This window comes from Vibrio lentus, from assembly GCF_002875945.1.
In the GTDB taxonomy this organism is placed as follows: domain Bacteria; phylum Pseudomonadota; class Gammaproteobacteria; order Enterobacterales; family Vibrionaceae; genus Vibrio; species Vibrio apostichopi.
The window spans coordinates 1-57,671 of the sequence record NZ_MCZK01000090.1 but is presented as its reverse complement, the minus strand read 5'-3'; the positions used below and the strand labels follow the sequence as shown (position 1 = coordinate 57,671).

The 57,671-nt window shown below is 45.0% G+C and carries 46 protein-coding genes (1 of these 46 running past the window's edge); 19 read left to right on the top strand and 27 right to left on the bottom strand.

The window, feature by feature from the left end:
* The 4 genes in view from maiA to hppD are tightly spaced (at most 21 nt apart) and all read right to left on the bottom strand, a layout consistent with a single transcriptional unit that may run on beyond the window.
* Window positions 1-149, bottom strand: partial view of a maleylacetoacetate isomerase gene (gene maiA / locus BCT49_RS05960; RefSeq protein ID WP_102434523.1) — the start only. 556 nt of this gene lie to the left of the window's left edge; the window shows 149 of its 705 coding nt (coding positions 1-149); its start codon is at window positions 147-149; the stop codon falls past the left edge of the window.
* Window positions 150-170: 21 nt separating this feature from the next.
* Window positions 171-1,208, bottom strand: a complete 1,038-nt coding sequence (locus tag BCT49_RS05955) for a fumarylacetoacetate hydrolase family protein (protein ID WP_102434522.1) — start codon at window positions 1,206-1,208, stop codon at window positions 171-173.
* A 12-nt stretch (window positions 1,209-1,220) separates the two neighbouring features.
* Entirely contained in the window at window positions 1,221-2,351 is a 1,131-nt protein-coding gene (locus BCT49_RS05950) for a homogentisate 1,2-dioxygenase (RefSeq protein ID WP_017075602.1), read from the bottom strand.
* A complete protein-coding gene (gene hppD / locus BCT49_RS05945; protein WP_017100488.1) occupies window positions 2,344-3,417 on the bottom strand; it encodes a 4-hydroxyphenylpyruvate dioxygenase in 1,074 nt (357 codons plus the stop codon). The genes BCT49_RS05950 and hppD overlap by 8 nt, the downstream gene beginning before the upstream one ends.
* Window positions 3,418-3,512: 95 nt before the next feature.
* Between hppD and BCT49_RS26115 the strand changes: the two genes are divergently transcribed.
* Window positions 3,513-3,695 (top strand): hypothetical protein, encoded by a 183-nt coding sequence (locus tag BCT49_RS26115; RefSeq protein ID WP_102434521.1) that lies wholly within the window; start codon window positions 3,513-3,515, stop codon window positions 3,693-3,695.
* 94 nt (window positions 3,696-3,789) lie between these two features.
* Here the strand turns inward: BCT49_RS26115 and BCT49_RS05935 are convergent, their stop codons facing one another.
* Genes BCT49_RS05935 through BCT49_RS05910 form a run of 6 tightly spaced genes read right to left on the bottom strand, consistent with a single transcriptional unit; the run spans window position 3,790 to window position 9,160 of the window.
* A complete protein-coding gene (locus BCT49_RS05935) occupies window positions 3,790-4,449 on the bottom strand; it encodes an HAD family hydrolase (protein WP_102434520.1) in 660 nt (219 codons plus the stop codon).
* A 1-nt stretch (window position 4,450) separates the two neighbouring features.
* Entirely contained in the window at window positions 4,451-5,470 is a 1,020-nt protein-coding gene (locus BCT49_RS05930; protein ID WP_102434519.1) for an ABC transporter ATP-binding protein, read from the bottom strand.
* Complete coding sequence (locus tag BCT49_RS05925; protein WP_102434518.1) at window positions 5,470-6,255, bottom strand: ABC transporter permease; 786 nt, start codon at window positions 6,253-6,255, stop codon at window positions 5,470-5,472. Before BCT49_RS05925 ends, BCT49_RS05930 begins: the two co-directional genes overlap by 1 nt.
* Entirely contained in the window at window positions 6,255-7,148 is an 894-nt protein-coding gene (locus BCT49_RS05920) for an ABC transporter permease (RefSeq protein ID WP_102434517.1), read from the bottom strand. Before BCT49_RS05920 ends, BCT49_RS05925 begins: the two co-directional genes overlap by 1 nt.
* Window positions 7,145-8,044, bottom strand: coding sequence for an alkaline phosphatase family protein (locus tag BCT49_RS05915; RefSeq protein WP_102434516.1), 900 nt, complete (start codon window positions 8,042-8,044; stop codon window positions 7,145-7,147). The genes BCT49_RS05920 and BCT49_RS05915 overlap by 4 nt, the downstream gene beginning before the upstream one ends.
* Before the next feature lie 33 nt (window positions 8,045-8,077).
* Window positions 8,078-9,160: an ABC transporter substrate-binding protein gene (locus BCT49_RS05910; RefSeq protein ID WP_102434515.1), complete on the bottom strand. Its 1,083-nt coding sequence runs from the start codon at window positions 9,158-9,160 to the stop codon at window positions 8,078-8,080.
* Between the two features lie 211 nt (window positions 9,161-9,371).
* Between BCT49_RS05910 and BCT49_RS05905 the strand changes: the two genes are divergently transcribed.
* Window positions 9,372-10,100, top strand: coding sequence for a UTRA domain-containing protein (locus BCT49_RS05905; RefSeq protein WP_102434514.1), 729 nt, complete (start codon window positions 9,372-9,374; stop codon window positions 10,098-10,100).
* A 117-nt stretch (window positions 10,101-10,217) separates the two neighbouring features.
* Here BCT49_RS05905 and BCT49_RS05900 read toward each other — a convergent pair whose 3' ends face one another.
* A complete protein-coding gene (locus BCT49_RS05900; RefSeq protein WP_102434513.1) occupies window positions 10,218-12,626 on the bottom strand; it encodes a response regulator in 2,409 nt (802 codons plus the stop codon).
* Window positions 12,627-12,714: 88 nt separating this feature from the next.
* On the opposite strand from BCT49_RS05900, the gene BCT49_RS05895 reads away from it, so the two are divergent.
* Window positions 12,715-13,473, top strand: a complete 759-nt coding sequence (locus BCT49_RS05895) for a substrate-binding periplasmic protein (RefSeq protein ID WP_102434512.1) — start codon at window positions 12,715-12,717, stop codon at window positions 13,471-13,473.
* Between the two features lie 143 nt (window positions 13,474-13,616).
* On the opposite strand, the gene BCT49_RS05890 is transcribed toward BCT49_RS05895, so the two are convergent.
* The gene (locus tag BCT49_RS05890) at window positions 13,617-14,177 is read right to left on the bottom strand and encodes an NADAR family protein (RefSeq protein WP_102434511.1); all 561 of its coding nucleotides are present in this window, start codon (window positions 14,175-14,177) and stop codon (window positions 13,617-13,619) included.
* Between the two features lie 189 nt (window positions 14,178-14,366).
* Window positions 14,367-14,561, bottom strand: coding sequence for a hypothetical protein (locus BCT49_RS05885; RefSeq protein ID WP_017111270.1), 195 nt, complete (start codon window positions 14,559-14,561; stop codon window positions 14,367-14,369).
* A gap of 362 nt (window positions 14,562-14,923) precedes the next feature.
* On the opposite strand from BCT49_RS05885, the gene BCT49_RS05880 reads away from it, so the two are divergent.
* The 3 genes from BCT49_RS05880 to BCT49_RS05870 are packed head-to-tail and all read left to right on the top strand — an operon-like array spanning window position 14,924 to window position 17,168.
* The gene (locus tag BCT49_RS05880; RefSeq protein ID WP_102434510.1) at window positions 14,924-15,745 is read left to right on the top strand and encodes an ABC transporter ATP-binding protein; all 822 of its coding nucleotides are present in this window, start codon (window positions 14,924-14,926) and stop codon (window positions 15,743-15,745) included.
* Window positions 15,746-15,756: 11 nt separating this feature from the next.
* Window positions 15,757-16,689: an ATP-binding cassette domain-containing protein gene (locus tag BCT49_RS05875; protein WP_102434509.1), complete on the top strand. Its 933-nt coding sequence runs from the start codon at window positions 15,757-15,759 to the stop codon at window positions 16,687-16,689.
* Window positions 16,686-17,168: a transcriptional regulator gene (locus BCT49_RS05870; RefSeq protein WP_102434508.1), complete on the top strand. Its 483-nt coding sequence runs from the start codon at window positions 16,686-16,688 to the stop codon at window positions 17,166-17,168. The genes BCT49_RS05875 and BCT49_RS05870 overlap by 4 nt, the downstream gene beginning before the upstream one ends.
* A 376-nt stretch (window positions 17,169-17,544) precedes the next feature.
* Here BCT49_RS05870 and BCT49_RS05865 read toward each other — a convergent pair whose 3' ends face one another.
* On the bottom strand, window positions 17,545-19,524 hold the full coding sequence (locus BCT49_RS05865; protein ID WP_017111265.1) for a replication initiator protein RctB domain-containing protein: 1,980 nt from the start codon (window positions 19,522-19,524) through the stop codon (window positions 17,545-17,547).
* 1,249 nt (window positions 19,525-20,773) lie between these two features.
* Between BCT49_RS05865 and BCT49_RS05860 the strand changes: the two genes are divergently transcribed.
* From BCT49_RS05860 to BCT49_RS05845, 4 genes are all read left to right on the top strand, one after another.
* Window positions 20,774-21,991 carry a ParA family protein gene (locus tag BCT49_RS05860; RefSeq protein WP_004732566.1) on the top strand — a complete coding sequence of 406 codons (1,218 nt, stop codon included), beginning with the start codon at window positions 20,774-20,776 and terminating at the stop codon, window positions 21,989-21,991.
* A 5-nt stretch (window positions 21,992-21,996) separates the two neighbouring features.
* On the top strand, window positions 21,997-22,971 hold the full coding sequence (locus BCT49_RS05855; RefSeq protein WP_102434507.1) for a ParB/RepB/Spo0J family partition protein: 975 nt from the start codon (window positions 21,997-21,999) through the stop codon (window positions 22,969-22,971).
* 110 nt (window positions 22,972-23,081) lie between these two features.
* On the top strand, window positions 23,082-25,253 hold the full coding sequence (locus tag BCT49_RS05850) for a GNAT family N-acetyltransferase (RefSeq protein ID WP_102434506.1): 2,172 nt from the start codon (window positions 23,082-23,084) through the stop codon (window positions 25,251-25,253).
* A gap of 481 nt (window positions 25,254-25,734) precedes the next feature.
* Complete coding sequence (locus BCT49_RS05845; RefSeq protein WP_102434505.1) at window positions 25,735-27,405, top strand: DUF342 domain-containing protein; 1,671 nt, start codon at window positions 25,735-25,737, stop codon at window positions 27,403-27,405.
* Between the two features lie 210 nt (window positions 27,406-27,615).
* Here BCT49_RS05845 and BCT49_RS05840 read toward each other — a convergent pair whose 3' ends face one another.
* The 6 genes from BCT49_RS05840 to BCT49_RS05815 all read right to left on the bottom strand — a co-directional run bounded on the left by BCT49_RS05840 (window position 27,616) and on the right by BCT49_RS05815 (window position 37,204).
* Window positions 27,616-29,730, bottom strand: coding sequence for a type I secretion system permease/ATPase (locus BCT49_RS05840; RefSeq protein ID WP_102434504.1), 2,115 nt, complete (start codon window positions 29,728-29,730; stop codon window positions 27,616-27,618).
* A 17-nt stretch (window positions 29,731-29,747) separates the two neighbouring features.
* Window positions 29,748-31,658, bottom strand: coding sequence for a bifunctional diguanylate cyclase/phosphodiesterase (locus tag BCT49_RS05835; RefSeq protein ID WP_102434503.1), 1,911 nt, complete (start codon window positions 31,656-31,658; stop codon window positions 29,748-29,750).
* Window positions 31,659-31,663: 5 nt separating this feature from the next.
* A complete protein-coding gene (locus tag BCT49_RS05830) occupies window positions 31,664-32,332 on the bottom strand; it encodes a transglutaminase-like cysteine peptidase (protein ID WP_029223589.1) in 669 nt (222 codons plus the stop codon).
* A gap of 59 nt (window positions 32,333-32,391) precedes the next feature.
* Complete coding sequence (locus tag BCT49_RS05825) at window positions 32,392-33,783, bottom strand: HlyD family type I secretion periplasmic adaptor subunit (RefSeq protein ID WP_102434502.1); 1,392 nt, start codon at window positions 33,781-33,783, stop codon at window positions 32,392-32,394.
* Between the two features lie 112 nt (window positions 33,784-33,895).
* Window positions 33,896-35,191 (bottom strand): sigma-54-dependent transcriptional regulator, encoded by a 1,296-nt coding sequence (locus tag BCT49_RS05820; RefSeq protein WP_102434501.1) that lies wholly within the window; start codon window positions 35,189-35,191, stop codon window positions 33,896-33,898.
* 66 nt (window positions 35,192-35,257) lie between these two features.
* Window positions 35,258-37,204 (bottom strand): sensor histidine kinase, encoded by a 1,947-nt coding sequence (locus tag BCT49_RS05815; RefSeq protein ID WP_102434500.1) that lies wholly within the window; start codon window positions 37,202-37,204, stop codon window positions 35,258-35,260.
* 166 nt (window positions 37,205-37,370) lie between these two features.
* On the opposite strand from BCT49_RS05815, the gene pdxH reads away from it, so the two are divergent.
* The gene (gene pdxH, locus BCT49_RS05810) at window positions 37,371-38,006 is read left to right on the top strand and encodes a pyridoxamine 5'-phosphate oxidase (protein ID WP_004732548.1); all 636 of its coding nucleotides are present in this window, start codon (window positions 37,371-37,373) and stop codon (window positions 38,004-38,006) included.
* A gap of 82 nt (window positions 38,007-38,088) precedes the next feature.
* On the opposite strand, the gene BCT49_RS05805 is transcribed toward pdxH, so the two are convergent.
* The 3 genes from BCT49_RS05805 to BCT49_RS05795 form a co-directional block, all read right to left on the bottom strand.
* Window positions 38,089-38,871: a PAS domain-containing protein gene (locus tag BCT49_RS05805; RefSeq protein WP_372166432.1), complete on the bottom strand. Its 783-nt coding sequence runs from the start codon at window positions 38,869-38,871 to the stop codon at window positions 38,089-38,091.
* 376 nt (window positions 38,872-39,247) lie between these two features.
* A complete protein-coding gene (locus tag BCT49_RS05800; protein ID WP_102434499.1) occupies window positions 39,248-41,077 on the bottom strand; it encodes a formylglycine-generating enzyme family protein in 1,830 nt (609 codons plus the stop codon).
* Between the two features lie 217 nt (window positions 41,078-41,294).
* Window positions 41,295-42,398: a PEGA domain-containing protein gene (locus tag BCT49_RS05795; protein WP_102434498.1), complete on the bottom strand. Its 1,104-nt coding sequence runs from the start codon at window positions 42,396-42,398 to the stop codon at window positions 41,295-41,297.
* Between the two features lie 492 nt (window positions 42,399-42,890).
* On the opposite strand from BCT49_RS05795, the gene BCT49_RS05790 reads away from it, so the two are divergent.
* The 4 genes from BCT49_RS05790 to putP all read left to right on the top strand — a co-directional run bounded on the left by BCT49_RS05790 (window position 42,891) and on the right by putP (window position 49,410).
* Window positions 42,891-43,715: a helix-turn-helix domain-containing protein gene (locus BCT49_RS05790; RefSeq protein ID WP_102434497.1), complete on the top strand. Its 825-nt coding sequence runs from the start codon at window positions 42,891-42,893 to the stop codon at window positions 43,713-43,715.
* Between the two features lie 181 nt (window positions 43,716-43,896).
* Complete coding sequence (gene putA / locus BCT49_RS05785) at window positions 43,897-47,034, top strand: bifunctional proline dehydrogenase/L-glutamate gamma-semialdehyde dehydrogenase PutA (protein ID WP_102434496.1); 3,138 nt, start codon at window positions 43,897-43,899, stop codon at window positions 47,032-47,034.
* Between the two features lie 11 nt (window positions 47,035-47,045).
* A complete protein-coding gene (locus tag BCT49_RS05780) occupies window positions 47,046-47,750 on the top strand; it encodes a 1-pyrroline-5-carboxylate dehydrogenase (RefSeq protein ID WP_102434495.1) in 705 nt (234 codons plus the stop codon).
* A 169-nt stretch (window positions 47,751-47,919) separates the two neighbouring features.
* Window positions 47,920-49,410: a sodium/proline symporter PutP gene (gene putP, locus BCT49_RS05775; protein ID WP_102434588.1), complete on the top strand. Its 1,491-nt coding sequence runs from the start codon at window positions 47,920-47,922 to the stop codon at window positions 49,408-49,410.
* A 119-nt stretch (window positions 49,411-49,529) separates the two neighbouring features.
* On the opposite strand, the gene BCT49_RS05770 is transcribed toward putP, so the two are convergent.
* Complete coding sequence (locus tag BCT49_RS05770; protein WP_102434494.1) at window positions 49,530-50,051, bottom strand: MerR family transcriptional regulator; 522 nt, start codon at window positions 50,049-50,051, stop codon at window positions 49,530-49,532.
* A gap of 224 nt (window positions 50,052-50,275) precedes the next feature.
* Here BCT49_RS05770 and BCT49_RS05765 point away from each other — a divergent pair, with 224 nt between their 5' ends.
* Both BCT49_RS05765 and BCT49_RS05760 read left to right on the top strand, forming a co-directional pair.
* Window positions 50,276-51,163 carry a helix-turn-helix domain-containing protein gene (locus tag BCT49_RS05765; RefSeq protein ID WP_102434493.1) on the top strand — a complete coding sequence of 296 codons (888 nt, stop codon included), beginning with the start codon at window positions 50,276-50,278 and terminating at the stop codon, window positions 51,161-51,163.
* 124 nt (window positions 51,164-51,287) lie between these two features.
* Window positions 51,288-52,142 (top strand): nuclear transport factor 2 family protein, encoded by an 855-nt coding sequence (locus BCT49_RS05760; RefSeq protein WP_102434492.1) that lies wholly within the window; start codon window positions 51,288-51,290, stop codon window positions 52,140-52,142.
* Between the two features lie 614 nt (window positions 52,143-52,756).
* Here the strand turns inward: BCT49_RS05760 and BCT49_RS25780 are convergent.
* Window positions 52,757-52,927 (bottom strand): hypothetical protein, encoded by a 171-nt coding sequence (locus BCT49_RS25780; protein ID WP_017106072.1) that lies wholly within the window; start codon window positions 52,925-52,927, stop codon window positions 52,757-52,759.
* 279 nt (window positions 52,928-53,206) lie between these two features.
* Between BCT49_RS25780 and BCT49_RS05750 the strand changes: the two genes are divergently transcribed.
* Complete coding sequence (locus BCT49_RS05750) at window positions 53,207-53,695, top strand: Lrp/AsnC family transcriptional regulator (RefSeq protein ID WP_102434491.1); 489 nt, start codon at window positions 53,207-53,209, stop codon at window positions 53,693-53,695.
* Between the two features lie 135 nt (window positions 53,696-53,830).
* Here BCT49_RS05750 and BCT49_RS05745 read toward each other — a convergent pair whose 3' ends face one another.
* Window positions 53,831-54,535 carry a DUF445 family protein gene (locus BCT49_RS05745; RefSeq protein ID WP_102434490.1) on the bottom strand — a complete coding sequence of 235 codons (705 nt, stop codon included), beginning with the start codon at window positions 54,533-54,535 and terminating at the stop codon, window positions 53,831-53,833.
* A gap of 287 nt (window positions 54,536-54,822) precedes the next feature.
* Window positions 54,823-56,673, bottom strand: a complete 1,851-nt coding sequence (locus BCT49_RS05740) for an ABC transporter ATP-binding protein (protein ID WP_102434489.1) — start codon at window positions 56,671-56,673, stop codon at window positions 54,823-54,825.
* 566 nt (window positions 56,674-57,239) lie between these two features.
* Between BCT49_RS05740 and BCT49_RS05735 the strand changes: the two genes are divergently transcribed.
* A partial coding sequence (locus BCT49_RS05735) for an arginine deiminase-related protein (RefSeq protein WP_241908041.1) occupies window positions 57,240-57,671 on the top strand: 432 nt, incomplete at its 3' end.

The window sequence follows — 57,671 nt, the reverse complement described above, 5'->3', positions numbered from 1 at the left end:
TGCTGCTCGCCGCCATTACGCACCAAATGCACCGATTTAGACTCATAGCTGAGTTGTTTTAGGTTCAATCCGATACGCACTCGATAGGCTGCGGACGAGCGCCAGTAACCATAAAGTATAATGTTCTTGTTCATGACGCTCTCGCTTATACAGAAATCCTATTATGTGGATTATAGCGCTCGATACTGGCTCACTTTTTGGTCTATCGCGCCAAAAATAGAATCACCTGCCGCATCGAACATCTCTAGTCGAATCGAGTCACCAAACGACATGAATTGAGTCGACGGTTTGCCATCGCGAATCGTCTCTATCATGCGTACTTCAGCAATACAGGAGTAGCCCACACCACCTTCCGCAATTGAGGTGCCGTGGTCAGTGCCTTGCTTATTCGATACCGTACCTGAACCTATGATCGCACCGGCCGAAAGTGGGCGAGTCTTCGCAGCGTGAACAACTAATTCTGCAAAATTGAAGGTCATGTCCACACCTGCATTTGGGCACCCAAAAGGCTGGTCGTTGTAGGTTGAAGTCAGTGGCAGATGCACCTTACTGCCTTTCCACTGCTCACCTAGCTCATCAGGTGTGACGGCAACCGGAGAAAACGCAGAAGAGGGCTTAGATTGAAAGAAGCCAAAGCCCTTGGCGAGCTCTGCTGGAATCAAGCCACGCAGCGACACATCGTTAACCAACATCAGTAAACGAATCAAATCGTGTGCTTGCTTGGCGCTGGCTCCCATTGGCACATCTCCGGTGACAACCGCGACTTCACCCTCGAAATCAATACCCCATTCATCACTGGCAAACTCAATATTGTCACGCGGGCCAATAAACGCATCTGAGCCACCTTGATACATGAGCGGGTCAACCCAAAAGCTTTCTGGCATTTCAGCACCACGCGCTTTACGCACCAACTCAACATGGTTTACATAGGCGCTGCCATCCGCCCATTGATAAGCGCGTGGCAATGGCGATTCACAATACTGAGTGGCAAACACTTCACTGCCTGTCACATGCCCGTTGTTTAACGAGGTGTATAACTCTTCTAACTGAGAAGCCACGCTGTCCCAGTTATCCAATGCTACCTGCATGGTTGGCGCCAGATGCATCGCATGAAAGATTTCAGTGGCAGCCACACACTGTTTGAGATCTTTACTCACGACCATCAATAGACCGTCGCGAGTGCCATTTTTCTTGGTTGCTAATTTCATCTTTGTTGCCCCTTACTTCTCTTGCCAACTGTAGACATATTCTTTGTTCTCAACGCTATCGAGTTCGTCAGAGAACTGCAGCGCATGGCGAGTATCGATCATCACCGCCACTTCATCGGTGAACTTTTTCTTGTGCGCTTGCCCAGCCTTAAAGGCTTTTGGGTGAGGGCCATGTGTGAAGCCCGCAGGGTGGAAAGTCACCATGCCCGCTTCAATATTGTCGCGGCTAAAAAAGTCACCAGCGTGATAGAAAAGCACTTCGTCGTAGTCATCATTGTTGTGGTAGAACGGCACTTTCAGCGCACCGGGATCGCTCTCAATCGGGCGCGGCACAAAGGTGCACACTACAAAGCCTGCGCCAACAAACGTCGTATGCGCAGAAGGTGGCAAGTGGTAGCGATGTGACATCAGCGGTCTAATATCGCGCCAATTCACTTTCACCACAGCTAAGTCGCCATGCCAGCCAATCGCATCCAATGGATTGAACGGATAGGTGATCACGCTGACTTTGTCGTGGCGCTTCACCTGAACCTGAGTCTGGTTTTCTGAATACTGAGCGCGGAATTGATCATTGATTGAAGGGATGTCGAGAACCGCCGGATCAAACACCGCGTGATTACCGACCATACCTTTCTCTGGCAGGGAGTAAGCCGCGTCTGTGTTCTCAATCATCAAGATGAACATCGGCTCACTTGGCTCTAAGCGCCAGTTGGTCGAGCGCGGGATCATCACATAATCCCCTTCGCTCACGGCTAGATGACCATAGTCACAATAGAGATCGGCGCTGCCTTGGTGAATGAACAGCAGCTCATCACCGTCGGAATTACGCACTAAGAAATCCATCTTCTCATCCATGCGCCATACGCGAATTTTGCAGTCCGCATTGTGCAAAAGATGAGGCACAGCCCAAGGGGTTATCTGGCTGGCTTTCTCCACCAGAGTAAAATCAAAAGCGCGAGGGCGCAGATCGCCCTCCCACTCCGACCAACCTGTTGGGGCATGTTGGTGATGAAAGTGAGCGGCAGGGCCGAAGAAACCACTTCGGCCCGCCTCTCGCTCATAGATTGCCTCTTCAGGGAAGTCGGCATGCGCTTGTTTAGAACACACCCCTTCCCGATGAGGAAACGAGATCCATTTATGCATCGTCTAATACTCCTCGACGAATCTGGTCCTCTTCAATCGATTCAAACAGCGCCTTGAAGTTACCTTCGCCAAAGCCTTCGTTGCCTTTACGCTGAATGATTTCAAAGAACACAGGCCCGATTACTGTCTGCGTGAAAATTTGCAGCAAGATGCCGTCTTTGGTCGGCGCGCCATCAATCAGCACACGTAAGTCGCGCAGCAGATCGGTGTCTTCACCGTGGCCTTTCACACGATCGTCAACTTTCTCGTAGTAGGTATCTGGGGTTGGCATAAAGTCCATGCCGCGGTCACGCAGAGTTTTCACTGTTTTGTAGATGTCATCGGTGGCGAGTGCGATATGTTGGATGCCTTCGCCGTTGTATTCGCGAATGAACTCTTCGATCTGTGATTTGTCGTCAGAAGACTCATTGATTGGGATACGGATCTTGCCACATGGTGAGGTCATGGCGCGGCTCACAAGGCCTGTCAACTTGCCTTCGATGTCGAAGTATCGAATCTCACGGAAGTTGCCAAGACGCTCATAGAACCCAGACCATACATCCATGTTGCCTTGCTTCACGTTGTGCGTCAGGTGGTCGATTTCATACAAACCAACATTAGCTTCGGCCATGCGTTGTTCAGCATCATCATAGAATCGGAAGTCGACGTCGTAGATGCTCTGCTTGCCATAACGATCCACAAAATAGAGCAAGCTTTCACCGATGCCGTAAATGGCAGGAATGCTTAGCTCCATCGGCCCTATTTCTGTCTTGTACTCTTCACCGCCGCCCTTAAACGCTTGTTCCATTGCAGCGGTTGCTTCGTTGACACGAAAAGCCATGCCACACACCGATGGCCCATGCACCTTAGCGAACGCTTCCGCTTGGCTGTGAGGCTGTTCATTGACGATAAAGTTGATGTCACCTTGTCGATACAGCCAAGCCTCTTTTGAGCGATGCTTGGCGATCTCAGCAAAACCAAGTGACACAAACAGCGCTTTAAGTTGCTCAATTCCCTTGTGGTCAACGGCCGTGTATTCAACAAACTCGAATCCATCCGTGCCAAGCGGGTTGTATGTATCCACCATGAACTTTCTCCTTGTACCTATTGGTTTTGTATTTATTACGTAGTTGTGTGTTTTTTATCCTCAATTAAATTTGGCCCACAAGACGAGATAATGGAATGGATGGAGGAAAATGGGCAATTTCGATGAAAACCCGTCAACTTGTAAAATATTTGTTACACACAAGCTATCAAGACAAGAAAGTGAGTGCTATCAAGGGATTGAAAGGTGGTGGTTTGATTTACAGCAGAGTAAGAAATGTTATTGAATTGTTACATATATCCTTTTGTCAGCTAAGGTAATAAATCGAACATTAGACTGATGATGCAAAAAAGCCGCTGTAGTCAGCGGCTTGATGAGTTCTAGAACGAAGCTAATTCGAATATAAGATTCGCGTTAATCCCAGTTGAGAATCGACCAATTCGGTTGATCGGCTAAGGCTTTTAAACGCGGACATGGGTTCACCAGATAGGCAAAATCGGCGTGTTCACACAAAGGTAAGTCGTTGATTGAATCCGTATAAAAGTGAATGTCTGAGTAGTTAGTTTCTTGATTATCTAACCACTCTTTTAAACGCGTCACTTTGCCTTCACGGTAGCTTGGTACACCTAATATTTGAGAAGTAAAACGGCCTTGGTTTTCAATCAAATCGATACCAAGTGCATTCTCGATACCCATCTTACGCCCCACTGCTTCCACCAAGAAAGTCACGCTAGCAGAGATGATCAACATGTCGATGTCGTCATTCTCTAGCTGTTCAATCAAAGGTTTCGACTGCTTGAATTGCTTAGGCAAAATATGCTGCTCGACACACTCTTCCACCAAAGCGCTAACTTGCTCTGTTGGCATGTTAGCGAGTGGCTGCATGGAAAATGTTAGGTAATCTTCCATGTTCAATTTACCTTCCGAGTACAAGCCCATTAAGCGCTTATCTTCTTCGATAAAGTTGGGGGCTGTGGCAATGCCCTTTTCAACCAAGAACTCATTCCAGAGCATTGCTGCATCGGCATTGATCAGCGTTTCATCCATATCAAATACATACAAAGGTTTGAACATCTTAGGCTCTCACAGGTTGAATTTCGTTAAGGTTAAACAGGAGTTCAAGTTGGCTGCCATTTGCCAATAGTCGTTCAGAAGAACGGTTAAGCAAGTCGACCGTTAATTCACACTCATCAACGTCCACTTGGTAACGAATCACGTTGCCCAAAAGCTGGTGGTTGCGAATGGTGCCGGTTTTCGGCGCAGAGATATGTTGGCCATATTGTCGACCTTGCTCTTTAACGTAGATAGATTCAGGTCGAATCGCCACCTTCCACTCGGTTTCAATATCGAACAACTGTTTAGCCTTGTTCGCTTGTACCAAGTTGTAGTGTCCCATGAAACCCGCGACGAATTCATTGGCAGGTTGAGTGTAGATCTCTTCAGGTGTACCCGCTTGTACGATCTCCCCTTTGTTCATCAAGAAGATACGGTCAGACATGATCATCGCTTCTTCTTGATCGTGAGTCACGAAGATCGTGGTTAGGTTCATCTCTTTTTGGATATCTCGGATCTGTTGGCGCAGATGTTTACGGATCTTCGCATCTAGCGCTGAAAGCGGTTCATCCAACAGCAAAATACGTGGCTTAACCACCAAGGCTCTTGCCAAAGCCACACGCTGACGCTGGCCACCTGATAGCTGATGCGGGTAGAACTTCTCTTTGCCCGTTAAGTCCACTAGCTCAATCACTTTCGCGACTTCGCGCTTAATCTCATCAGCAGCAAGCTTTTTCATCTTAAGACCAAACGCAATGTTGCCTTCAACCGTCATGTTCGGGAACAACGCATAAGATTGAAACACCATGCCGATGCCACGCTGTTGCGGCACTTGGTGAGTAATCTCTTCGCCATTCACCCAGATTTCGCCACCATCAACAGGATTCAGGCCTACCAAGCTGCGTAGCAGAGTCGATTTACCGCAACCACTTGGACCAAGCAGAGTAATGAATTCACCCTTCTCAATTGAAAATTCAATGCCTTCAAACACTGTGTTGTCACCAAAGCGCTTAGTGAGGTTTTTCGCATTTACATAGCTCATTATTTTGTTCCCTGGCTGAAACGACTTGCCAACCAAGTCAGTAAGAAGATAAACAGGAAGTACGTCATCACAAGCGCTGACGTGAAGTGTCCGCTGGTTTGACGCATGTTGTATAGGTAGATTTGCAGCGTCTCGTAGCGAGTGCCAACCAAGATATTGGCAAACACGAACTCACCCAATAGGAACGAGAACGACAAGAACAGCGACGCCATTAAGCCTTTCTTAAGGTTTGGCAGAATAATCAATAAGAACGCCTTGGTGGTACTTGCGCCAAGCAGGTGTGCCGCGTCCATCAAATCGTGCAGGTTGATTGCTTCAAAGCTGTTGGCAATCGCGCGGTACATGAATGGCAGCGCAATGGTGAAGTAGGTACCAATCAGAATCCATGGTGTACCTATCAGTGAAATTTCGCTATCGGCATACAGCTGAAGTAAGCCAACCGATGACACCACAGGCGGCACCGCGAACGGCAATAAGATCAGGATATTCATCACATTGTCGAGCTTCGGAAAATAGTAAAACACCACGAAAATCGCAGGCAGAACCAACACCACACTCAATGACAGCGCCGCCACACAAATAAACAGTGAACGACCAAAGGCTTGTAAGAAGCGAGGATCCGTCAACAGGTTGATGTACCAATCCAAAGTAAAACCGTCAGGCAAGATCGTGGCGCCCCAACGCGAAGAGATCGAGTAGATGAAGGTCGCTAAGATCGGGATCATCATGATGCCAACGATCGAATAGACCACGGTTTTATGAAAGCGAGTATTTACGGTGTTCATTACTTTCTCTTCCCTGCGTAGCTTTTGCTGATCAGCCATTGGTTAATCACAGTGATAAAGGCCAGCATCGCCATCAAAATCACGGAAATTGCGGCAGCTAGGTTGGGTTCTAGGAACAAGTCGCCCGATACCAAGCTCGCGATTCGAATCGTAATCACGTTGTAGTTGCCCGAGGTCAACGCATACACACTTGCATACGCACCAATCGCATTGGCAATCAAGATAATGAAGGTGCCAAACAAGGCAGGAGATAACACAGGCAGCGCGATTTTGGCCCAGTATTGCCACGCTTTCGCACCAAGTAGTGCTGAGGCAGCTTGCCAGTCGTCACTTAAAGCATCGAACGCTGGATACAGCAACAACACCGCCAATGGGATCTGGAAGTAGATATAAATAGCCAGCAAGCCCCACTTGCCATACAGGTCGAAATCGCCCAGCAAGCCGTACTGCTTAAGCAATAAGGTAATCGCCCCATTGGTGCCTAAGATAATGATGAATGCGAACGACAGAGGCACACCAGAGAAGTTGCTGCTCATGTTAGTGAAGGCAATCACCGCATCACGGATTTTAGAATCAACACGGCGCAGTGAAGAAACGAGCAGAGTCGCGATCGCTAAACCAACAATGCTCGACCAAATCGACAACCACAAACTGTTGCCGAAGGCCTGCATCATGAATGCAGAATCGAATATTTCAGAGTAGTTTTCGAGAGAGAGCTCATCGTCGTAGAAGAAGCTGTTGATCAGCACCCAAACCATAGGTGCCAGTTGGAACAGATAAAAAAACAGTGCGAAAGGCGCAAGCCACAAAGCGGGCTTGAAGCGTTTGAACCAAGATTTAGTTTGAGGTTTAAGCGCAGAGCCATCGCTCTGCGTGATTACAGAACTGCTCATAGGGCCAACAATTCCTGAGTGTAAGATTTATCGTGTTCAAGATTGAGTAGCTGACACACGCTGCCGCAAACATCCGTCTGTTTCACTGAACATTCTTGGTGTGTGAACTTATCGCCAATCACGAAGAATGGTACTTCACGCTCTTCAGGCAGAATGCCACCGTGAGACAGGTCATTGTTCATGCCATGGTCACTGGTAATGATCACTTGATAACCATCATCTACCCACTTCTCAACGTAGTTCGACAGATAGATATCCGCGCCACGTGCACTATTGCGGTACTGGCGAGAATCCAACCCATGCTTGTGTCCAATATCGTCAATGTTCATTGGGTGAATCAACAAGAAATCAGGCTGATGAGTGACACGCAGATGCTCTGCATCCAAGAACAAGGCTTCATCTGGGTAATGGTCCCAGTGGTAGAAACAGCCGTGTTGAATGTTCATGGTTTCATCGTTGGTAAAACGGTCACGCACAGCGTCAAAAGGCGCTCGGTTATACAACTCGCTCACCCAGTGATAGGCAGCAGCAGCCGTCACTTTGCCCTGCGATTTAGCCAAGCTAAAGATCGACTCATGATTAGACAAACGCACGATTTGGTTGTTAACGATGCCACTCTCGACAGGGCGAACACCGGTCAGGATGCACTCATACAATGGACGTGACATAGATGGCAGCTCACACTGCACTGGGTAAAGTGTGGCGCGCAGCTTGTTTTTTTGCATGCTCTGCGAAGTGCTCTGTTTATTCTGCAAATCGCCCTGCTTTTCATGCATATCACCCTGTTTTTCATGAAGATCTTTAAGTTCTAGAAGACCGTTCAGGTAGCCCATGCAATCACGGGCTACCTGATAATTCAGTCCATCTAGAACAACAAGGATAACCTTATTGCTCATGGTCTATTCTCTATTGCTTATTTTGAATACGGATTACTGTTGGTGAATCAACACACTTTCTTGCCACTGACGCGGCAGGCGACGTGCTGATTTTTCCCATGCTGAGAAGTCTGTCACTGGGTGAACATTGCTGTATTGCTCGTTCGAGATCAGCTTGTCTTGTACTGATTGAGGTAGCGTAACACTGCTACGGATTGGACGCGCGTAACCTTCTGCTAGGTTGATTTGGCCTTGGTCGCTGAAGATGTATTCACGAGCCAACTTCGCCGCGTTCGGGTTTTTCGCGTATTTGTTGATGATAGTGGTGTAACCAGAGATCACTGAGCCATCTTGTGGAATTCTTACCGTAAAGCGCTCACGGTCGATCTTGTCGCGGTAGTTCAGTGCGTTGAAATCCCACATGATTGCCACTTCCACTTCGCCTTTTTCGAGGTTCGCGATGCTTGGGTCTGTGTAAGACAGACGGCCTTGCTTCGCTAGCTCACCAAAGAATTTAATCGCTGGTTTTAGGTTTGACTCGTCACCACCGTTAGCAAATGCAGCCGCTAGAATCGCGTTGTTTGCTTGCGCTGCTACGCCTACATCACCGACTGTTACTTTGTAGTCGCCTTCTAGTAAGTCACTCCAAGATTTTGGTGCATCTTCAACAAGGTTGTTGTTTGAAATGAACGAGATAGTGCCTGTGTAAGCCAGAGCCCAATGACCATCTTTATCTTTCGCCCAGTCTGGAATGTCATTCCAAGTGGTTGGTTTGTATGGCTGAGTTACGTCTTTCTTCACTGCGACACGTGCAAAGGCGAAACCAACGTCACCAATATCTGCGGTTGCGTTTCTTTTCTCTGCTTCAAATTTTGAGATCTCTTGTGCTGAGCTCATGTCCGTATCCTGATGCTTCAAACCGTAGTTTGCTTTCAGGTCAGTCCATGTGCCTTTCCAGTTTGCCCAACTGTCTGGCATACCCACACTGTAAACCGCACCCTCTTTTTGAGCGGCTTCAATCAGTGACTCAAGATCAGCATCCTTCGCCATCGCTGGCATTGAAAGTGTTGCCGTTATTAACGTTGCGCCAATCAGTTTGGCTGGCGATACAGTTGAACGGCTAAGCAAAGTTTTCATTGTCTCTATCCCTCTGGACTAGGTCAGTAAGTTCGTTTTGTATGCTATCGCCGAAGTGTGACGCTTTCGCGCAAGTTATTTGACAGTTAGGATGCATTTCCGTGGCAGTTATATTTCACCCATATGACAGTAAGCCTTTGTTTACTGTCACATTCCTGTTAACTCCATGGTTTACCTTATTAAGTACACGAACTTATGGACTAGATCAGCAATGAGAACATTGGGTACAGGGCAATCAGGGACACAGCTAGGCAGGATTAAGACAAGCATTAGAGAACAGCTTCAATCAGGCATCTTCACCGAGGGGCAAAAACTGCCATCCGAAAGAGAACTCAGCGAGCTATTTTCCACCACACGAATCACGCTCAAAGATGCGCTGGTGTCATTAGAAACTGAAGGCCTGATATACAGAGAAGAGCGCCGAGGCTGGTATGTGTCACCCGAACGGATTCGCTACAACCCATTGTCCCGTTCTCACTTTCATCAGATGATTCGCGAACAAGATCGAATTGCAGAAACAAGGCTGCTCAGCACCCGCACAGAGATGGCGGCAGGCGATTACGCCAAAGCATTAGAGATAGAACAGATAACCCCGATACACGTGATTGAGCGATTACGCTTTATTGATGGCAGAGCGGTACTGTTTGTTGAAAACGTCTTAAAAGCGCCGCTGTTTGAAAAGGTATTATCGGAAAATCTCACTATGTCACTAACAGGCATCTACCGAGAAAAATACGGCTACGAGACCCAACGTTCGCGCTTTGACGTGGTTCCTACCTCTGCCCCTGCACATGTCGCCAAGGCACTGAATTTGGCAGAGGGCCAGCCTGTTCTTAAGATCTGCCGAGTGAACTACAAGCAAGATGGTGAGTTAATGGACTGCGAACTGGAATACTGGCGCCCCGATTCTGTGGTGATCCATATTGATAGTATTGGCTAGCGTCACATGACTATTTGCCTAGGTTTAGGCTTAGGAAGAAAAAGCAAGCACATACAAAAACTCCGATTGATTTAGTCGGAGTTTCGTTTTTAGCGGTTACGTTTGATGAGCAACTAACTAAACAATCTTTTGCTCATCTTCTTCTTTGGCCGAATCGGTTTCTTTAGATAAAAAGCTCGCGACAATCTCTCTCAGCTTACCTTGATTAACCGGTTTTGGTAAAAACTCATCCATACCCACATCAAAACATAAATGCTTGTCTCTCTGCACAACGTTGGCCGTGAGCGCGACGATTGGAATATGCTGTGAAGAGCCCTCTTCTAACGCTCTGATCTGTTTAGTGGCTTCGAAGCCGTCTAGAACGGGCATCTGGCAATCCATAAAGATCATCACATAGTCATTGGCTTTAAACTTCTCGACACCAATTTCCCCGTTGTCCGCGATATCTACCTCAAGACCAAGCTTCTTAAGCATCATCTTAGCCACTTGTTGATTCACTCTTGAATCTTCAACCACCAATACTTTGCCACTAAAAGACGCGGTGATAGCCGCAGGTTTTGGTTCTTCTTTTAAAGCCGTTTTCTCAGGTTCTGCTGGTTTAACAACAGCCGCAGGTTTGGTTGTTGGCACAGGCTCATTATCTTTGAACGCCACCTCGCCTCGATTTGGGTAAGTGAAGGTCGAAGTATCCGCCGCTCTCGCTAACACCTCACTGATGGTCCATTTAAGCTGATTATCTTGATATGGACGCGCAATGTAAGCGACAAAGCCAACTTGCTTGGCTCGAACTTCATCCTGCTTTCTTGGGTCAGCAGAGATCATCACCAGCTTAGGGCAATCTTTCTCAAAGCGTTCAAGCAAACTTCTGGCTAGCTGGAAACCATCAATCGCTGGCATCACTTTGTCTATCAGCACTAAATCATAAGGCGTCGATTGAGCAATAGAGTCAGCCACCAGCTCTAATGCTCTAGCGCCGGTCTCACAACATTCAGATGTCACTCCAAAGGACTGCAGTTGCGTCGACGTAATCCGCATATTGAGTTGGCTATCATCCACCAACAGCACTGAAATCTTGTTGAAGTCGATACGGCTCTCTTCCACTTCCAAACACGGATCAAAGTCTGCGGTGAAATAGAATGTGCTGCCCTGCCCTTGCACACTAGTGAGCTCAAGCTTGCTGCCCATTAAGGTAACGATTTTGTCGCATATCGTTAAACCAAGCCCTGTACCGCCATAGATACGAGTAGTGCTACCGTCGGCTTGTTGGAACTTATCAAACACCGACTGTTGTTTGTCTTCCGCAATGCCAATGCCACTATCTTTTACCTCAAATCGAACTCTCAGCTTTTGCTCAGGTTCTGTAATTTCTTCCAAGCGAAGTGAAAGGGTGACATGGCCATGCTCAGTAAACTTGATAGCGTTGCCCACTAGGTTATTCAGAACCTGTCTTAACTGGGTGCCATCGCCGATGACCATGGTTGGAATCTTAGGATCAATGGCCAGTTGGAATCTGAGCCCTTTTTGTTCAGCTTTCACCCTAAAGGTCGACTCAACATCGGCTGCAATGCCCATCATTTTCATCGGTTCTTGCTGAAGCTCAAGCCTGCCCGCTTCAATCTTCGAGTAATCGAGAATGTCATTGATCAGATCAAGCAGCGTCAGCGAAGAGGTATTAAGCATGTCGACATACTCTTTTTGCTCTTTCGGCATGTCCATTTCAGAGAGCAGAGACGATAGCCCGATGATGCCATTCATTGGAGTCCGGATCTCGTGACTCATGTTGGCAAGAAATTCACTCTTGTTGCGGTTGGCTATCTCTGCGGTGTTTTTGGCTTTTTCTAATTCTTGGTATTGTTGACGAATGCGTTCAATAGACTGGTTATAGCTCGACTCTAGCGTTGAAATCTCATCTTGATAGGTACATTCAGTTGGAGTGAGAAAACGTGGCTTGTTGTCTTCCACTTGTTGCTGATTAATTTGAGAAGACATGATCATCAAGCGTTTAACGACTAAACGATAGACAATAGTCAGACACACCAGAGAAAGTAAAAAGATTTTCACGGCTTCGAAGGCGAGTAACAACAGAACCCGTTCTTCGAAATCATCGAGGATAATACTTAAATCAGCTTGCACCGTTAATGTGGCGAGAGGGTAATCTTGACCTCCCATTTGGTGCACCATTTCCCAAGACTGAGAATAAGACTGGCCAGAGGTTGCTTGACCCAGTTCTAGAATTTTTTCACCAGGGCTTTCTATTTTAAGATAACTAACAGAGGGTAAACGAGAGATGCCCTCAGCTTGTACGAACAGTTGAGTCCGGTCTTCCACCCACAAGCTCGCCGTTAAACCGGAGAGGTATCCCGCTTTAACCTGTTCGATCTGAGAACTGATAAAAGAAACTCGATTTTGGTACTCCACATATAATCCTAGACCTGTCACTATGACTATGAATAAGGTGCTGATTGCGATTATTGTCCCGATCAACTGTCGAGAGAGTCCAATATAGCGTTTTCCTTTTTTCACCATACACAAATTACCATTATTGTTATCCTAGCAAACTACAATTACTCAACTAGTATAATAGTAGTCATTCATCAAATAACTAGGGAAGGTTATGAAAAAACATCTTATCGTTGCATCCATAGTCGTTTTGTTTTCAAGCAGTTATGCTTCTGCAAGCGAACCTCTTCACTACTACATTATTGCGAGCCAAGCGCAACCTTTTCAGATCGAAACTGACGGGTCATCTCACAGAGGAATGGTTTCAGATATTGTGGAAGCGGTATTCGATGACAGCCAATATGAGATCAACTACCACACCTACCCTTTTAACCGAATGATCGACAAGCTTGATGCGAGAGAAAACCCAAACTGGGTAACCTACGGTAGCCCGAGCTGGGGAAACATCCAGTCTGTTAACCTGTCTAAAGATCCGATTTACAATGTAAAACACGTGTTACTCAGCAGCGGAAAAAAGCCGTTTGAGTTTAATACTATCGATGATCTAGACGGAAAAGCCGTGGTATTGCTGGTGGGGTTTGAGTATCCGAACCTAGAGCCGTACATCCAACAAGGCAAGCTTAACGAGATTCGAGTGAAAGATTACACGGCTGCGTTTCGTGTCCTAAACCGAGCTCCTGGCGATACTGTGTTTGTTGAGATGGAATCACGCATCAAATATAACCTAAACGAGCAGAAGCTGAGTATTGATGACTACCAGATGCAAGAGTTTGGTTCAGTAATCAATAACTACCCTATCCATTTAGCATTTGACCCTGAGATGGATCCTAAACTGCAAACCTTCATTGACCAACGTCTCGACCAAATGAAAGACGATGGACAGCTCAACGACATCGTACAGAGTTACTTATAACGACAGAGTCACGTATGGCTTGATAACGTAGTTAAGCTCTCTTCGATAAAAAAACTAGCTCTAAACCGAAAATGCCGCCCTGCTTAGCTATAGACTAAATGGCAGGGCGGCCTTTTTAATACGACTAGCCGAGCGTGAATAAATCAGTGCGAAGCGATCAAATGCAGCTGTTGAGTACGAAGCTGTTGTCGCACCGTCATCAGAATCTCACCCAATCGATTCTCCCCAGTCCCATCACCGCCATCTCCCCAAAAGTGATCTTTGTGAGAGTGTTCTTTGATAACGCAATCTCCAGTGTTGGTGAGAAAGAAGGCAAATTGCGGGTTCTGTTTAAATTTTTCGGTCACAATGAATCTCATCACTTCCACGCGGATGTCATACCAATCTTCACGTACTTGGTCTTCATAATGACGACTCAACGAAAATGCTTCAGCAGGCGAACAGGCTTCCAAAATAGTATTGCGCAGTTCTTGAGAGGCGAACTTCATCGCTTGATAATAGTGTTCGCTGGTAGCCCAGACTTGGTCATCGACCTTGATGGGACAAGCCGCAAAATTTGAAAGGTATCCGTTTGGATCTTCAGGTTCATAAAACAGCACTTCTTTGGCTTGAGCCACAGAATTAGACATAGCCTTCTCCTTACCAACGACATCGCATATTTTTGCTTTAACTTTAAAATTAGTGGCGTTGCATATTGCTGTCAAACAACTTAGTTCAAGAGTAAGCCATCAGCGCGTTTTTAGCTGGAAAGGGAAGTGAGTTAAGGAGTTAAGTGAAATATTTTCTACTAAAAAAAGAACGGTATGTGGTTAGTTTAAATTGCAGTTAACGAAATAAAATCTATATAAATCAAAGGGCGGTATGTAACCACCCTTGAAATACAGTTGGAAATTTTAGTGAATCAAACCGAGATCTCTCGCTTCTTCCAGACTAAAACCGCTTTCTCTAATTTCTCTTAGAGTCTCGATACGACGACGAGCTTCAGCAGACTTCATTTTCTTTTCTGGTTTGAAAGATACTTCTTCTTCAGCATCCCACTTGTTTGCAATATTTGTCATTTCGTCATGGTTGATAGAATTAATGGACATGTTTTCCTCCGAAAAGCACCATGTAATGGACAGCTAATCTGTAGCAAAAGCTAAATCACTTGTTAAGAAATTCTGTACTGAAATGTGATGATTCCGACGCTTCACAAAGCTAATTAATAAATGCCTCATTTAAACTTTGCCAAAGCCAATTTCTGCAATTACATTTACAAGATTCCCCACTAGAAATGTGGTTTGATCTAACTCTCATTTTCTCCTTTCTCAATCTTGCTTTTCCACTGAAATCTCATGAAATAACCCTAGATTAATTTCGAGGCACTTCATTCTTTTTGTGCTCACTGCTTTCACTAAATTCACTTCATGTTAATGATAATAGTTATCAATATCATAACTGAGTATTTAGTATGTCTAGTGAACATTCAGAGACACCGCTTCTCCAAGTGAAGAATTTATGTGTCGATTACATTACCGATAACGGCGACTTTAATGCCGTCAAATCGGTAAGCTTTAACATCAATCAAGGAGAGATTTTCGGTTTGGCCGGCGAATCAGGGTGCGGGAAAAGTACCATCGCGTTTGCCATTAACCGTTTACACAAGCCGCCCGCTTTCATCTCTGGTGGGAAGATAATATTCAACGGACAAGATCTGCTCGGTTTATCTGACGACCACTTGAACACCTTACGTTGGAGCGAAATCGCCATGGTTTTCCAAAGTGCGATGAACTCACTCAACCCTGTACTCCCTATTCAAGAGCAATTCGCTGATGTTTTACGTCATCACAAAGGGATGACAGACGAACAAGCTAAAGACCGCGCAGAGAAGCTCCTCGACCTTGTAAACATCCCTCGCAATCGTCTCACCGAATATCCGCATCAATTCAGTGGCGGCATGCGTCAACGCTTGGTGATAGCCATCGCGCTCGCCCTCAATCCCAAGCTGATCATCATGGACGAGCCAACAACGGCGCTGGACGTGGTTGTACAACGTGAGATTCTGCAGCAGATACACCAACTCAGAGAGGAGTTTGGTTTCTCGATACTCTTCATTACCCACGACTTAGCATTAATGAGCCAATTGTGTGATCGCATTGCCATCATGCGTCACGGCGAGATCGTTGAAGTTAATCAAGCCCATGAGATCCGTAACAACCCACAGCACTCCTACACCCAAAAGCTTTGGAGTTCTTTCCCCAATATTCATCAACACGCTCACGCAATAGCGTAATTGGAGGCTCCATGACACAACCTATTATCCAAGTAAAAAACTTAGTCAAAGAGTTCACCGTGGGTGGCGGCTTTGGTAAAGAAGACATATTTAGAGCACTGCATGGCGTGAGTTTCGATATCTATGCCGGAAAAACGTTGGCTCTGGTTGGGGAGTCTGGCTGCGGCAAAAGCACTTGTGCTCGATTGATGACCAAGGTCTACCCTGCTACCGAAGGGGAGATACTGTTCAACGGCAGAGACATCTCAACCCTCAACAGCCGTAAAGATATCTTGGATTACCGCAGCCGCGTACAAATGATATTTCAAGACCCATTTGGTTCGCTCAATCCAACTCATACCATAGAGCACCATTTAACGCGTCCGCTAAAAATTCACAAGCAAGTCGCCAATAAAGAGGCGCTCGTCGCTCGTCTTAAAGAGTTATTGGCGCTGGTGGAGTTACCCCAAGATACACTCGCTAAATACCCTCACGAGCTCAGTGGTGGCCAAAGACAGCGAGTTAACCTAGCAAGAGCGCTCGCCGTTGGTGCTGAAGTCATCCTAGCTGACGAACCGACCTCAATGTTGGACGTGTCTATAAGGCTTGGGGTGCTTAATCTCATGCAGAGAATGAAGAAAGAACTTGGCATCGGATTTTTGTACATTACTCATGATCTTGCGACAGCCCATTACATCGCCGAAGAGACGGCTGTGATGTACAAAGGCCAGATCGTTGAGTGGGGATCAACCCAGTCGATCTTAACCAATCCGCAGCACCCATATACGAAACTGTTGATCTCAGCGGTACCGGATCCTGATCTGCCATTTGGCGAACTTGTCAAAAATGAACCAAACTATTCAGTGGACGCTGATCGAATTCGAGAGCAGAGCAGTGAAATACAGAATGAGATTAAGCAAGTTGCTGATAATCACTATGTAAAACAGTGGGATAACGTTGCATGAATGAACTAGACACTTGGTTGGAGCGGATCGGAGATTGGTACAAAGACCGAAAGCATGATCAAGTGGAACGGTTAGAACCTTTGATCTTAACGCCTCCAGATGCACTCTGGGGGCCTTTGATCACGGATGAACAGAGCAAAGGCATCGCATGTTGGTTAGACGGGTGCTTGAGAATCTATACCTTCTATCGAAACTCAATCGAAAACCCAGACCACCAAGAAAAGGCTTATCAATACCTGATGTTTGCTTACGGTAAGCTTCAGGCGGTGTCTTGTGATCCAGAAGCAGAACCCGGCTTACAAGAGTGGTGTACCAAGCGGGTACAGCACTTGTGTGTACTGGCTTTGGAGTTTGCCAACCAACAACAAGAACCACGCTGGCAAAAAGAATCGGAGAAATTGATCGAATCACATGTGCGCTTTATGGCGAGCCAACCCCAGAACGATGATCAAGGTAGCGTTACACACCAACTTCATTGATCAACCCTTTCTCGATCAAACATCAACGCATCGAAATTACTGTCCCTCAAAAAGACCCGATCCATTGAAAGCATGATCTCACCTTGATCATGCTTCGGAGCTTATCAAGGTAAGCTATTGAATATTAATGATTCGATGAATTTCAGGCAAAAAAAAGCGAGTCCCTTGGGAACTCGCGAAAATCTATTCAGTATGATGTAACAAAATATGAGCCAATCTATTAATCATAAGAAAGGACAAAGGTTGTCTATTCGGGATAAATAATAATCAACTAGGTGCTCTATATTGTCATCACATTGTCAGCATTAGGTGCGGTTATTATCAGCACCTAATGATGTTCAGATCATCCATTCAGCAACGATTATACGACTCACGATTAGTGGCCGATCGCCATTTCATCGAGCGCTAAAAACACATTCTCATCCAAGTGGCCTTCGTGAACTTGCTTGCATACCTTGCGACGCACGGCCAAGCCAGAAATAAGACGCTCAATTGAAAGGTGTCGATTACTGGTGCTATCGCGGTCGTTGTAGAGTTCGATCAGCTTACTCAATGTTTCGTAAGGAATCACATCCTCTCCAACTCTTAACCAATCAAGCTTCTCAATGAGCTCTGAGCACTCTTCTTTGATTGAAGCATGAGAGTGCCCGGTCATTGCTGATAAAGCCGTTATACTGCGTTCTAGAGCCTCTGAAGAGGTATATTTAGACAGGGTTATCATGATCTCGTCAGCATTGATCTCAACAGAGTGCTTACGTTGTTTAACTCTGCGCCCTAGCTTGCCTCTTGGTGAAGGGGCTTTGCGCTGAATAGGCTCAAACTCGCCATCAATGATTTCAGATAACTCTTCCAGCTTTTGCTTAGACACCATTTCATTGCGCAGTGGGTTCGGCAATGTTGGCGCCATGTTTCGCTTACCTGCGTTGGTGGTGCGCGCTCTTGAGTAACGCAGTACTTCTTCAACGTTACATTTGATATCGACCTGATAATCGGTGGTCTTGCCTTTTTCGATCAACGCGGTGATCGTCAGGTGGTAACCCCACAGGTTGACGAGGAAGGTATCTTCTTGCTCCCCTACTTCACCCAGCTTTCTCAGTTCGCGGATCAGATCCATCGAAAAACGACGCCAATCAATATTTCGCGCCAGTTTTTGATTCAGTTCGCTCAATAGCATGCAATCAGAGTGACGACGCGCCATACGGCTTCTGAAGTAAGAATACATTTGGAAGACCAAGGTATGCTGCTTCAGGATCTCTGGTGGGAACAGGAAGAAATAATCGCGTGTGAGCAGCTCTTCATAGAACGATGGCTCCCATACCAAGATGTATAGGTTCGGTTTAATGCGAATTTCGCCGTCAGAGCCCTCTGTAGGCGCTTCTTCCGATGCGGTGATGGTTCTGGCTAAGAATCGGAAACGGTCGCTCTTAAAGCCTTCTGGCATGTTCTCACTAAGCCAACGGCCAGTAAGCTCATGCAACTGAAAATCGGTAAACTCAATGCGGTCAATGCTGTCTCGGATAGAGTCACGAGCCGGGCCGCTGTCTTTCTTGCCACGCAATGAAAGAATATCCGTGATGTAGAGCGGTGTTTTGTTCGGAGTGTGCTTCGCATCCAGATGGTAATCGTCTTGATGATGATCATGGTACTGAACAGTCAACGTGAATAACGCGAATAACGTCATCAGATCATCAACGGTCATAATATTTTTTGAAGATCGTGTTTCGATCACTGCTCGAGTTCCCGAGATCGAAACCATCGATTTCTGGTAGCTCTTACGTGTTCTAGGTGGCGCTAACGCTTGATCAATAATACCAGCCCAATTGGTTGGCGAGACAATAAATTGATCCGCTTCATCTTTCATCGTTGGCGGAGTATTAAGACCGTGTTCATTCAATAAACGTTTGTTTACTTTGGTTTGAGCTAGGGCTTTAGAACGCTTTTGCTTTTCGTTTTGTTTCACACTTTCAGTCACTAAGCTGGTGGCACCTAGCACTGATATCAACTGATTGGGATTAACAAAGCGATGTAGCATGGTTTTGCCCGCAAGGCCTTCTTCAAAGCGAACTGGGATTTGCTTGAAAAGTCCGATGTTTACAGCGGCTCTGAGTCTTTGTTGCAAGGCAGCACGTGTAACTTGTCCATCGGTTGATTCGATAATTTCAGTCGTTGAAACGTATCCATCTTTGCTGCTAAACCCGCGAAGTGAAATTAGGTTGAGAAGCTCAACGATGCTTTTCGTGACCCCTTTGAAGTGTTGATATTGTTCTATCCATTCAACGGCTGTTTCAGATACCTCAAATAAATGACCATCTTTGTGGCTTCGTGCCTTAATTAACAATTTCTCTTCTGGTTTCATTTTTGATCCGTATCACACTAACCGTAATTTCACTATAGTTCCTGAATGATAAAGAAAGAATGATCATAAATAAAGAGAATTTATTGGCTTTTAAATAACTGATCTTTCTGATTAATATGATCTTAAATGATTAAGTGATCTAATGATCCGGGCGATCGTTAGCTTTTAAGTTACTGAATTTAAAGTGTAAAAAAAAATCCGATTGGAAAGCATGATCATAAAGATAGCGAAACGATGATCATAAAAGATAAGAAAGCATGATCACAGAACATCAGAACGATGATCATTAAGTCATTGTAAGCATGATCATTATTGGTTCGAAAGCATGATCATTATACTTATACAGCTTATCCACAGTCCAGAATTGATCGACGAGTTCTAAATCATCAATGTGGATATTTTCGTTAGGTATTTTATCGGAACAATGATCAAGTAATGGGTCTTTTATATCGTTCCTCCCCTTTTATGTTTAAAAATTGGTCGAGATTGGCCACACAGTCAGTGGTTGGGCACTTTTAGCTCTCAACACAATAAATCAGGAAGCATGATCATGAAATTGTCATGTTTCTGCATTTCCATTCTGTGTCGATTGAATTTCTAACCAATCAGGCCTTATAGAGCTTGAATCCCCATTACAAAAGCATTTGTCCGTAAGTTAGGTCTAAATTTATATGCTTCCGGAACGATATTTACTTGATCATTTTTCCGGAGGTTGATCATTTCGAACAGGCATTCATACGGATCAATATTGATGAGTTTACACCTTGATCATGCTTCATAATATGGACTTATCAATTTTCTTACGAGTGATGTATCCCATGATCATTCTTCCGGTTGAGGCTCAACTCTCTTTTGTTTAGTGACGTCTCATCTTCGCTTTGTTTTTTATTTACCAAGCGATTTTTTAGGTTTTACTCTTTGTTGGTTGAAAATCTATCAATTTCGAATGCAAATCACACGAACCGTAATCTATGCTTGTGTTTCAATCGTTCCGAAGGTTTTTCGCTGAAATTCTATTTACATTGTAAATAAGTGATACTGTAACATTTTAAATGTAAGGCAGAAATAGCACGGTTATACATGACAAAAAGGGTCATTTTTGTGTTCGTATTAGCCGTTGTTTCATCAAACTGTAAAAATACAGTCTATTTTATGTGATTTTACTCATAAATGTATGTTCATGTTTTTGTTGTGTTTGTTGTTAATCGCTGTACAATTTGTACTTAGTTAATCATTACGGAAACTGGCAATGAAAAGAGAACAAACGATTGATAAGCTCTATCAGCTGGCCGAACAAACTCAACAAGTTCAGGCTGACCGAATTGAGATTATTCTGGAAGAGCGAAGTGATGAGCATTTCCCTCCAATGTCTAAAGCTATGATGGAGACACGTTCAGGCTTAACTCGTCGGAAATTGGATGAGGCAATCAACAAGCTTGAAGCGGATGGTCATCAGTTTACAAAGAACAACGCCAATCATTACTCGATTTCATTGACCGAAGCTCACATGCTGATGGACGCGGCTGAAGTGCCAAAGTTCCACCAACGTAAGCAGCATGTCGATAACAAACCATGGGTTATCAACGTACAGAACCAAAAGGGTGGTACGGGTAAATCAATGACAGCGGTTCACCTAGCGGCTTGTTTGTCTCTGAATTTAGATAAGCGCTACCGTATCTGCTTGATTGATTTGGATCCACAAGGCTCTTTGCGTCTGTTCTTAAACCCACAAATTAGTGGTGCAGAGCACGACAGCATCTATTCTGCCGTCGACATCATGTTGGACAACGTGCCAGAAGGCCAAGATGTTGATCTTGAATTCCTTCGCAAGAACGTACTATTGCCAACACAATATCCGAATCTAAAGACGATTTCGGCGTTCCCAGAAGACGCGATGTTTAACGCTGAAGCGTGGCAAAGCCTGTCTCAAGATCAGTCACTTGATATTGTTCGTCTTCTTAAAGAGAAGCTTATCGACAAAATCGCCGATGATTTTGATGTGATTATGATCGATACCGGCCCGCACGTTGACCCGCTAGTGTGGAACGCGATGTACGCATCGAACGCACTTCTAATCCCATGTGCTGCAAAACGTTTGGACTGGGCTTCAACGGTTAACTTCTTCCAACACTTACCAACTGTGTACGAGATGTTCCCTGACGATTGGAAAGGGCTTGAGTTTGTTCGCCTGATGCCAACCATGTTTGAAGACGATAACAAGAAGCAGGTATCAGTATTAACTGAGATGAACTACCTGTTGAATGACCAAGTAATGATGGCAACTATTCCAAGAAGTCGTGCCTTTGAAACTTGTGCAGATACTTACAGCACGGTTTTCGACCTGACGGTAAGCGACTTTGAGGGCGGTAAGAAAACCCTAGCGGTTGCCCAAGACGCGGTACAAAAAAGTGCTCTAGAATTAGAGCGAGTATTACATAGCAACTGGCCTTCACTTAATCAGGGATAACAAAAATGGCAATTAAAACATCTGACTTAAATGCAAAGCTATTTGGTAAAGCAAACAAACGCCGCGTAGCAACACCACAAGAAGCGCAAACGGCAGCAAAAGAACAGGCTCAAGTGATTGAACTTTCTGTTGCGGGTGAAGAGCTGGTTTCATTTGAACTAGTTCGAATTCCTGCGGCTGATGTTGCGACTCGAACGGTTGTTTTTGAAGATAATGCTCGTGAGCAATCTTTCTTAAACGAACACGCTCTTTCTGATGTTCTGACTACGTTAAAAGAACGCGGTCAGCAATATCCAGCGGTTGGTCGCAAGAATAAAGACGGCAAGATTGAAGTTCTTGATGGTAGCCGTCGTCGTATGTCATGTATTTTAGCGGACAAAGAGTTCCTAATTTACGTAGCGGAAAACATTAACGGCGAACACGCTAAGTTCTTATCAGACGTTGCTAACGCTCATAAACCACTTTCTCTTTACGAGAAGGGTAAAGAGATGCAAGCGAAACTGGATAAAGGCGAAGCTGAAGACCAAAAAGCACTCGCGAAAATGTTCCAGTGCAGTGAAGCTTTGGTGAGTGGAGCATTAAAAGCGGCGGCTTTACCACTTGAATTACTTCAAGCTTACCCAAATGTGAGCGACCTTGGTCGTCCGACGATTGTTAAACTGCACAAACAATTTGGTGGTTTAACGGGTGAGCAGCAACAAACATTACTGACCAAGTGTGATGCGTCTGAAGGTTTTGTATGGCAGCGTAGTGAAGCGCAAGGTGTTACGCGTTTAACGAAAGACGTGACTGAAACATTGGAAGGCTGGATTCTTGAACTGGCTCCTGCGCCAGCGAAGAAAGTATCTCCAAAAGTTGAGCTTATCAAAGGTCGAGCTTCTTATAGCCGCAAAGGTTCAAACCTAGCTTTGAATCTTAAGAAAGTGGATGATGCGACGATGCAAGAAATCTTAAGTTTCGTTCAATCAAAACTCGATTAAGCTTACAAACTATCTTAATCTTACAAGCTATCGAATGACTCTAAAGCCGCTTTATGCGGCTTTTTATTTGGCTGTGATAAACTGTGTTTAGATGAATCTGGACGCTAATTATGACGAACCCAACAAACACCTTTCTACATACTCTTTCCAAAACCGCCGAGCATAATCAGCACCGTTACGGTGTTGTCTTTTCTGGTGATAGTGATTGGCAAGACGCTACGATTCAGAGCTTTCTTTATACCTCTTCAGCACAAACAATTTTCCAGATGGGTGGTTTGCCTTTTCATTCGGTAACACATGTTCCGGTTAAAAAAGGGCAACAACTCCTAGGTCGAGAATGCCAACTTCTTGTTTGTGATTTTAGAGAGCAGTTTGATGCCAATAGTTTTAGTGCGGCATTGGGTGCATTAGTCGGTGGCGGTTTGTTGTTGGTTATTCCGCCCAAATCAGATGAATCTGAAGAGGGTTTGAATTCTACTTTTGGAAAACGTTGGTTAGCGTCCAACTTTGCCAAACTGTTTTCTGTTTCACAAGACGATGAACAGCTGACACAACTCTATGCTCGTCATCCTTTGCCTGAAGAATTAACCCAACCGGATTGTTTCGATAGATTTGAACAACAAAAGACGGCAATAGAGTTAGTTAAGAAAGTCGTCTCTGGACATCGAAAGCGTCCTTTGATTCTCACAGCAGACAGAGGTCGCGGCAAAAGCTCGACATTAGGTATCGCGGCAGCCGAGCTTTTGGTTGAACGGAAAGGGCTAAATATCATTGTTACCGCACCTTCTGTTAAAGCGGTTGAGCCGGTATTTGCTCACGCAAGCCAGCGCCTACAACCTTGTGAAGTTATCAATGCTACTCACATTTGCCATCAAGGCGGTAGCCTAAGATTTGTCGCACCAGATGAATTACTTCAATCTAAGCCCGATTGCGATTTGTTATTGGTTGATGAAGCGGCTGCCATTCCAATCCCGATGCTTAAATCACTGGTCGGCAGTTATCACCGTATGGTTTTTTCAACCACGGTTCACGGATACGAAGGAAGTGGGCGAGGGTTTGGAATTAAATTTGAGGCTTGGCTTTCTGAGCATCGTCCCGGATGGAAAGGCTACAAGCTTGAGCAACCAATCCGTTGGAATAATCACGACCCTCTAGAACGTTGGTTGTTTGATTGCTTCCTTCTGAGTGGCGAGTTTTTATCGAGTAGTTCTGTTATTCATAAGGCTGGTGATTTTTCTGATGAGGTGCTCAGCCAACTTAACCTAGTCGAGTTATCTAAAACCGAGTGTCTAGCGAATCCTGAAAAGCTTCAGCGATGTTTCTCTCTTTTAGTCGACGCTCATTATCAGACATCACCCAATGACTTAATGCAGTTTCTCAATAACCCAGCAATTCATTTATACGCGGCTTGGCATCAAGATGAATGTCTTGGCTGTATGTTGGTGACGGAGGAGGGCGGTTTAGATAAAGATTTAATTGCTCAGATTCAAACAGGAAAGCGCAGACCTCAAGGACATCTCGCGCCAGTGTTGTTAGCTAATCAGCTCGGCTCTATTGAAGCGGCAACAAATCGTTGTATGCGCGTGATGAGAATTGCAGTCTCAATTGAACATCAAGGTTTAGGCTTGGGAAGTTGGATGCTTGATCAGCTATCGAAGCAAGTCTCAGATATCGATTATCTGGCAACGAGTTTTGGGGCGAGCAGCGAGTTGGTTTCTTTCTGGCGACGTAACCAATTTTCTCCTGTGCATATTGGGCATCAACGAGATCAAGCGAGTGGCTGTCATTCTTTGTTGATGGTCAAGCCACTCGGCATTAATGCAAACAATTGGGTCGTTCCGCTGCAGCTTCAGTTTGAGCAAGGCTTTTGTTTTCTCGTTTCTGGCTCTTTAACTTCTCTTGAGGTTGATATGGTTCGCGCTCTATTACCAAACCAGTCACTGTCAGTTAGTGAGTTAGAAAAGAAGTTGCTTTGCAACTATGTAGAAGGCGGAAACAGTTACGACAGTATCGGCTTCATTACGTTGAAACTAATTCTAGCGAGTAACATTCAACTGTCGAGCGAGTCTTCATCGTCATCAACAGAGCAGCCAGTTAAGTCTGAACGCCAACATCGTAATGCTGATTGTTCGGCTATCTCGGATTTGTTGATTGCTAAAGTGGTGCAACAAAAAGGATGGGGGACTTGTGTTGAACAGTTCAATCTTGTTGGGCGTAAGCAAGCAGAAGTTCAGCTTCGACAAGATATCTCGTTGTTGTTGTCCAATTTACAGTGTAAATAGACAGAGATAGTTTCTAGATTAATTTACAGTGTAAATCCGAAATGGCGATTTACACTGTAAACTGAAGTCTATCTTTTGCTTGTCTTCTTCTTCGTCGGTTACAGCCTTCTAAAACTAGCCCTGCTGAATCCAACACCAAACCACTCATTTGCGTTTCATTAATGACTTACATCATCACTCTGTCGAGTTGTTGTCTGGTATCTTAATCTCAGGCTTCCATAACGTATAAATTAAACGGCAGTTATGTTCTGTTTCCCATTGTCCGCTTCTAGAGCTCTATTCCAAAATTTCTCTAAAAATTCGCTGATTATGATTGTAAAGGTGAGCCCGCTCATAAAATGCGTGTGTCTTATTTCTGAGTCATGTTTGCACAATCGAAAGTAAGTGATGTGACGCTGATTATTCTAATGTGGTGATTCTAAGCTCAGAACGAATTATATAGACTGAATAACAACTGAGTCATTAGGGATACTCGATTCGAATGTGGGATAACATTGTTACATTGTCAGAAGATAAGCTGCAGGTGGTCGCGCGTTTGCCATCTGGATTTGTGGTCGACGCAAGCTTTGATAACAAGACATTGCCACCAGCCTTGGAAGCTTTGAATGCATCTAACTATTTTCTTTTCGAAGAAGAGGTGCTGCGCTTTGTCACTCTGGCTAAAGAAGGTAAGGGTGAAGCTTATGAGGGAATCTTGATTGCTGAAGTTCGCAATGCAAGTGTCGCGGTCGAACTGTCTGATGATGAGATGCTGGCGAGTCTAGTTGTTACTGGCCCATACAATGGACACCCGCTCCGTGGTAGTGACATCATTCACTGTTTGGCTCAAGCCCATATTACCAAGGGCATAAATAAGCTAGCGCTCAGAAAGGTGCTGGTGATGAGTGGCAAAATTAAGCCCGGTGAAAAGTTTACTCAGCCCGTAGCGCAAGGCACACAACCCGTAAAGGGCAAGGACGCGAAGTTTGCCGCCTTGGTTGAAGACATTACTCGTCAAGTATTGAAGCCGCGTAGCAAAGACGCAGGCAAGATTGATATGCGAGATTTGGGTGAAACCATTACCGTCGGCCAAAATGATCACTTGATGAAACGTACTCCCGCCACTAAAGGCATTGCCGGTTTTACTGTGCAAGGTCGAATCATCCCACCACTTCCTGGACAAGACAGTTTAATCAAGCCTGGCAAGGGCACCTACATTTCTCCTGACGACCCTAATTTACTTCTCGCTTCATGCCCCGGCTTACCGATCATTAAAGAACGCAGTATCGAAGTTGATGATGCCTTGTGTGTGAGCAACGTTGATGTGTCGACTGGCCACGTTAAATTTAAAGGTAATGTGTTCGTCTCTGGAAACATTGAACCGGGGATGATTGTTAAGGCGACAGGATGCATTACGGTTGGCGGTTTTATTGAATCGGCAGAAGTTCAAGCACAAGGGGATATCAAAGTCGCGAAAGGAATTATTGGTCACACCACAAAAGAAGGGGAGCCCAAGAGTTGTAAGGTATTCACTAAAGGCTCTATTACTGCCAGCTATGCACAAAATGCAGAGTTACAAACGGGGACCGATCTCCGTCTTGGTGTCCACAGCATGGGGAACGAGATTCGATGTGGGCATGACCTTATCGTGATGGACACGATGAAGAAGCATGGCACGCTCAGTGGCGGAGAAGCTAAAGTAGGTGGCAAAGTGGAATGTGTCTTCTTGGGCGTAGAAGGCGATACCGCTACCAAGGTTCATGGTTTTGCGCGCTACGACGGATACCGACAAAAAATTGCTGAGTTAAAAGAAACGTATAAACAAACTCAAGAAAAGACGATGGATGTGATTCGTCAGGAATTAGAATTTAAAAAGCAGCCTAAGGCTCAAAGAAGTGAAGAACAAGCCTTGTTGATTGAACAACAAAGAGAAAAGAACAATCTAGCAATAGAGAACACCAAATCGCAGTTGGACATGTTAGAGAACGAATTTGAAACGCACCTTGCTGAGTGCACGGTAGAGGCCCATGAGAAAGTCTATACTCGAGTCACGATTCAATTTGGTGATGAAACGGTGACGACCAAGCGAACTCATGGCGGCAGTGTTTTCTCGTTCAATCAGTATGAGATTCAATGTTCGTTCAAGATGGAACAAGAAGACATTGCTTTGTAGGCTGCCCGTTGAAGTCGGCTTACTATCGATTGCTTATTACAAACAGCTTATTGAAGACCAGCGATGCGATGGCACGCATAGATACCAATATTTGAAGATAAAAAAAGGGGAGCTGATGCTCCCCTTTCGATTTTTATAGTTCTAGATATTTTGGTCTGACGGTTTTGATTTAGCCGCTCAGATTTAGCAACTTGGCGTACAAGGTTTGTGCTAGCTTGCTGCTCTTACTCGGCCTTGTTTAAGATCAGACAGCACTTGTGCTTTGGGACCGTCGGCAATAATGCTGCCTTTCTCCATCACAATCACTCGATCAACAATGTCTAACATAGAAGTCTTGTGCGTGATCAGAATTAAAGTCTCGCTAGGTAACAGTTGGCTAAGCTGATGCTTGATGTGCATTTCAGAACGGTTATCCATGGCACTGGTTGGTTCATCCATCAAGAGTACTGGTGGGCGACCGAGGAAGGCTCTAGCAATCGCGATAGCCTGACGTTGACCACCAGATAGCAAACCACCACCTTCACCGACTTGGCGTTCTAAGCCCGCAGGATCTTGCTGAGTGAAAGCAGTAACGCCTGCACGGTTAGCGGCATCCATCACATCGCGATCATCAACCAATGGACGACCTAATGTGATGTTGTCTCTCACTGAACCGTAGAACAAGTTACTGTCTTGCGGTACACAGCCTATATTGCGTCGTACGTCGACATGGTGAAGTTGCTCCATGTCGGTGTCATCAATACGTACATGACCTTCTGTGGGCTTGTAGAGGCCCATTATCAAGCGTTCTAATGTTGTTTTACCTGAACCGATACGGCCGATAATCGCTACTTTCTCACCGGGAGTAATGGTTAGACTCAGATCTCTCACTGACGCGACCGGAGAATCAGGGTAATGGAAGGTTACTTTATCCAGTGCAATACGACCTTGAATGATAGGACGGTGGATATAACGCTTTCCTTCTTCCTGCTCGTCAGGCATCGACATCACTTGTTCGATTAAGGTCATCGAAGATTTCGCCTGATTGTAACGCGTCGAAAGCAATGAAAGTTGAACAAGAGGTCCAATCGCACGGCCACTCAACATGGTTGCAGCAATCAAGCCACCCATCGTAAGCTCGCCTTCTGCAATTAGATACACGCCAAAAATGATCATACCGACGTTGGTACTTTGCTGAACAAAGCCTGCGGTGTTTTGGATGCTGTCAGTAATGCGGCGACTTTTGATGTTCCAATTCGCCATGTGCGCTACTGCTTCTTCCCAACGGAATTGGAATTGGCTTTGAGCGCTGAAAAGTTTAACGGTTTCTAACCCCGCCAGACTCTCGATTAAGTTTGCGTATTTCTGAGAAGCAAGGCGTGAACCTTCTTCAATGGTTCGACGCAGCGGGCCTTGGATTAATAACGCATAGATGATCAGAACGACAACACCGACCACAGGAACAAACACCAGATTTCCTGCCATCAACCAAATTAGAGCCAGGAACATCAGAGCGAATGGTAAATCGATTAACGAGCCAATCGTCGCTGAGGTAAAGAACTCACGAATCGATTCGAACTCTTGCAAGTTTTTCGCAAAAGCACCGACCGAAGCCGGCTTTGCTTCCATACGAATACCGAGAACTTTACTGAATAGTTTGGATGAGATCAGAATGTCTGACTTCTTACCCGCTACATCAATAAAGTAACTTCTCATCAATTTCAAAAGCAGATCGAAAAGGAAGACAACGAAGATCCCGCTCGCCAACACCCATAAGGTTTCAAAGGCGAGGTTGGGTACCACTTTGTCGTACACCAATCGAGTGAACATCGGTGCCGCGATGGCGAAGACATTGATCAAGATGGATGCGATCAGTACGTCTCGATAAATGTTCTTCGATTCCCAAATCGTGCTCCAGAACCAGTGACCTTGACGTGTTTTGAGAATCTCTGGTGAGCGCTCATCGTAACGAAACTGTTTTTTGACCAAGAAATATCGGCCAATAAACTGTTCTTTCAATTCCTCGACGGGAATGACGATCGGTACCATTCCGCTTTCCGCGGTGATGATCTCGGCTTCTTGTTTTTCTAAATCGATACTATTAAGAACACATGCCTCGCCCTGCTTGAGAAGTAAAACAGCAGGCAAAATAAGATGAGGGATGCTTTCTAGGTCAGAACGGTTTTCTTTCGCCACTAATCCCGCACGCTCAGCAGAGCGAGGGAATAGGAAAGGGGTGAGCTTTCCATCGGATAGTGGCAGCCCATTGATCAATGCTTCGGGCGAGTTAGCTAACCCGTAATATCGGCTAACGTAGATCAGTGAGTTCAATAGTGGATCTTGCATGCGATATAACCTTACTACTATTTATCAACAATGAAGCCTTGGAACACTTCTACGTAGTTATCAGACAAAATATCAAGCTGAGTCTGAGTTTCAATTCGTGACGCAATGGTCGTTACGCCAAGGTTATGAGCCGTTCTTGAGATCGACGTTAATGTGAATTTTTGTTTTTCATCATCAAGGTTATGAGTAAACAGGTAATCCAGCTTCACATAGCTCGGGCGGTATTCGTTGATGTAATCCAGTGATTGGAAGTTACGTCCGTAGTTATCGACACCAAACACCGCGTCAGCGTTGCGAATGGTGTTACACAGCAGCGCGGTATAGTGCGGAACGTTGATGAAACAGTTCTCTGGGATCTCAAAGTGGAGTAGGTGCGCGATTGAGGCATTGTGCTCAAGGGTTTTACCAATCCAACGGATGAAGCTTGGTTGAGAAATACTGCTTGGTGAGATATTGATAGCAACAGGGCTTGTTACTTCTTTCGCATTAAGCTTTTCGATCATCTTCTCGATAACGTATTGGTCGAGAATATGGCTCATTTCAAGCTGCTCTAGTGCGTATAGGTATTGGTTAGCACCGTAACGAACACCGTCTTTCTCAATCGCAGAGAAAACCTCTTGGTGATAGGTTTTGCCAAAGGCATTGTTTGCAGCCTGAAGACGGAAGGTGATTAGGTCGTTGATGATCGCTTCTTCAACCAACATACGCCATTGTTGTTTACCCATCACAGCGCCATGATCGTCTGCTGTGACGTAACCATAATTAAGTTCACGGTTCGCTTTGGCACTTGAGAGCGCGTTATCCACCAGTGACATGATTTCGGTACTGGTTTTACGTTTGTTGCTGTATGTGACACCAAGCGCAATGTGTGGGTTCGCCATACCGGTTGGATCTGAACCTAGGTTTTGAATGCAGTTTACAATGCTGCTCGCGACGAGTTTAAGTTCGTTCTCGTCGATGTTTGGCATAATGAAGCCAAACTCGTCACTCGAAATACGAGCGATGGTGATATCTGGTGATGAAATTGACGCCTGTAACTGTTCAGCCAGTTGGTGAACCAAGGCATCACCTTCTTGGTAGCCTTTTTCATCGTACTCTTCACTAATAAACTCGGCTTTTAGTACCGCTAAACCACCCAAACTTGACTCTTCTAACCACTGAGTTAACTGAGACATGTAGTAAGCGCGGTTACCCAATTGAGATACAGGGTCGATATACGCGCGTTCACGTAGCTTCTGAGCTTCTTTGGCTTGGTTTTTAAACGCTAATTCAACTTGAGTAGACATGTGGTTAATACCATCAACCACTAAGATCAAATCTTTTGTTTTCGGACGAACCAATGGTTCACCAAACTGATTCTTGGCGATCTGATCCATTTTTGTAATGATCAATGAGAGAGGGCGCAGCGCACGTTTAAGGATCCATGAGATGGAGATCAAACCCAGCAAGAAGATCGACCCAAAGATGGTTAGTAAGCGGGTAAATGCTTGCCAGAGTTGATCATAAGCAGGGCCTGGGTGACTCACGATCTCAACTTCTGCCAGTTGCATCCAGCCACTGGTGATCACGCGGCGGTCATGAACGGGTTCAAATAGATTTAAACTTGTAAACCATTCTGGCACTCCTGTTGATTTCACAGGATAAGAGCGAAGAATATCGTCTCCGGTGTCTAGAAAAATCAATCGAACGACGGAGTAAGAACTGCCATCAAACAGGGCGTTGATAACAGACTCCACTGCCACCTTGTCCTTTTCTTCTAGGTAAGGGGCGAGAGCCAGTCCAACAGTATTAATGGTATTACTTACCTCAGAGCGTTGCTGCTCCTCTAAGTATCCACGGGTGGTATTGAATTCGATCATAAAAACTGACGTCATCAGCAGTATGAACACCGCAACCATCCCGACCACAAGCTGTTTATATAAAGTCATTGTACCTACTCATCGTAATTGATAATGGGTTTGTTTAATTTTAGAGAGCGCTCACGAGAACGTAAGTCGTTCCATAAGCTCAATCTTGAAGATTTCCCTGCGAGCTTACCGCTGCCTGCTGCCGACTTGATCAACCAAAGGTTTTTACCATTGAAACTGTAAATTGGTCGTAGGTCGCCGCGCTTGGAACCGCGTTTTATCTCAGGGTTTAAGTTGTCCAAAATTAGTGGCTCTGCACTTGGTTTCGAGTAGTACGCCAACACCATATGGAATTGGTTTAACTCGAGTGCTTTTACGTACACCAATCTTAATTTTTTGTCTGGCACGCCCAGTTCGAGCAAAGAGAAGTATTTCGCGATGGTGAAATCTTCACAGTCACCCGCGTTACTGCCTAAGAACTCCAGTGGCGTTGCCCAGTAATCGTTCTTTCCCCAAAGTATGCTGTCATCGACAAAGTACATTTGATTGAAGAATTGATTAATGGATTCGAGTTTTTCCCTTTCGCTTAATCCACCATAGGCCGCAATATTTGAGCGCCATGTGGTGACTCGCTTAGCGGCTCTCTCTCCATAGGTTTCAGAGACAGCATCAATCCAACGTTGGTCACTCTTATTGAGTGCCGCAGAGGTAAAAGAGGTGAGGACCAACAGCAAAAGCGAGAGCCGAGACTTCATAGCCTTCGCTCTTGGGGTTGGGTTGCGCATTGAATAGCAGTGTTAAGCATCAAGCGTCCTTACTCTTTTAGTGCATTGTTCTGAGCGCTAAGTATTGGTTTCAACATGTACTCAAGAACGGTTCTCTTACCTGTGATGATATCCACTGAAGCTGTCATACCAGGAATGATCGGCAGCTCTTCGTTTTGTCCAAAATTGTGCTTTTCTGTACGTACACGCACGATGTAGAAGCTGTTGCCTTCTTCATCTTGAGTAGTATCGGCACTGATGTGCTCTAACACGCCTTCCAGACCACCGTATTTAGTGAAGTCATAGGCGCTGAATTTAACGATGGCAGTCAATTCTGGACGTAGGAAAGCGATATCTTGTGGGGCGATTTTCGCTTCAACCAATAGAGAGTCTTCTGTCGGTACAATCTCAACGATGTCCATACCCGGTTGGATAACACCACCGACGGTATTAATGCCAAGAGTTTTGACTGTGCCTGTTACCGGAGATACCACGACAGTACGGTTTACTCTGTCTTCAAGGCCGACTGCGGATTCGGTTAATGCAGAGAGTTTGTCTTGTGCTTGGTTGAGTTTTTCTTGCTGCTCTGAGCGGAAGTTCAGCGCGGCATCGATTCGGCTAAGCATGGATTCTTTAATGGCAGAACGTAGAAGAGGGACTTTGAGCTCGCTTGAGGTCATTTCTCGGCGAGTATCGTTCACTTGTCTTTGCAGCTTGAGTAATTCAATTCTTGGTACCACGCCTTCGTCCGCAAGCGGTTTGGTGATATCCAGTTCTTGGCGAGCAAATTGGTAGCTCTGTTTTAGGTTACGAACACGCGCCTTAATCTCAATTAGGTCTTGTTGTTTCTGTTCAACCTGTTGATCAAAAACCGAAAGTTGGTTTTTAAGGTTATTCAGGTCTTGACGATATTCTGCTTTCTGGCGATTCACCAGTTTTGGTTGAAGCTCGTAAAGTTTTGGAGGGAAAGCCAGTTTACCGTAGTCGAGTAAGACACTTTTTTTCCACTCTGCTACAGAGAACTCTTCGTCGATAACAACACTGGTTAATGAGGCTGAAAGCATTAATACGTTGGCGGTTAAGTTGGCAACTTGCTGTTCGCGTTCACGGAAGTCGGAACGAAAACGAGTGTCATCGATCAACAGTAGTTGTTGACCTTTTTGAACTCGTTGGCCTTCTCTAACCAATATCTCTTTAACTAAGCCACCCTCAAGGTTTTGAACCACTTGGATTTGAGAGGAAGGGATGACCTTGCCTTGGCCAACGGTGACTTTGTCTATTTCAGCCCAATTCGCCCACGCAATAGCAGCAACAAAAAACAGAATGATTACCCACAACATTATACGCGCGCTGGTTGGCGTATTGAGTAGCAATGCCGCTGTTTTATCATCGACGTACTCAAGTTCGGTATCGTTCAATTTGCTGAAATTTTTCTGACTCATAACAGTCCTTGTGTGCTGAATAAAGGTGCAAGCCTATTGAGTGTATTCTTAGTTCTAAGAAATGTTAAGAATTTGTTCGTTTAAATCTTTGAATTTATATAATTTTTAAGAGTTATCGATTTTTGAAATCCGTCTTATCGAGCTGGTGTTTCCTCAGCTTGTCATACAGCGTTTTTCGAGAGACTTGGAGCTCTTGTTGCACCTCTTTCAATCGTCCTTGATGGCGATGTAACGCCTCGATTAAGATTATTTGTTCAAAGCTATCAGTACGTTGGCTTAATGACTGTTGCTGCTCTTCAGGGCTCATATCAAGCTGGTTTTCGTCGTTTTGCTCATTATCATCACTGTCGAGAGCAGGTTGCTTTACTTGTGTCAGCACTCTGAGCTCAGCGTGTTGGCGAAGCTGTCGAATGTTTTCGCTCCAATGGGTTGCGATCAACCGTTGAATCTCTTTTTCTGTGATAACGGGCGGCGGTAACTGATATCGACTGGCTGCACCGCGAGCAAAATGCTTGAACAAAGAGCCAATATCTTCTGTTCTTTGTGCCAAGGGTAATAAATTAAATCGGCGCAGTTCACCTGTAATTGTAGTAGGAACTACTGTAGTTGCGATAATGATACAAGTTGCATTGGTCTTGCATGAGTTTTCACGAAGTAAAGTGGGTTTTAGAGCGGCTAACCATAACCATTGCTGCGAAGTTAATGCTTCTGTTTCATGGATATAAAGTGTTCCGCCCTGATGTTTTAGGAATAATTGCAGAACAAACTGATCAAACGTAGCTTGGTCATTGCGCGGTAAATTGAATGCGGCGACAGGGCAAAGCTCAGCGGTTTGATGGCTGTGTAAATCGTGCGTGTACTGTGCTGTGATTCTTTTTCCTGTTCCTAAATCTCCAACAAACAACAATAGCGGGTTGGCTTTGGTATCTAAGGTGATTAATTCCCGACGTAGGGTTTGCATCGAAGCAGATTGCCCTATCAGTTTTGGCCCCACCTGATTTTGCATCGCCAGTTCTTTTCTCAGCAGGTTGTTCTCTTCAACTAAGGCCAGTTTGTCCGCAGCCTTTTTTACTGCGGTGAGCAGAGCATCGACAACAAATGGCTTCTCTAAAAAGTCGTAAGCGCCAGATTTCATTGCTGATACGGCGGTCTGCACGTCGCCATGTCCGGTGAGCACAATCACTTGAAAGTGGGGGTTATGGCTGAGCAACTGCTGCGTAAATTGAATGCCGTCCATCACTGGCATGTGAATATCGGTGATCACAATTCCGGCTTGAGCAATGTTGATCTTCTTCATTGCCTCAATGGCATTGGGAAAGCAGACAATATCGATGCCTTCAATAAGCATGGCTTGTTCTACTGAGTCTCGAATTGCTGGCTCATCGTCAACAAAATAGAGTTTTGGCATAGATTGCAAAAGCGGTGTCCTTAGCATTTACAGTTAAATAAAATGATTCATAACAGGGGATTAGCCCTAATTTCGATAAAGCGGAATATCGAGCGTAAACATCATTCCCGATGGTTGGTGTTGGGTCGCAGTAATGGTGCCGTTATACGCTTCAATAATGCGTTTCGATATCGACAGCCCCAACCCTAAGCCTTCTGGTTTGGTGGTAAAAAATGGGTCGAACAGTTGATTCAGCTTGTCGTCAGCCATTCCTATCCCGTTATCCCAAACCGTGATTTTGCAGGTGTCATTGTGCAATTGCCATTCAATTCCAATCTGCGGGCTCGCTTGTCGGGTTAAGGCTTGATGTTCTAAAGATTGCTGCTCCATCGTTTGATGTAGCCGATCTTGTTGCTGAGGTGCCTGTTGTTGGAATGCCAGTTGTTGGATTGAGTGCTGCTGAAGCGCTTGAGTCGCGTTGTGAATCAGATTCACCAACACTTGTTCGAGCTCGGTTGGATGAATGGCGATATTGAGATCATCCGGTATGGTACTCAATCGAAGCGTGATGCCTTGCTTGATCATGACAGCGCTCAGGATACTGGTCGAGTTGTTGACTGCTTGATGCAGGTTGGCGACGTGATGTTCTTGTTTGGTGACCTTGCGAGTAAAGACTTTGAGCCGCGCGATGATGTCGGTAATGGTGCTGTTGAGGCCAATCATTTTCTCAAGGTTGCTTTTAACTAGGTCTGTGCGCTCCATCTCAAGCAGTTTAAGGCTGTTTTCGCTGTAGGTTCTTAGCGCCGCAAGCGGTTGGTTGATTTCGTGGTTGATGCTGGCTGACAACTCTCCAAGCACGGCTAACTTGGCGGTTTGTGTCAGCTCTTGCTCTGTCTGCTTGAGCTTTAACTGAGATTCTTGATATTGGTAAATCGTCTGCTGAAGTTGGTCGTTAGACTGCTTTAAATAGTGAGTTCGCTTATCAACGGTTTGCTCTAAATTCTGGTTCAATTGAGTTAACGCGACCTTAGCTAAGTAAGTTTGACGCCAAGACCAAGCAATGAGCACGACTAAGCTGTAGATAACCAGAAAGATGGCGTCTATCTGCAAGACTTTACGTAACTCGGCCTTGGTTTCTTTTAAGGCAACCACTTGGTACTGATTATTGCTGGTTGAGGCTGGGTAAAGTTTAAAGCTGCCTAACCTGCTGAGCTGATTAGTCATCAGTTGTGTTTGATTGTTTGTCGACGGGTTGCTGCTGTTGCCATTAATCTCTGATGAGGCTTGAAAGGTGTCAATGATCGATATTTGGCTTTGACCGTATTGGCGATTACGAGCAATTTCTTGTTGTTGTGCTTGAGTTAAAGGCAACAATGATTGGTAAAGCCAATCGTGTTGGCTAGAAAGAAACACCACCTGATTCGAATCGAGTACCACGATCTCAAAGTCATCGCTGGTGAGGATGTTCTCAAGATTCTCTAAACTAACTTTAACGGTGATGACACCAACGATGTTGTCGGCGACATACAGCGGTGACGATAAAAAGTATCCCCGCACATTTGAGCGCGCGCCAAGGGCAACATAATGGGTTTTATCGCCTTTGATTGCAGACGCAAAGTAGGGACGAAATGAGAAGTTTTCACCTACAAAGGTACGCGGTTTTTGGTAGTTGCTTGATGCGACGACTGTGCCACTTTGGTCATGAATGTAGATGGTGTCAGCTTGGCTCTGATTCGACCAATCAAACAGTAACTTATTGAGTTCCATGGTCGTGATTTTGCTTGCTTGAGCTGTTTCATCAAAATAAGAGAGCAAGCGTGGATCGTGGCTAAGCAAGTCAGGAATTTGTTTGAATTTTTCGAGTTCAGAATCGATTTGCAGATTGGCTTTGTTGGCCGCTTCATTTAGCTGCTGCGCGACGATTTTTTCTTGGTACTGCACGGCCACAAAGTGGGTTGCACTCAGCCCTGCTATGCCTAACAACAATGAGAATAAAACAAAGGGTGTTAGAAGGTTAGGCCGTTTTTTAGTCACTGGTATCTCAGCTTATGATCCGTTTATATATAGACTATCAATATGATAGTTTGAGTACCGAGATCTTGTTAACACCGAACGCTTTCTGTAAGACAAAACCACGGCTTAGACTTGTGTTTCAAAGGATTACAGCGCAGAATCACAAAAAATTAAAAGGAGCAACGAAATGGAACTGACAGATATTCGTCGTGAATACGCTAAGGGTGGACTGAGACGTAAAGACTTAGCCGCAGACCCTATTGAGCAATTCAATCTATGGTTAGAGCAAGCCATCGAAGCTAAGATGACTGATCCTACTGCCATGACAGTTGCCACGGTTGATGAAAATGGTCAGCCATTCCAACGAATTGTTTTGCTGAAGAATGTTGATAAAGACGGTTTCGTTTTTTACACCAACTTGGGTAGCCGTAAAGCGCACCAACTTGAGCACAACAGTAAGATCAGCCTGCATTTCCCTTGGCACCCTCTTGAGCGACAAGTTCACATTACTGGTACCGCTGAAAAGCTGACAGCAATGGAAAACATGAAGTACTTCTCATCTCGCCCGAAAGAGAGCCAGTTGGCTGCCATCGCGAGTAAGCAAAGTAGCCGTATCTCTGCGCGTGGGATCTTGGAAGGTAAGTATTTAGAGCTTAAACAAAAGTTCGCGAAGGGAGAGATCCCGGTGCCTTCTTTCTGGGGTGGCTTCCGAGTACGTGTTGATAGCATTGAGTTCTGGCAAGGTGGTGAACACCGTCTGCATGACCGCTTCTTGTTCTCACGTCAAGACAACAGCTGGGATATCGATCGCCTAGCGCCATAGTTCGAACCTGTTGTACCAATCAAAAGATACCGTTGATTTTGCGTTTATTCACATCAACGGTATTTTTTTGTCTCATTTTTACTTAGTCACTGTGCAGAACCACCGAGATCTGTTTTTTGAGCAGGGTTTCTGGGATCACTGAACCTAGTCCTGAATCCAACGCAAACTCAATCAACTGGCTTTTACTGCGAGCATCGAACTTCTGCTTTAATCTCGCGACATGGCCTTCGACGGTCTTGATTGAGATATTCAACGTCAGTGCAATGTATTGGGGTTTCTTACCGAACAGCAATAAGAACAACACTTCTGATTCTCGTACCGTCAGCTTCTTTTGCAGCTTAGACACTCGCGGTTTTGAGCCCGCTATCGATGCTTGATTTCCTTTCTCACACGTCGCCTGACACACCCAATGACCAACCTCTAAGATGGCCGTATCAGTGAGCTCTTGACCATAGAAGATCGTGCCTTGGACGTTGTCATTGTCATCAAGCCAAGGGGTCTTGGTAAAGATATGTGCGTGCCAACGCCCGTCTGGATAAGGATGAATATCGAGGATCTTGAGCGTGCAGCGTGTGTCCATCACATGTTTGTCTTGAGCTCTGAAGTCTTGCGCGCATTCGGTTGTTTGGCTCGGCATATCGAAATCGGTTAAGCCAGTGCAACTTTCACCCGGCATCAACCCAATTAATTGGTTGTAAGCGAGATTCGCGTAGACGAAAACGGACTCAGTATCTTTACAGCCCCAGCAGCCTGGAAGTTGTTCAAATAAAGAGCGATGTATGGAGTTGAGAGGTTCTGGCAAGGTTTTATCTCGTAAGCTACGACACAATGATGATATCAGTTTCTTATTGAGCTGCAATGCCAATTCGGGGCTGAACGACGAGCCCGCCGGAGACGCTGAACAGTCATTAAACGGATCGTTGATTAAGTGTCTGCCTTGAGGGGAATAGCTGAACGGAAGGGAGGATAAATAGGCAAAAAAAAGCCAGCCTGAAGAAGGGCTGGCTAAAGACAAGATATGCCTTGTCGACATGTAGAAGATTTTCAGGTCAATTCGCGAGGGTCGTGCAAATTAACCTGAGGCATCAGCTAGATACCCAGAGTGACTTACTACTCTATCGATGAATCTACTCCTAGGAGTGCTTATGCATAAGGGGGGAATTCCCCTATAAACGCCGCTCAATGTGAGAATTGAGAACCTAGAGTAAATATTATAAAACCTTGAGCAAGTAATCGAGCGCTTATAGCTCTCGTACTACTCGGAATCCTAGGTAATTGGCTGCGGTTGAAGGCGCTACATACAGTTCATTAAAGACCTTAGCTTCTTCAGGTGAGAAGCTCCACGCTCCGCCTTTTGCTAAACCTTTCTGAGTGGTTGTCCATTCCCATACGTTGCCAACCATGTCGTAGAAGCCCGTTGGCGTTGGTAAGAACGACTTAACTGGTGAAGTGCTGACGTTTGACCAAGGTGTGCCAGCCCAGCCTGTATTCGCTTTGCCAGACTTGAATTCGTTGCCCCACCAGAAGTTGGTATCTTGGCCTGCTCTTGCTGCCGCTTCCCACTCTTGTGGTGTGGGTAGACGATAAGTGAAGCCGGTGTTTTTAGACAACCAACGCGTATAAGCTTTGGCATCATTCTGGCTAACACAAACAACGGGAGAGTCGTCCTGTTGTTTAAAGCCTGGGTTTTGCCAATGCTTGTCTGATACTGAGGTTATTTCTGCGTTTGTAAAGGTGTCGCAGGTATTCATTAACTCTGCGTCTGTCTCGTAGCCTGTACTTTCTGCAAACGCTTTAAAGTCTCGTACTCGTATTGGTGTCGCTGCAAGCGCGAAAGGCTTCTTAATGGTGACTTGTTGTGCGTTGTTTTCACCTAACAAGTAACGACCTGAACCGACCACAATCATTTCTGGGCTTTGAGCGTTGGCTTTCATTGGATCAGCGAACTTGGTGCCAACATTCAATGAGTTTTGTTTTGCGCGTAATACAGCTCTGAGGTTGTGATCGCGAGCGATTTTCAATTCTTGATGGAAAGAAAGGTAGCCTTCTTTCTCGATGGTGATCATGTGCTGACCAGTAGGTAACATCACCTCAACGGGGGTGCTGCCATATTTCACGCCGTTGATAGAAACTTTGTCGTTGTACTGGTTTGAACGAACCACCAAGTTAACCCAAGCGACTTCTTTTTGCTGATCGTTGGCTTGTTGCTCGCTTTGTGTGAAACAGTTTGATGACTGAATACCCAGTAGACGGCAAGGTGTGTTCTTGTCTGGACGAGTCTCTAGATTCGCAGCAATTACCGCTCGGTAACGGTTATCTTCAGAGAAGCCAGAGGATTTCACTTTGTGTTGCAGGACATGAATATTCAACGAAGCCGACGCTAGGTGCTCTTTCACGGCTTTCGATTCAGTCGCGTTGTCTACGAGGCTATGTTGGAATTGCTTTACGGCTTTTTGAAGTGCCAAGGTCACGGTTTGGTCCGAACACTGCGCCAGTGTCATGTCGCTGCTACAACGATTGGTAAAGCTGACGGTTTGTTCTTGCGTTTGAGTGATCTCGTTTCTTAGTCGCTCGGCTCTTGCTCTTAGTTTGTCTTGATTAAGATTTGCGATTGAAGCTTCTGCTGCTGCTTTCTCTGCTTGAATAGCCTCGAGTTCCATCACCAAGCCTTGCTGTTTCTGTTCAGAGTCAGACATTGCAAGCTTGTTCTCTTTTACGGTTTTCCAAGCCCCTTGGAAAGCGTTTTGAGCGAGTGAAATATCAAAGTCAGGTTCATCAATCATACGAGCGTAATCTTGCTCTAGGTTCGCTTTCGCTTTTGCTAGGTCTTGTTCTGCTTTAGCGGTCAGCTTTGCTACACGCGCAGATTGCTGTGCATGGTTATCGACTTGAGTTTGTTTGTCTGCGAGCTTTTTCTCGACAGCCGTTAAGTCGGCATGCTTTTCGAAAAGCGCGCTTTCAATGTCGGTGACCGATGACGTGATCGCTGGTGGTGTTGCTTCAGCGAAAACAGCCGGTGTCATTAAGCAGGGAGCAAGTGCAAATAGTAGAGCTGGAAAACCTTGGCGCATGATGGGCTACTTCAATCGTAATTTAGGTTAATCAAATATTCTAAACGAAAACGCCATTTCGTCTGAAGCTATTGTTTATAATGACCATACAGTTTATGGCGATCATACAGTTTATAACTATCAACAAAATGGCGACTATTCATTCAGCTTTGTGAAACAGGCACGGCTATTTCAATCTCAACGGGCTTAGCTGTTTATATCGGATTTAATACCCAACTTAGCTTTGCTTGCTAGGAAGAAGCTTAACCCAGATGGTATCGCTACCATTGATGGTGACAGAGCGGTTGTAAGATTCGTAACCCTGTTTTGAAATGGTTACTTGGTGACGTCCGCTTGGTAGTGCAACCTCAATTGGTGTGCTGCCATACTTGATGCCGTTAATGGTGACTGAATCATTGTACTGATCAGAACGAACCGTCACGTTAGCCCACTGCTTGTCATTTTTTTTAACGACAGCGGCTTGGCTGCCTGTTAAACAGTAGCGTGTAGACACGTTCAACAAGTTACAAGCGGCAATGGCTTCTGGTTTAGCTTGAAGCTGAGCTTGTATCTGCATGAAGTATGCGTTGTTGCCAGAGAAACCACTCTTGATTGCTTGGCTGTCTTGAACATGAATGTTCAGTTGAACACCCTGCAAGTTTTGCTTCGCGAGTGTGCTTTCTGTGAGCTGCTCAAGTAATTGGCTCTTGAACGTTTGAACGGCTTTTTGGTTCGTTAGGTGTTTACCTTGAGATGTACATTCACCGAGTGTCATTGTTGATGCACAAGTCGTGGTGTAGCTGGTTTCAAGAACCGCACTTTCACGAAGTTCTGTTGCGATACGCTTAACGCGCGCTTCAACTTTTGACTCTCTCAAGTTAGCCAGCTCATTATTTAGACGAGCTTGCTTTTGCTTGATTTGAGAAAGGTGAATTTCACCCTCGTTCATCGCTTGTTGGTTATCTAGCTGAGACGATTGATTCTCTTTAACGGCTGCCCAAGCATCTTGGTAGCTTTTCTGGAAAGAGACCAAATCCGTTTCTGGATCTTCAAGTAAGCGACTGTACTGTTTGTCTAGTACAGACTTAGCTCTGTTACGTTTTGCCTTAAGTTCTTCACCTTCGCGCAACAACTTACTATTTTTGTTTTGTAGTTGTTTTAGGTTTTCAGTCGCCGATACTTTGGTTGCTGAAATACGCTCAATATCTGAGTTTTTCTCTGTTAGCTTTGCATCGATAGCTGAAACGGGATCGACTTGATTCAGTTCTTCAGCGGATACCGATGCAGATACCCAAAGTGGGGATAGCGCAAGTAAAAGCGCTGAAATTCGAAAGTTAGTCATAGGTCCCTGCAACTTGTAGATTGAAAATTGGCTCGTTAATAAAGTGTCTACTTCCTAGTTGTGAGTCACTAGTTATTAGCAATTAACACAGTACCCGTCTTTATACCGTTTTATTGCTATCCAATCTACTCAAAAGCCAAGTTTCGGTACTTCGGATACACTTTTTGCAGGTTTATCGCCAATTATTTGAGCTATATAAGAAAATTTATTCATTATGTTGAGGCGACAAAGTATTTATTGATGACATGGTTTTACTAGCTGGTGTGCTTGCTTGTATGAGTGCTGTAAGCCCCTAAACTCACCGGAACGATTGGTTTTACAATGGCCGTAGTTTGTACACTCTTGATCATCTTTCCGGAGGCATGATCAAGAGGATCGCAACGATGATCATGCCTCTAAGGTAGGAAATAGCTCTGATGATCATTTACAAATTCATCTTATGAAGATTTCAGAGTATTATTCTTAGTATGTCGACCTGAATATTTTGCTGTCATGCCAAAACCTTTACCTTTTCCAAATCTAGACCTGTCCCCGCTAGGCCTTACTGGCCCTCGCCCCGCAGAGATCATTACACTGCCATCGCATATGGATTGTCATGAACACCATTATTCTCAGGTGGTGATAGGTTTAAAAGGTCAGGCAGAATTTGAAGTCAGTGGTAAAGGTAATCTGGTTGGGCCCGGACAGGGTTGTGTGGTTACCGCTAGCTCTGATCATGCTTTCGGTGGGGTAGTTGGTCAGTCGGATATCTTGGTGCTTAATATGCCAATGCCGAGCGACGATGACCCTTTGATGTTAGAGAAGATAAACCAGCTGGCATCATCCAACATCTATTTCCAATTAGATGCACAAATTCAAAAGCTTATTCACATGTTAGTGCAAGAGATGCAGGCGAGCCCTGATGATCTGTTATTGAGCCGCGCGTGCAATGACACGGTGGTTGCGCTGCTACAGAGACACATCTCGGCATTTGAAACCTCGATTAAAGATTCTCGTTTTGATCTAGAAGCGTTGGATCGCTATATCGAGCAACATTTAGCAAACAAAATCTCTGTGGCGCAATTGGCGGGCAGTGTGTTCTTGGGTGAAAGCCAGTTCCACATGCTTTTCAAAGATCAAATGGGCATAACCCCACACCAATATGTTTTAGGTAAGCGTATCGACCGCTCTCGACGCCTTATTGAACAAGGGAATCTTAGCCTTGGTCAGGTCGCTGAACTGGCTGGTTTCTCCGGTCAATCTTCCTTTACTCACACCTTTTCTCGCCTTCAAGGCATGTCACCATCTCAATACAAAAAGCAAATTTCTGTTAAATAAAAAAACAAAACGGCATATTATATTAAAGTTTCATATGTGACCTTGTGTTTGTTTTGTTAATAAAGCGAGTTTTTAGCAAAAAACTCGGAGTTTTTGACAAGTAATCCTTATATACTCTAAATACACTGCAGCCATTGTAGAGATCCCGAACTCTTTTCGGGTGTGAGATTAAGGAAAACGCATGTTTACAGCTACTGATGTGTTAAAGCCAGAATTCAACGAGCAGTCGCTTGATGATCTTTGGACGCTTATCTCACCATTATATATGGTGGATGAAACCCAATGGCTAGAGCAACTTCTGCCGCTAGCTACCCCTTCTGAGTCTGAAAAGCAGCAAATTGCAGACAAAACGACGTCGTTGATTGAGTCTATCCGTGCGGATAAAACATCTATTCAGATGATCGACGCTTTGTTGCTTGAATACAGTTTAGATACTCAAGAAGGCATCTTGCTAATGTGTCTGGCGGAAGCCTTGATGCGTATTCCTGATTCGGCAACGGCTGATGCACTGATTCGCGACAAACTTAGCGTTGCGGATTGGAAATCTCACCTGAAGAATTCTGACTCAGTTTTTGTTAACGCATCAACTTGGGGCCTAATGCTAACAGGCAAGGTGGTTGGACTTTCATCTAACGAGCAGAGTGCAGGTCAAGCAGTAAACCGTTTAGTGAACAAGCTTTCTGAGCCGGTGATTCGTAAAGCGATGCACCAAGCGATGAAGGTAATGGGTCACCAATTCGTTCTTGGCCGCAGCATTGCTGAAGCGCAAAAGAACGGTAAGTCTATGCGTGACAAAGGTTTTACCTACTCATACGACATGCTAGGTGAAGCGGCACTGACCACTGCAGACGCAAACAAATACTTCAAAGATTACCTCATGGCGATTGAAGCCGTAGGTCGAGACACGTATGTCTCTTCAAAATCGAGTCCAGCACCGTCTGTTTCTATCAAGCTTTCTGCGCTTCACCCACGTTATGAAGTGGCGAATGAAGAACGCGTATTGACGGAACTTTGCGACACGCTAGAGCAGCTATTGCACCGAGCAGTAGAGCTCGATGTTGCGATTACGATTGATGCTGAAGAAGCGGATCGCCTAGAGCTTTCTCTTAAATTATTCGAAAAACTGTACCGCACTGACCTTGTAAAAGGTTGGGGTAAATTTGGTCTGGTTATTCAAGCTTACTCAAAGCGTGCACTACCGGTTCTAGCATGGCTAAACCGCTTAGCGAAAGAGCAGGGCGATTTAATCCCACTTCGCTTGGTAAAAGGCGCTTACTGGGACAGCGAAATCAAATGGTCACAACAAGCTGGCTTTACTGATTACCCAGTTTACACACGTAAAGAAGCGACAGACGTAGCTTACCTTGCATGTGCGCGTTACCTACTGAGCCCAAGTGTTCGTGGCAATATCTTCCCGCAGTTTGCGAGCCACAATGCTCACACGGTTTCTGCTATCGCAGTGATGACTGAGCACAAAGACTTTGAATTCCAACGCTTACACGGCATGGGTGATTCTCTTTACAATCATGCGATGGAAGCTTACCAACAGTCGGTACGTATCTACGCACCGGTTGGCAGCCACAAAGATTTACTGCCATACCTAGTACGTCGATTGCTAGAGAACGGTGCAAACAGCTCGTTTGTACACCGTTTAGTGGATGCGCGTTGCCCTGTGGCAGAGCTGACTCAACACCCTGTCGATATGCTGCTGGCATTCGATACATTGCACAACACTAAGATTCCATTGCCACCGGCGGTATTCCCTGAGCGTAAGAACTCTTACGGTGTGAACATTGATATCGAGAGTGAAGCGCATCAGTTTGAAGCACAGGTAAAAACATTCCTCAATAATCAATGGACTGCTGGCCCTGTGATCAACGGTGAATCTCTTGCCGAAAGCATGATCAAGGCTGATCAGAACGTTGAGCAAGTCACCGCACCTTACGATCGTCGTATTAATGTGGGTCAGGTGGCTTTCGCTAACCTTGATCATGTTTCCGCAGCAATCACCGGCGCAGACGCGGCATTCGCTGATTGGAACGCGACTTCGGTTGAAACCAAAGCGGCTGCACTTGATAAGCTTGCTGACCTGATGGAAGACAACCTGGCTGAGCTGGTGGCGATTTGTCATCAAGAAGCGGGTAAGACAATTCACGATAGCGTTGATGAAGTACGTGAAGCGGTCGACTTCTGTCGTTACTACGCAAAGCAAGCTGACAACCTACAAGGTTTCGAACTAAAAGGTTTTGATGGCCAAACACGAATCGCTTCTCGACAAGGTCGTGGTGTGTTCGTTTGTATCAGCCCTTGGAACTTCCCTCTAGCTATCTTCCTTGGCCAAATTACAGCGGCACTGGTCGCGGGTAACACGGTTGTGGCAAAACCTGCTGAGCAAACAAGCTTGATTGCAGCTCGCGCGGTTGAATTGATGAACGAAGCGGGTTTCCCTGCTGGCACTATTCAGTTACTACCGGGTCGTGGTGCTGAGATCGGCAGCGCACTTACAAGCCATGATGCGATTGCTGGCGTTGCCTTTACGGGTTCAACACCAACAGCGCAACGCATCAACGTGTCACTGGCAAGTCGTAACGCTAAGCCTGTTCCGTTTATTGCGGAAACAGGTGGTCAGAACGCAATGATCGTCGACAGTACTGCACTGCCTGAACAGGTGGTTCGTGATGTGATTCGTTCTGCGTTTGCTTCTGCAGGCCAACGTTGTTCTGCATTGCGTGTGCTTTACATCCAAGAAGACATTGCAGACCGCGTGGTTGGATTGATTCACGGTGCAATGGACGAACTGAGTGTTGGTATCCCGCATCTTCATAAAACGGATGTTGGTCCGGTTATCGACCAAAATGCGAAACAGAAGTTGTTGGCGCACTTAGAAAACATGACCAATACCCAGAAGAAAGTAGCTCAACTTTCTTTAGGCTCTGATTGTGAACATGGTGACTTTGTTCCACCAAGTGCATTTGAAATCGATGACATCAGCTGTTTGAAAGAAGAACAGTTTGGCCCTGTGCTGCACATCGTTCGCTTCAAAGCGAGTGAATTGGCGCAAGTGGTAGAGCAAATTAACCAAACGGGCTTTGGCTTAACCATGGGTATTCACAGCCGTAACGAGACAACTTACCGTTGGATCGAAAAACACGTGCGCGTGGGTAACTGCTACATCAACCGTGACCAAGTAGGCGCTGTTGTTGGTGTACAACCATTTGGCGGTCAAGGTTTGTCGGGTACAGGCCCTAAAGCGGGTGGTCCTCACTACCTATATCGCTTTACTGATGTTCATTTTTCTCAATCACAAGACAAGGCATAAGGAGCAGTATCATGGTTCATCAAGTAACAGGTTTTTCTGATGCTTTGTTAGCGTGGGAACAATGGAATCTTACCGATTTTGATCATAAGAGTGCTCAGGTACTTTCATTTAAATCAGAGATCGAGAGTCAATCTAAGCCTTTGGCGGCGGTGGCGACTTATCACCTAGAGCAAGCGTCTGCGCTGCTTTCTGAATATCATCTAATGGCTGGTCCTACGGGCGAAACCAATGAGCTGTATGCCGCTGGTCGCGGTGTGGCTTTAGTGATTGTTGATGATTGTGAAGAGAAAGTGCCTGCACTGCAAACCGCAATGGCGATGATTACTTCTGCGCTATTGGCAGGTAACAGCGTTCAATTGTGCAGTGATGACGTGCAGTTCAACACATTAATTGCAGATGCCGCGAAACAAGCGAATCTGCCAACGAACTTGGTACAAGTTGCCTCGTATGACGCAGCTCAACAGCTGTTGAGCTGCGATGTACGAAGTGCGGGTTATGTTGGTAATTCACAAACGGCTCAAGCTATCAATTTACAACTTGCTAAGCGTGACGGTGCAATCGTCGGTTTAGTAGCTGAAACGGATCTGACCGCAATGAATGTTGCTAATGATCCACACCTATCGCTGCGCTTCATTACCGAGCGTACGCGAACTATAAATATAACAGCCGTGGGCGGTAACGCGACCTTGCTCGAACTTGGAAGCGAAGCTCACTAACCTTCAGTAAATCTGGCTCTAAAGACTTTTGGTTTTTTCCATTTTGGGAGTTATCCATTGGTATTTGGAGCCATAATCCCTAATTCAATGTGTTCGCTTACCTTTATGGTGAGTGCATTGCATCGAATTAGGCATGGAAGGCTTTCTACAAAATGAGGACTATCAAATGATAGAAAACAGTTTTGCAATAACGACGACGTTCATTGCGTATCTAATTATGATGCTAGCGATCGGTGTTATTGCTTACAAACGTACATCTAACTCAACTGACTACTTCCTAGGTGGTCGTTCGTTAGGTCCATGGCCTGCTGCACTTTCTGCTGGTGCATCAGACATGAGTGGTTGGTTGCTACTTGGCTTACCAGGTTACGCTTACGCTGCTGGCTTTGAAGCATTCTGGCTTGCTGGTGGCCTACTTGTGGGTACTTGGGCAAACTGGTTAATCAGTGCTAAACGTCTACGTACTTACAGTATTACGACTGAATCACTGACTCTGCCTGAGTTCTTATCTCGCCGCTTCAATGATAACTCTAAGCTGATACAAACAATTTCTGCTTTCTTTATCCTTTTATTCTTCCTTTTCTACACAAGTTCTGGCTTGGTAGCAGGTGGTAAATTGTTTGAAACAGTATTCGGCCTAGATTACACAACAGCGGTAATCATCGGTACTGTATGTGTGGTTTCTTACACCTTGTTTGGTGGCTTCCTAGCGGTATCTTGGACGGATTTGGTTCAAGGTCTACTGATGTCTGCAGCGCTATTGATTGTACCAATTGCTGCAATGGACGGTGGCTTAGGTCAGCTTTCTAGCGACCTACACAACATCAACCCAGAGCTATTAACGCTATGGAATGATGCGAAGGGTGAGCCTCTTTCTGCAATCGCGATCATCTCGCTAGCGGCATGGGGTTTAGGTTACTTCGGTCAACCACACATCTTGGCTCGTTTTAAAGCAACTCGTTCAAACAAAGATCTTGTGACAGCACGCCGCATTGCGGTTATCTGGACTGCTCTTTCTATGATTGGTGCAATGCTAGTGGGTCTTGTTGGTCTAATTTACGTGACTAACTCTGGCGCACCTAAGCTAGACGATGGCGAGAAGATCTTCATGCTTCTTGTTAACGCAATGTTCCACCCAGTAATCGCAGGTATCCTACTTGCTGCAATCCTAGCGGCAATCATGAGTACTGCGGATTCACAACTTCTTGTTTCTTCATCTGCAATGGCAGAAGATCTGTACAAGCAAGTTCTGAAGAAAGACGCAACGTCAGAAGAGATTGTTCGTGTGGGTCGCTTTGCGGTAATCCTAATCTCTCTTATCGCGCTATTCTTAGCGATGACACCAGACAGCTCAGTACTTGGCCTTGTATCTTACGCATGGGCTGGTTTTGGTGCTGCATTTGGTCCAGCTATCGTGTTGAGCCTTTACTGGTCTAGTATGAACCGTAACGGCGCTCTAGCGGGTATCGTGGTGGGTGGTGTTACGATTGTACTTTGGAAGCAGTTCACGGGCGGTTGGTTTGATGTGTACGAAATCGTACCGGGAATCATCCTATCGACTCTTTCTATCGTTATCGTGAGCCTAATTACGGGTGAGCCAGAAGACGAAGTGAAGAAGCAACACGCTGAGTTCGAGAAGAATCTGGTAGAACTAGACTAGTTTTATTGTCATTCGTCTAGGTGAAAAACTAGGCGAATTTACATTGTAAAACTCTGATGAACTAGCAAAGAACATCAGTAAAAATAATTGCAAAAAGTAATAGAGTCACTTCGGTGGCTCTATTTTTTTGACCATTCCCTAATGCTTTCGACCTCTTTCTGGTCGATATTCAATGACTCTAAGAACTCTTGGTGGGCCGTCGGCTCCATCTTCTCAAACTGCTTGTGCCAGTTTTTCATATCTTCTTCGTTGAACCCTGCGTTTTCCATCACACGTACCCAGCGGTCTTTTGTTAGCAGTTTCTGTTCTAACAATTCTGGTTGTTCCAACAGCATCACAATCGCTTTCTGTTGTTGGCGAAGGTTCTGAATTTCTTTCTCTAATGCATTGAACTGGTTTACTAAGGTTTGCTCTTGCTTGACGTCATCTTTGCGATCAAGCAGCGCTGTGATTTCTTGGATAGATAAACCAAAAGAGCGGTAGGAAATGATGCTCTCTAAACGAGCCTGTTCCTTTTCACCATACCAGCGGTAGCCATTGTCTGAACGACAGTGAGGCAGAAGCAGTCCTGCACGTTCGTAGTAAAGAATGGTGGTGCGAGAGATGTTATAAGCCTTGGCAATTTGAGTAACAGTGAGCATCTTCGGCCTCTTTGGTCGTCTTAGATGAATAGAAACATCAAGGAGTGGCGTATTCTAATCGCGCCTAGTTAAGGTGTATAGCACGTAATCTGGTTGAGGTTGATACCACCCTCGAACTCCTGACCATGCTTGAGTCGTGTTTCTGGTACTGAGAACATTTTAGTTTTCGTTGAGATACATTACAGTGATAAATGGCGATGTAGGAAGCGAAAAGGAATATCGAAGTGCCACAAGCGATCCCCAATGTTGGATTTAATCATGAAAAAACGGCACAGGCTGAGTTAGAGCTGATTCCGCTGTCTAGACTCTATTCTGCTAGCAACATCGACCACGATCCTCAATTGCCACATCGTGTCAGCTTCTTCTTAATTCTGTTTATTGAGCAAGGCTCAGGCACGCATATGGTCGACTTTGAAGACTACCCGTTTAGCCAAGGAAGCGTCGTATTCATTCAAAGGGAACAAGTACACGCCTTTGATTTTAGTCACCAGCCTCAAGGTACTGCGGTTTTGTTTACTCAGGCTTTCCTCGACAGTGTCCACGCTAATATGCGCTTGCCTAACTACACACCAACCCACTTGAACAAGGCACATTCTGCACTGTTGTCACTGGACGAACCTCATCAAGATCGAACGCAGAGCCTGTTACAGCAAATTACTATGGAACTGAGTCAACCCGAATCTGATCCCTTGATCGTGATGTATCTGTTCTCGGCATTGGCGCTAATTCTTCATCGTCTGCGACCGGAAGTGAAGCAGGATGCCTTGAGCTTGCAGCAGAACATCAAGTTTGCTCGTTACTTCGAGCTGCTTCAAGACAACTACCTGCGCGTCCGCGATGCAAACTGGTACGCCAATCAAATTAACACCACCTACAAGACGTTGAATCAAGTGTGTAAGGTCGCGACCGGATTAACGGCAAAGCAGATCATCGACTCATTTACCGTGTTAGAGATGAAGCGTCAGCTAGTGGTTAGCAATATTACTTCACAAAAAATGGCGTCAGATTTTGGATTTGAAGACGCGAGCAATTTCGTCAAGTACTTTAAAAATCATACCGAAATGACCCCTAGTGAGTTTCAAAAGAAATATTCAAAGCCATCACTCTCTTAATCGCGAGTGAGTCGACACGATTAATCTAAGGTTCGATATCTACCATTTTTCCGCCTAAATACACTCTGCCGCGAACTTCTCTCGTTGACTAATATAGTTTCCAAGCCAACGAGAGGACTTAAAAATGAAAACAATAACTAAATCTACATTACTAGCGGCAAGCGTACTTAGCGCTGCTACTTTCGCAACCACTGCGACTGCTCAAGAGCTTTCTATTCAAGAGAAAGGCGTTGCGGTGATTTCAAGCATTGAAACAGGCGATGCGAAAGCAGTGAGTTACATCAACCCTGAAAAATACATTCAACATAACCTAGCGGTCGGCGATGGCTTAGCGGGATTTGGTGAATTGCTACAAATGTTGCCAGAAGGTTCAGCGAAAGCACAAGTTAAGCGCTCATTTCAAGACGGTGATTTCGTCGTAACGCATACTGAATACAACTTCTTCGGCCCTAAAGTCGGCTTCGATGTGTTCCGTTTTGAAGATGGATTGATCGTCGAACACTGGGATAACCTACAAGACATTGCCAAACCAAACGCAAGTGGACGCACTCAATTAGATGGCACGACTAAAGTCGTAGATCTTGAGAAAACGGATCAAAATAAACAGCTAGTCGGTGGTTTCGTCAAAGACATTTTGATTAGCGGCGATATGTCGAAGATTAATCAATATATCGACAACGAAGACAGCGCTTACTTACAGCACAACCCAGGCGTGGCCGATGGTCTAAGCGGTTTGGGCGAGGCATTGGGTGCGCTAGCTGAAGCCGGAATGCCAATGGTTTATACCGCCAACTACAAGATCTTAGGTCAAGGTAACTTTGTGTTGTCGATCAGTGAAGGCCAATTCATGAATAATCACGTTGCTTTTTATGATCTATTCCGTGTTGATAACGGAAAAATCGTAGAGCACTGGGACACCATCGAAACCATTCCTGCACGTTCAGAGTGGAAAAATGACAATGGTAAATTTGGCTTTTAAGTTTGAGCTAAATTGAACCTAGAATAACGATTTAAAGCGGTGCTTTCTTAGGTGAAGTGCCGCTTTTTTATGTGTGAATTTGATGACAGTTTCGGGCGAAGTACTGTTGTTAAGGGGTTTTACAATGTAAATCGAAACCGAGTGATAGAGGGCAATAAAGGAAAATGGAGTGAGATTGATGACGTTTGATGTCAAAAAATAGAAGAGAAAAATGGCTATTTTTTGAACTTGGCGCTCACTTTTGTGATTAGCTCGGTGAATTGTGGAACCGAATTGGACATGATGTGTCAATTGTCAGTAACCACTAAAGACCTATAGGACAAAGGTATGCCAGATCTCTATTGCAAAGGATGTAAAAAAACAACACTACATAAGTCTATAATGAAACGTTGTGAATCAGAGCCTGAGACGACTTCTGGCCGCATGTTGCAATGGACATCTAAGCTTTTTAGTGGCAACCAGTACTACGATATGGAAACACAACATTTTTGCCGAACGTGTAATTGCCGTTGCGAATCTGGAAGTATCGTTCCGCAAGTTGGCTTAGCTTAGCCAATAGTAAGTACTTACTCATTTAGATCAAAAAAACCTCCGCCTTGGAGGTTTTTTCATTTCTAGGCGGCTTGTAACGCTAGCTCTGCTTCAATGGAGTTGCCATCAATTTTCACGTCCCATCCGTAGTTAGAGTACTCACTTGCCAATGCTTGAGCGACGTCTTTTGATACGGTTACGTGTGTCCATGAGCCAATGCCATACGGCTTGTATGCGAGTTCCTGCGTTTTCATAATAGAGTCATCCTTTCTCTTTGATAATTATATTATTCACTCTGGTCTATATCCTTTCTTTCGTTTCTGGCTCAACTTATTTGTTATTTGGGTCATTTTTATAATAATTTGTTAATAACCAGAAGATGATTTATAAGGCTTGTTATCAGTTTGTGTTGATTTATATCTCCTGTGAATATTGACAGCGCATTTAGTTTTTTAAATGTGTGAGCGGGGTTTTGCTCCATTTTGATTACTATGGAATATACTGAGCCGAATTTAGAATGTTTAAGGAATGTTATGTCTCAGCACCAACTCGATCGTATCGATAAAGAGATACTAAGAATTCTGCATATGAAAGGGCGTTTGCCTGTTGTTGAGTTGGCAAAACAAGTCAACCTAACCACTTCCCCATGTTCCGATAGACTTAAACGATTGGAAAAAGATGGCTACATCACCGGCTATCATGCTGAGCTGTGTTCAGAGAAGTTAGGGCTCGATGTTCAAGTCTTTATCCATATTCGACTCGACCAAACGAGCTTCTCTATTTTTGATAAGTTTGCACAGGCGGTTGAAATGATGCCCGAGGTGGAGGAGTGCTATTCCCTCTCCGGTGATTTTGACACCATGATCAAGGTTCGAGTGAAAGACATGAAGGCATACCAAGCGTTTATGGCCACCAAGCTGGGTACGCTGCCTGGCGTGATCCAGACTCGCAGCGAAGTGGTGATTGAAGAGCATAAGAAGGGCTTTGGTGTTAACCCTGAGCTATTAGCAACCCTAAAATAGCGGCCTGCTTTCGTTTTACCAAGGTTATTTAGATTTAAAAAATGGAAGCTCGTGAGCTTCCATTTTTTGTTGAGTGCCTGAGAAAAGGGCAATCAGATTAAGTTAGAGCAGTTAGAGTGGGAACAGATAAACCGATTACAGCGTAATTGCCGCAGAGATTAAGCCAATCACACCGCCGAATACACCGCCCCAAACCACTAGCCAGCCAAGGTGCTTCTTGATCATGGTCTGAACCATCTCTTTCACGAGTTTTGGTGTCAGTTCATTCAAACGCTGGTCGATGATCGCTTCAATGTTCTCTTTGATTTCATCCATCATGGCAGGTGATTCAAGTTCATCCTTGATGGCATTTTTTACCGAATCACTCTTGCTGATTTCAATCACAGACTCTTGCATCTTCTCTACAAATGGCGCTTTCATCGGCTGCAGGGCTTCTGTGCCGCCAACCATTGCCAACATGCCGCCAAACTGTGAGTTCTCGATAACGTGAACCAGTGAGTCGAATGCAGGGTTAAAGTCGATCTTCTTAATCACGGGCTCTAGATTGAGCGATTTTCCGGTCATCTCACTATTAAGGAAGCGGTCGATGTTACTTTCAGTAAAGAACTGTTCCATCATTAGTTGCTTAATAGCGGCCTTGAACTCTTCAAAACGAGCTGGAATAACGCCAGAACCGTATAAGCCGGGTACTTTTTCGAACAACATGTGAATCGCAAGCCAGTTGGTGATGGCACCAGAAAAGGCGAATAGGCCTGCATAAAGCAAGTATTGGTTTGCTGTCGCATAGCCGCCAGCAAGCAGTGCTAACGCAATAACGTTAGTTAAGACACTTTTGTTCATGGTTGATCTCTAGAAAGAATACTGCGCGCATTTTAAGAAAAAAATGCCAAGAAAAAAACAAAAGGATCGATGAAGTTTATGGGACAGGTAGGAAAGAGTGCGAAATAACAAGCATAAAAAAGGCTAGCCTCCCCCCGAAGTCTAGCCTTATTCCAGAACGCGCAAGCGAAGCGTCTTGATCTGTTATCGCTATTATATAATTACGACATAACATTCTGCCACGTGTAATTTACCAGTATTTAACATTTTGGTGTGAATTACGCCGCACTTTTAAAATAGCACATAAATTAAGCACTCGTTTTGTGTTCAAGGTCGTCAGCAATGAAGCCGCCGGTTTGATGATTCCACAATTGAGCGTAGATACCGTTTTGGCTAATGAGCTCTTGGTGCGTGCCTTCTTCAACGATATTACCTTGGTCGAGTACGATCAAACGGTCCATTGCGGCAATGGTCGATAGACGGTGTGCAATCGCAATCACTGTCTTGCCTTCCATCAACTCAATCAAACTCTCTTGAATCGCAGCTTCAACCTCTGAATCGAGTGCTGATGTTGCTTCGTCCAGAACCAACAGCGGCGCATTCTTCAGAAGTACACGTGAGATAGCCACACGTTGACGTTGACCACCCGAAAGCTTAACGCCTCGTTCACCTACTTGAGCATCGTAACCAATGTTGCCAAACGGGTCGGTTAGCGTTTCGATAAACTCATGAGCGTGTGCCTGTTTAGTTGCGGCATATACTTCTTCATCTGATGCATCAGGACGACCGTAAAGAATGTTTTCTTTGATCGAACGGTGCAGCAGTGAGGTATCTTGAGTCACCATGCCGATATTGCTGCGTAGCGAGTCTTGTGTCACCGATGAGATCTCTTGGCCATCAATCAAAATTCGACCATCTTCTACATCGTGGAAGCGCAAGAGCAAGTTAACTAATGTCGATTTACCTGCCCCTGAACGGCCAACCAAGCCCACTTTTTCGCCCGGCTTGATATTGAGATTCAGGTTGTTAATCACGCCTTTATTCTCACCGTAGTTGAAGCTCACGTTGTCGAAGTTGATACCGCCTTGTGGAACCTTCAATGGTTCAGCGTCTTTCTTGTCTTCGATAGCGATTGGCTTAGACAGCGTTTTAATGCCATCAATCACAGTACCTAGGTTTTCAAACAGACCGCCGATTTCCCACATGATCCATTTCGACATGCCGTTAATACGCAGAGCCAAGCTGACTGCAATGGCAATCGCACCGACCGTGATCGCGTTATCTAGCCACAGGTAGATAGAGATACCGGCAATGCTGAACACCAATAGGTAGTTCGCGAATTCAACACAGATGTTGAAGCCAGTTACCAAGCGCATTTGACGGTGTACAGTATCAAGGAAGCCTTCCATACCTTCTTCGGCGTATTCGGTTTCTCTTTTACTGTGTGAGAACAGTTTGACCGTTGCGATGTTGGTGTAGCTATCAACAATACGTCCTGTCATCAGTGAGCGTGCATCGGCTTGCTCTGAAGACACGTCTTTTAGCTTTGGTACGAAGTGCAGTTGAATACCAACGTAAATGAACAGCCAAATCAACATTGGAGCCATTAAGCGCCAGTCCGATTCAGCGAGCATGAACAGCATCGCCGTGAAGTAAACCGTCACATAAACAAACACATCGACCATTTTGGTTACGGTTTCACGCACTGCGAGCGATGTTTGCATGACTTTGGTGGCGACACGTCCGGCAAAATCATCTTGATAGAACGACAAGCTTTGTTTCAAAAGATAGCGGTGCGCTAACCAACGAATCGACATTGGATAGTTACCCAGCAAAGTTTGGTGAAGCAATAGCGAATAAACGCTGATCAAGATTGGCATCACGACCAGTAACAGGATACCAAGCCCCATCAGAGTGGATTGGTTGTCTGCCAAAAAGGTGTCTGGGTTGCTTGTTGATAGCCAGTCAACCAGTTGTCCCATGTAACCGAACAGCGCGACTTCGATGATCGCGATGGTCATGCTCATCAAGCCGAGCAAGATCAACGGTTTTTCGAAACCTCGAGTGTAATGGCGGCAGAATGCCAGTATTCCAGTAGGAGGTTGTATCGGCTCTCCCTTTGGAAAGGCTTCAGTAAAGCCTTCAAATTTCTTGTACATAGTTTTCCCTTTATAAGCTACTGCATCTTTGAGTTAGAGCATCGTGATGTGCAACTTTGTTTTTATAGTCTTGATTTGAATTTTTCAGTCTTAGTTTGAAATTATATAAGTGCCAATGCGTTCTTATAAGCATTAAGCCATTCGATGGATTTTGTTTTTTAGCTTTATTTTTAACTTTGGTTTAAGCGACGCAGGAAAGGTCCAAAGAGTGTCTTTCATGACGCTTATTTTAGATTGAAGTAGACAGGAAAAGTTAAGCTTATTTCAAACGTAATTGATGGTTATGCAACGATGATAATCCTAACGTTAAATGGATTAAATTGTAACCTAAACTCGCGGCGAGCTAGATAATGAGTTTCGGATATTTATTCAGCAAGTTCTTAAACGGATATGCAAACTGTTGGTTCTTTCTGATGTGCTGTTATCTTGCAGTAAAAATTACCGAATAAACTGAGTTTTGCAGTAATTGTTTGGGATAAATATTCAAATCATTATTATTTTCAGTGAATATTGTCGTAACAACTTGTTTACAATTCTGAGGTAAATAAAAGATAGGGACGGTTGAGATGTTAAACCTACACAAAAAATCACTTCATATTACTAATGTTCAAAACGCCAATTGCGTTGTTATGGTGCCGCCAAAAGAATTTAAATTTAACGAAGAAACTGCACGTGATAACGAGTTTCAAAACAGAGTCAGTCTGACTGAAGCTGAGGTTAAGTTAGAAACGATGGCCGAGTTTAAGACGATGGTCGCTTCGTTACGTAAAGAAGGTGTGCAAGTTGTAGAGTTTGATTACCCAGAACTGGGCGTAGAAACGCCTGATGCCGTATTCCCAAACAACTGGTTCAGCACTTGTGGTGATGGAAGCTTATTCACTTTCCCTATGGCCTGTGAAAACCGTCAACATGAAGTTAAGCCACATGCTCTTATTGAAGCGCTAGAGGCATCTGGTCGTATTGTTAACCATAGTGAGTCGGCTCTTCTCCGCTTAGAT

Coding starts and splice junctions, on each gene's coding strand:
- BCT49_RS05750 (WP_102434491.1), top strand. CDS start 53,207: ATGTCTCAGCACCAACTCGATCGTATCGATAAAGAGATACTAAGAATT.
- BCT49_RS05905 (WP_102434514.1), top strand. CDS start 9,372: ATGAGAACATTGGGTACAGGGCAATCAGGGACACAGCTAGGCAGGATT.
- BCT49_RS05830 (WP_029223589.1), bottom strand. CDS start 32,332: ATGAAGTCTCGGCTCTCGCTTTTGCTGTTGGTCCTCACCTCTTTTACC.
- BCT49_RS05895 (WP_102434512.1), top strand. CDS start 12,715: ATGAAAAAACATCTTATCGTTGCATCCATAGTCGTTTTGTTTTCAAGC.
- BCT49_RS05955 (WP_102434522.1), bottom strand. CDS start 1,208: ATGAAATTAGCAACCAAGAAAAATGGCACTCGCGACGGTCTATTGATG.
- pdxH (WP_004732548.1), top strand. CDS start 37,371: ATGGAACTGACAGATATTCGTCGTGAATACGCTAAGGGTGGACTGAGA.
- BCT49_RS05760 (WP_102434492.1), top strand. CDS start 51,288: ATGAAAACAATAACTAAATCTACATTACTAGCGGCAAGCGTACTTAGC.
- BCT49_RS05770 (WP_102434494.1), bottom strand. CDS start 50,051: ATGCTCACTGTTACTCAAATTGCCAAGGCTTATAACATCTCTCGCACC.
- BCT49_RS05850 (WP_102434506.1), top strand. CDS start 23,082: ATGACGAACCCAACAAACACCTTTCTACATACTCTTTCCAAAACCGCC.
- BCT49_RS05920 (WP_102434517.1), bottom strand. CDS start 7,148: ATGAGCAGTTCTGTAATCACGCAGAGCGATGGCTCTGCGCTTAAACCT.
- BCT49_RS05740 (WP_102434489.1), bottom strand. CDS start 56,673: ATGTACAAGAAATTTGAAGGCTTTACTGAAGCCTTTCCAAAGGGAGAG.
- hppD (WP_017100488.1), bottom strand. CDS start 3,417: ATGGTGGATACATACAACCCGCTTGGCACGGATGGATTCGAGTTTGTT.
- BCT49_RS05950 (WP_017075602.1), bottom strand. CDS start 2,351: ATGCATAAATGGATCTCGTTTCCTCATCGGGAAGGGGTGTGTTCTAAA.
- BCT49_RS05820 (WP_102434501.1), bottom strand. CDS start 35,191: ATGCCAAAACTCTATTTTGTTGACGATGAGCCAGCAATTCGAGACTCA.
- BCT49_RS26115 (WP_102434521.1), top strand. CDS start 3,513: ATGGATGGAGGAAAATGGGCAATTTCGATGAAAACCCGTCAACTTGTA.
- BCT49_RS25780 (WP_017106072.1), bottom strand. CDS start 52,927: ATGAAAACGCAGGAACTCGCATACAAGCCGTATGGCATTGGCTCATGG.
- putA (WP_102434496.1), top strand. CDS start 43,897: ATGTTTACAGCTACTGATGTGTTAAAGCCAGAATTCAACGAGCAGTCG.
- BCT49_RS05860 (WP_004732566.1), top strand. CDS start 20,774: ATGAAAAGAGAACAAACGATTGATAAGCTCTATCAGCTGGCCGAACAA.
- BCT49_RS05825 (WP_102434502.1), bottom strand. CDS start 33,783: ATGAGTCAGAAAAATTTCAGCAAATTGAACGATACCGAACTTGAGTAC.
- BCT49_RS05870 (WP_102434508.1), top strand. CDS start 16,686: ATGAATGAACTAGACACTTGGTTGGAGCGGATCGGAGATTGGTACAAA.
- BCT49_RS05795 (WP_102434498.1), bottom strand. CDS start 42,398: ATGACTAACTTTCGAATTTCAGCGCTTTTACTTGCGCTATCCCCACTT.
- BCT49_RS05880 (WP_102434510.1), top strand. CDS start 14,924: ATGTCTAGTGAACATTCAGAGACACCGCTTCTCCAAGTGAAGAATTTA.
- BCT49_RS05845 (WP_102434505.1), top strand. CDS start 25,735: ATGTGGGATAACATTGTTACATTGTCAGAAGATAAGCTGCAGGTGGTC.
- BCT49_RS05865 (WP_017111265.1), bottom strand. CDS start 19,524: ATGAAACCAGAAGAGAAATTGTTAATTAAGGCACGAAGCCACAAAGAT.
- BCT49_RS05935 (WP_102434520.1), bottom strand. CDS start 4,449: ATGTTCAAACCTTTGTATGTATTTGATATGGATGAAACGCTGATCAAT.
- BCT49_RS05885 (WP_017111270.1), bottom strand. CDS start 14,561: ATGTCCATTAATTCTATCAACCATGACGAAATGACAAATATTGCAAAC.
- BCT49_RS05745 (WP_102434490.1), bottom strand. CDS start 54,535: ATGAACAAAAGTGTCTTAACTAACGTTATTGCGTTAGCACTGCTTGCT.
- BCT49_RS05925 (WP_102434518.1), bottom strand. CDS start 6,255: ATGAACACCGTAAATACTCGCTTTCATAAAACCGTGGTCTATTCGATC.
- BCT49_RS05780 (WP_102434495.1), top strand. CDS start 47,046: ATGGTTCATCAAGTAACAGGTTTTTCTGATGCTTTGTTAGCGTGGGAA.
- BCT49_RS05840 (WP_102434504.1), bottom strand. CDS start 29,730: ATGCAAGATCCACTATTGAACTCACTGATCTACGTTAGCCGATATTAC.
- BCT49_RS05855 (WP_102434507.1), top strand. CDS start 21,997: ATGGCAATTAAAACATCTGACTTAAATGCAAAGCTATTTGGTAAAGCA.
- BCT49_RS05930 (WP_102434519.1), bottom strand. CDS start 5,470: ATGAGCTATGTAAATGCGAAAAACCTCACTAAGCGCTTTGGTGACAAC.
- BCT49_RS05835 (WP_102434503.1), bottom strand. CDS start 31,658: ATGACTTTATATAAACAGCTTGTGGTCGGGATGGTTGCGGTGTTCATA.
- BCT49_RS05875 (WP_102434509.1), top strand. CDS start 15,757: ATGACACAACCTATTATCCAAGTAAAAAACTTAGTCAAAGAGTTCACC.
- BCT49_RS05910 (WP_102434515.1), bottom strand. CDS start 9,160: ATGAAAACTTTGCTTAGCCGTTCAACTGTATCGCCAGCCAAACTGATT.
- BCT49_RS05900 (WP_102434513.1), bottom strand. CDS start 12,626: ATGGTGAAAAAAGGAAAACGCTATATTGGACTCTCTCGACAGTTGATC.
- BCT49_RS05790 (WP_102434497.1), top strand. CDS start 42,891: ATGCCAAAACCTTTACCTTTTCCAAATCTAGACCTGTCCCCGCTAGGC.
- BCT49_RS05800 (WP_102434499.1), bottom strand. CDS start 41,077: ATGCGCCAAGGTTTTCCAGCTCTACTATTTGCACTTGCTCCCTGCTTA.
- BCT49_RS05915 (WP_102434516.1), bottom strand. CDS start 8,044: ATGAGCAATAAGGTTATCCTTGTTGTTCTAGATGGACTGAATTATCAG.